Here is a 57,671-nt window from a genome sequence, read left to right as displayed (position 1 = left end):
GTTCATATATTGAAACTTAATTTAGACTTGTTCGAAGATCAAGGGTTTTGGGGATTTTCGGGCACGTATAAATTAATAGTTGAGTTAGGAACCATAAAGCATGATATAAGCTTAATACTTCTATTAGTTTTAAGTAGCTCCTAAAGGAATTTTAGGAGCTACTTTTATATTGTTTTGAAAGTAATATTTTATTCTTTTAATTTTGTAAGTTTAGTCTGCTTAATATAGCTATGGTTTAATTCATCATATCTATATATTGATATATGATAGTTACGTTATATCATAATTATAGAATAATCCATAGCTCTCGACTTTATTAAAGTGATCACAAGTGGAAAGAAAATGTACTATAATCTCTGACTTATCAAGTTCCGGATAAGCGTTAAAGAGCTGTCTATCACCATATCTTATTGCTCCTATGGCAAGAGGAAGTTCTTTTCTAAAAACATAATCTCTTATAGCGGTTAATATAGGGTTTAAGTCCTTAGATACAACAACATAGATGTGAAAATATAGTTTGTTATTTTTCTGTAGCCATTCACCTAGTACTTCATCTTTATTAGAACTAGTTTTATCATAAGCATAGTTTAGGCCAATGGTTAAAAATAGCTCAGCAGTTATGTCTGAGTGAGTAAGCGTATAGCGTCTTCCTAAGATTGGTGCTACAGAGGTAACACCATCTCTAAATTCTACAAAAAGTTTCTCTGGATTTAATTTTGACATTGCTTTACCTCAACAATAGTTTTCTTACGATTATATTATGAGATATAAGTAGGTTTGTTTAAATAATTTAGTATATGAGTTCTAAAAAGTGGATTAATTAAAGGATTTTCTGTATTGATTTGGAGTACACTTTTCGTACTCCTTGAATTTCTTTATAAAATAGCTAAAGTTTTCAAAACCAACTTCATAGCATATGTCAGATATTTTCTTGTCAGCGTTTTTAATTAGCTTTGTCGCTTGTTCTATTCTGTACTGGTTTATGAAATCAACAGGAGTTTTACCGGTGTTAGCTTTGAAGAATCTACAAAAGTATTGAGGATTCATGCTAACTTCTTTTGCTAGGTCTTCAGTATAGATCTTGTCTGCATAGTTTTTTTGTATATAGTTTAAGACTCTTTTTAAAATAGTGATTTTATAACTTATAGCTGATGTGTAAGTGGATTCATTTATAAGGAAGTCTCCTTCTCTAGCTACAACTGAAAATATTTTATACAGAGATGCTTTAATAGCTATCTCCCAACCAAAATACTTTTCGTTGTAAGACTCTAGTATTTCCTTAATTTCGCCAATAACTTTTTTCCCGCAATTTGTATTAATATCTATACTGGTAGGAAATCTATAGTACCCCGAAAGTAGTGGATTTAAATAGTTTAATTGACAGGAATCGTCATGCTTACTATTTAAGAAATTTAAATCAAATAATAAAGCATGATGAACACAATCGCCATTGCATATAGTGTGGGCTGAGTGAAGTTGTCCACTGTTTATTATTATAAATTCACCTTCTGAAACTTTTATAGGGATTGTATCAATGGTATATACTAAAGAGCCTTTTTCTACGTATATTATTTCAACTTCATTATGCCAATGGAGATATAGCGTAAAGTTACTCCATACATGATTGTAGGCGTAAAATGGAATTAATGCTTCTCCTCGATCCACAGTCTCTCTTAATGTACCTTTTTCTGTTTCCATAACAAATGCCTTTCTTATGTCAAAATAGTGTTATTTATAGTTAAAATAGAGCAAGTATTACAAGTAAAAAATATATATACTATTAATATAAGGTTTACATAATAAATTGGCAAGTGCTATAGGAGGATTAATTATGTTTGGAAAGCTAGTAAATCATAGAGTAGAAAAAAATAAAGTATATTTGGACTTTGAGAATAATAAAGGAATTGTAGAAGTTATAAACCCCTTAGTAATTAATATATTTTCTCCGTTAAAATACCAGCAGCATTATTCAAGAGCTATTGAAGAGCTTAATATAGAAAATTGTAGTATTGCCGTTGAAAATAAGACTTCGTATTTAGAGATAAAAACAAATCATCTAGTGGTTAAGGTATACGACGATTTTAAGGTGGATTTCTATAAAATAGATGGAACAATATTATGCGAAGATTTAAGAGAAGAAAGAAGACCTTTTTTAAGAAGAGGTACTGTAAGTGTAGCTGAAGATGAAGGGCATAACGTTGAGAAGGATTTTGATAGACATAAAATAGAAGTAGTAAAGAAGATGTTTGGTGATGAAAAGTTTTATGGGCTTGGAGAAAAGACTGGTCATTTAAATAAGAGGGGTTCTTATTATGAAATGTGGAATACCGACGACCCATCTCCACATGTTGAGAGTCATAAATCCTTATATAAATCCATACCGTTTTTTATCAATCTAAGAGAAGACAGTGTCTTTGGAATATTCTTTGACAATACATTTAAGTCCTACTTTGATATGGGTAAAGAGAACTCAGAATATTATTATTTTGGCGCGGATGATGGTAATCTTGATTACTACTTTATAGGTGGAGAATGTGTTAAAGATATACTTGTAAACTATACAGAGCTTACTGGAAAGACACCTTTACCACAAATGTGGACACTTGGATTTCATCAAAGCAGGTGGTCTTACTCACCAGAAAGCAGGGTACGAGAAATAGCGAAAAACTTTAGAGAAAAAGATATACCATGTGATACTATTCATCTAGATATTGATTATATGGACGATTTTAAAGTATTTACTTGGGATAAAAATAGATTTCCAGATGAGAAGAAAGCCTTAAAGGAACTAAAAGAAGATGGCTTTAAGATAGTTACAATAATTGACCCAGGTGTGAAAAAAGAAAAGAACTATCCAATTTACGAAGAAGGTTTAAAAAACAACTATTTTGCTACAGATAAGGATGGAGTAACTTATGTGAATAAAGTATGGCCAGGAAACTCAGTATTCCCTGATTTTTCTGATGCAGATACTAGAAGCTGGTGGGCAGAAAATCAAAGGATAATGCTTGAATCAGGGGTTTCAGGTATATGGAATGATATGAATGAGCCTGCAAGCTTTAACGGGCCATTACCAGATGATGTTCAGTTTAAAAATGAAGGAAGAGGTACAGATCATAGAGAGATTCATAATGTTTATGGTCACCTTATGTCTAAAGCAACTTTTGAAGGGATAAGAAAATATAGTGGGAAAAGACCTTTTGTTATTACAAGGGCAGCTTATGCTGGAACTCAGAAATACTCAACTGTTTGGACAGGTGATAATCAAAGCTTCTGGGAACACTTAAGGATGGCCATTCCTATGCTTTTAAACTTAAGCATCAGTGGAATAAGTTTCTGTGGTACAGATGTAGGTGGATTTAGCTTCGATTGCACATCGGAATTGTTATCAAGATGGGTACAGGTTGGATGCTTTACACCATTATTTAGAAATCATTCAGGAAGCTATACGAGAGATCAAGAGCCTTGGGCTTTTGATGAGCAAACTCTTGATATAAACAGAAAGTATATAAAGCTTAGATACAAGCTTTTACCATATATATATGATTTAATGTGGAGTGGAGAGAATAGTGGTTTGCCAGTAATGAGACCATTGCTGCTTCATTATGAAAAAGATAAAGAAGTTCACGAGATTAATGATGAATTCTTATTTGGAGAAAATATATTGGTAGCACCTATACTAGAGCAGGGAAAGACTGTGAGAACGGTATATCTACCAGAAGGTAAGTGGATAGACTATTGGACTAAAGAAGTGTTAGAGGGAGGAACTTACGTAATTAAGAAAGCACCTCTTGATATTTGTCCAATATATATAAAAGCCGGTTCCATAATTCCAAACTTTCCAGAACAAAACTATGTTGGAGAAAAGGAAATAGATCAACTAACCCTTGATATTTATCCAGGTGATGGAAGTTATGCTCATTTTGTTGATGATAAAGAAAGCTACAATTATAGAAATGGTGAATATACTTTATATGAATTTATGATGAATGATGGAAAAGAAACTGTTATTAATTTGAATATTAAGCAAAATGAATTTAAAGGATATGAGACCTTTAAGATAGCTTATAATGAAGCTTCGGTTAAGGAAGTATATTTCAATAATAACAAGTTAGAATTTACAAAGCAAGACTGTAGTGTAGAGTTTGTTATTCCAGCTGAAAAAGGGACAATAATAATTAGATAGAATTAATTAGATAGAATTAATTAGATAATATAAAACACTAGGAAGCTTATTATATACCTCCTAGTGTTTTATTAAGTTATAGATGTACAACTTCGTATTATAATTTACAAAACTCCTCTCACAATCCAGAAGAGTTTTAAAATAGATTTCGGATAGAAGTGGTATATCTTTATATACAAAAGCTTTATATATGTGATAAAATTTATAAAAATACTTAAATATATAAACTTTATTTATTAGCAAAAGAGGGCATAAAATTGATAAAAACTTTTAGAGAGATATTTAGTTTGTCCAATAACATAAGTTTAACTGAAGTTCAGAGTGAAGGCATAAGAAAAGATATAGTTATCACAAATATGAGAAGGCTTAGAATTGGATTAAGCATATTAGTTGTCTTTGAAACACTTCTAGCAGTATTCTATGATTTAAATAAGATTGAAGCTGGATCAGTGGATGATAGGTTAATTTACTTTGGGTATTTATGTTTGCACCTTGCTATTGCTTTGGTGTCACTAATTGGCTTTATAATGTTTAATAGAGCTATAAATAAAAAGTTGGTTAATAAATCTAATATAAAGCTATATGAAATACTTGTTTATTTAGCACTGGGGTTAATTTTAATATTCCTTACCCTAATCACTGGGCTTGATCAGATTACCACAGGTCAAATTATAGTTTTTGGAGTAAATATAATCTATAGTGGGCTGGTTATATTAATTAAGCCAAAGGTAGAGAATGTAATGTATGCTGTAACTTTTGTTATATATATAATAGTTATAGTTGTATTTCAACATAATAGCGAAATCTTATTTTCAAATCTAATAAATGGAACCTTGATGTTTATTTCAGCACTTTTTCTATGCAAGTTTGTATATAATAATCACTTTATGCATTTAGCTAAGAATATAAAGTTGGAAGAAGCAAATAAGAGGTTACAGTATCTTTCGGACAATGATTTGCTTACAGGTATACCTAACAGAAGATATTTTATAGATAGTCTGAAGAAAGATATCTACAATACAAGTGAAGATAACAAAGTATCTTCAATTTCTATAATGGACATTGATCACTTTAAGCATATAAATGATACTTATGGACATCCAGCAGGAGATTTTATACTAAAACAAATTGCTTCTGTATTAAAATCTAATATTCAGCAGGATGACATGGTAGCAAGATTTGGCGGTGAAGAATTTATTATATTGTTTTATAGTACTTCTTTGGAGCTTGCCAATATAAAGACTGAAAATATTCGGAATATTATAGATAAATGTATATTTAATTTTGAAAATCAAATTATTCACGTAACTGCAAGTTTTGGAATATCAGAATTGAGGGATATGACGGAAAAAGATTTTGATAAAGCATATAGTACTGCTGATATGGCCCTTTATAAAGCTAAAAAAAATGGAAGAAATAGAGTGGAATTAGGCATTTTTGAAGACTAAGTGATATTGTTTTAGATAAATTTAAATCGATTTGGCATTGTTTTAAGTAATTGAGTTGAGCTATAATATATCTAAAGATAGCAAATTTAAACATAAAGTAATATTTATCTAAAAAGTAAAAAAGATTATAGGAGAGATAAGATGCTTAACAATATCATACAGGTCATAATAGTATGTGCTGCAACCTTTGGGTTTGTGGGGGCATATAGAAAGTTTGATCTTCCAATGTTAGTAAGAAGAAAAATAAAGATAAAAAACAATTTTATATTATTGGCGGTTGTTAGCATAATATATTTGTTATTAGAGTCTTTAACTGCACAGTTATTGTATTTCATTCACGTGCCTGTCAATGCAATATCAACCTTTGAAAGTATATTATTTGGATTCTTTTTAAGTCTTGCTGGAACTATGCCTTACAAAACAAACTATACAAAGAAAAAGTAGTATTAGCTATTTTAACAATATAATCATCTGAATATGAAGAGTTATGGGGGATAACTATGAAATATTATAATAAATTAGTTAGGGATAAAATTCCCAAGGTTATAGAAGATAGTGGGAAGAGTTGTAGATACATAAAAGCAGATAAAGCAGATATATCTAGGTTACTTGTAAAAAAGTTAGATGAAGAAGTGGTAGAGTTTAAGGAAGACAATAATCTAGAAGAACTTGCAGATATTATGGAAGTGCTTTTTGGACTAGCTGAAAGTTTAGGCTTTAGTGAAGATGAATTAATGAATAAAAGGAATGAAAAAAAAGCGGCAAGAGGAGGGTTTAAGGATGGAATTATCCTTGAATCTGTAGAAGAATAGTAAGTAATATATTAAATAATAGCTTTGTTAAATTAATGTTATAAAATTAAGTTAAGTGGTCACTCATCCGATGCTTTAATGAAGCTTGCGCTAATAGCTGGCCCAAATATCATCTCCTTCAGAACCACTTAAAATCTAATACTATTATTTAAATTAACCTAAGTAATAAATTATTGTAAAAAATGGTGCTACTTGTATAAGTAGCAATCAATGAAAGTTATACTTAAAGCCTCCTCTATAAGCTAGTGGAGGCTTTAAAAATATAAAATATGTTATGCAGATATACTAAGAGCTCCTAAATAAAAGCTGAAAGTTTCATTATTTCGTTGTTGCCATTTTTTGATTGTTCAAGAATTATATATTCGCAAAGTTCTCTATATCTACCTTCTCTACATAGGCTAACAACTAAAGTATTTATAATAAAATCATCCTCATCTTTTTTTTCTAATACTAATTTTAATATGTTGTAAATTTCATCAATTTCTGGCTTCTTATCAACTAATAATAACTCTTTAATAGGTACTTCTATAAAATCTGATTGGTTAGGTTGATTTATATACTCAGAATTTAATCTTTGGGTCAGAGTAAAAAGTGCAAACTCAAGCTTTCTCTTCTTTTCTCTATCTATTCCATTTATCAATCGCCAGTTAGCATATGGGTTTCTAGGATCAGGTGCCTTAGCCGTATTTAAAAGATTTACCATGTCATTTAATAAAGTAAGCTTTCTACTAAGCTCTTGGATTTTATCTTGCAATTCAATTATTAGTAGTTTTTCGTCCATAGTATACCACCCTTTTTACTGAAAAATATTTACATATATTATAGCATAAGTTTATAAAACAGTAATTATTTTGAAATTAATATGTTTATCTGTTAAGATATTATCTAAATGACTTAGGACCCATATAAGAATTTATAGAAAATACTTACAATATTTGGTATAACTAATTAAAAAGACATTTATAGTTCGGAACAGCATTCTTTTGGAGAATGAATTGAATACTAGGAGGAAAGTTATGATTTGGAAACTAAAGAAGTTTAATGAGTTAAGTGGAGAAGAGGTATATAAGCTTTTAAGACTTAGAAGTGAGGTTTTTGTAGTCGAACAACAGTGCATCTATTTAGATCCTGATGGCAAAGACTTCAAAGCTTATCATTTATATTTAGAGGATGATGGCGAAATCGTGGCTTGCACAAGAATATTTCCAAAGGGTATTGCTTATAGCGAGGCATCTATTGGTAGAGTAATAGTGAAAAAAGATTATAGAGGAAGAGATTTAGCTAAAGATATGTTAGTAAGGGCTATGGAATATCTTGAGGTAGTTCTAAAGGAAAAAGTTATTAAAATTCAAGCACAAGCCTATTTATTTGATTTTTACAGAGGTTTTGGGTTTGAACCGGTTTCTGAAGAATATTTAGAGGACGGAATTCCCCATATAGATATGATTTGTAAAAAATAATTTAAGATTTATGAGAGGTTAGCTATATGAATTGTTTCATGATTGGGATGCATGGAAGATATGATTTTAATAAATTTAATAGAGATTTTCTAACAGGCTTCTATGGGGTAGAAGTCTGTTCTTTTAAAACAGAAGAAGAAATAGAATTTTTAGTGGAGCAATCTTTTGAGAAAGACTTCAAGTACGGAGTACACTTTCCTTTGAGAGCGGGAGTAGCGGAGTTTAGAGATGCACAGTTTTTGGCTTTAAATGATGAAGTAAGAAAAAAAGCATTTGTATATATAGAAAATGACCTTCGATATATTAAAGAAAGACAGCTTAAACCAGAATATATACTGTTCCATTATCCAAAACCTGTGGTAATAAAAGAAGATTTTGATATGGATAACTGGAGATTCGCAGATAGAAGCGAATATGCTTATGAATCTGAGTACTCCTTTGAGGAGTTCAAATCAAAAACCGAAGATTTGTTTAATTGGTTATCAAATAAAGCCATAGAGTACAACTTTGTTCCAGTTTTAGAGTTTGATGCTTTAAATAAATACCTTTGTGAAAGTGATTTTTTAGAGGAGCGTCTGAATACATATAATACTATAAGGATTTGTTTAGATACTGGAAGATTGCAGCTTCAAAGTTTGATAGACAAAAGCTTTGATGCCATTAACATAATAGAAAGATTTGCAAAATATACAGATATTGTACATTTATGGAATGCTAGAATAGGAGAAAATAATCACTACCCAGCATTACCGTGCTTAAAAGAAGAAGATGGGTGGGCTCCTATAGAAAAATATCTGGGCACTATTAAACAAAAGAATAATAATTTTAAGGTAATGTTTGAACACAGATCAGATCTTATAAGTGATCAACAATTATATAGCTGTTATAGTTGGATAAAGTCAATTATAGAGGGGGAATAGAGTGAGAAAGAAAAGTGCTTCAGATAATACAATCTGTATGTAATTAATTAAAATATGTTCCTATTTATAGTATAATTATATGTGTAGATGTTGATTATATGGAGGTACATATGGATATTGGTTTGGATCTAGATATAGTAAAAACTGAGGAAGATGTTATGAAGATGTTGGACAATCTTCTAGAGAAGAGAGATAGTGAGTGGTGGGATAAATTTTATACACGTGATGAAAGTTCAGTTCCATTTTTTAAGAATATTCCTGATGAAAACTTAGTATCTTATGTTGAACGGGGTATATTAAATGGTGGAGATGCCTTAGACATAGGCTGAGGAAAAGGAAGAAATTCAATGTACTTAGGGCAGAGAGGTTTTAAAGTTTTAGGAATTGATTTTTCTAATACTTCTATAGAACTTGCTAAGGAATTTGCACAAGATCAAGACATAAAGGTTAAGTTTATCTGCCAATCCATATTTGATCATGCAAATGACAAAAAGTATGATTTTGTTTATGATGGAGGATGCTTTCACCATATTAAGCCTCATAGAAGGAATAAGTATTTTCAAATAATATATAATAGCATGAAGGAAGATGGATATTTTGCTATGACTTGCTTTAATTTGAAAGGTGGCGCAAATATATCTGACTATGATGTATATAGAGACAAATCTATGAGTGGTGGAATGGGATTTTCTGAATATAAGTTAAAAAATATATTACAGCAATATTTTGAGATAATAGAATTCAGAGAAATGAAAAAAGTAGAAGGTGGAGAATATTTTGGTGAAGCCTTCCTATGGACAGTTTTAATGAAAAAGAAGATAAATTAATTTATTTGGAGGTAAGGCATGAGATTTGATGAGCTTGCAAAAAGTTGGGATACTGAAGAAAGAGCAAAAAGAGCAAAGATAGTAGCCGAAGAAATAAGAAAATCGGTGCCTTTGAGTAAAGAAGACACTACAATGGAGTTTGGTTGTGGTACTGGCCTAGTTAGCTTTAATCTTTATGAATATATTAAAAGTATTACACTTATTGACTCGTCAAAAAATATGGTTGAGGTTGTAAACTCTAAGATAGAGCAGTTTAATACTTCTAACTTGAAAGCCTTTAACCTTGATATAATGACTGAGGACAGTTTGAATGAAAAGTATGATTTAATATATAGCTCAATGGTTCTTCATCACATAAAAGATATAAAAGCTATTAGTGAAAAATTTTATAGCATGATAAATCCAAGTGGTTATTTATGCATAGTGGATCTTAACGAAGAAGATGGAAGTTTTCATAAAAATGAAATTGGATTTGATGGGCATAATGGGTTTAATCAGCAGCAGCTAAAAGCTTTATTAGAGGAATGTGGATTTAGTGAAGTAGAGGCTCATACCTTTTATTATGATAATAAGAAAATAGACGAGGAATTAATAGAGTACTCATTATTTTTGATTAAAGGCAGAAAAATTAACTAAAGGTCGCTTCAGCGACTTTTTTACTGTCTATATCATTATAGGCTCTGTTAAACTAACGAATTCTAGTTGTTCGTTCATATAGCATCCCCTTCATAACCACTTAATTTGAACGATATTATTAAAACTAGTGTAACCATAAGCAATAGGGATGAAAGGAATATTGGAAAGAAACAAATTTATAAACTCTAAAAAGATAAAATACACCTATAAATCATAGGTTTTGTTAAAATCTACAATGTAAACGAAAAGCATAAAAACATATTTATATACTATGCCAAATAGTAGAAACTATAAGTAAAGTTATGAATTAATTAATTTGATTGAGGAAATGTTAAAATATCGAGTTAATCCGACATAATAATCAATTCATAAAACTAAAAAAATAAGTATAATAGTATATATAAACTTAATAAGGAGTATGAAGATGAGCGATAATCAAATTTTTATCCCTGATAATGGAGACTTAGGACTTATTGTTTTAGAAAGCTGCAAAGCTTTAGGCCAGAAGATTGATGAGGAAATTAAATCAAGAAGAGGAACAAAAGAGTCATTCTTAATCCCTACTGAGGAAATACGCTTTTCCAATGGTGAAGGTAAGGTAAAGCTTTCAGAAACAGTTAGAGGTAAGGACATTTACATACTTTGTGATGTTGGAAATCATAGCTGTACATATAATATGTTTGGTTTACAAACGTTCAAGGGACCAGATGAGCATTTCCAAGATATAAAAAGAACTGTGTCTGCAATAAGAGGAAAGGCAAGAAGAATCACTGTAATAATGCCACTTCTTTATGCATCAAGACAACATAGAAGAAAAGGAAGAGAATCTCTTGATTGTGCTTTAGCATTGCAAGAACTTGAGAGATTAGGAGTTCAAGAGATATTGACTTTTGATGCTCATGACCCAAATGTTCAAAATGCTATTCCATTATTGTCATTTGAGAACCTATATCCTACTTATGATATATTAAAGACTTTTATTACTGAAGAGAAGTCAGCAGAAATAGATAAAAATAAGATGCTTGTAATTAGTCCTGATACAGGTGCTATGGATAGAGCAATATACTATTCAAGCGTTTTAGGCTTAGATGTAGGCTTATTCTATAAGAGAAGGGATCATTCAACTGTAATAAACGGAAAGAACCCAATTGTTAAGCATGAATATATGGGAAGAGACGTTGAAGGACAAGATGTACTTATAGTTGATGATATGATAGCTTCTGGAGAATCTGTCTTAGATATAGCAAGAGAGCTAAAAGCAAGAAAGGCAAGAAATGTTTATATTGCAGCTACTTTTGCATTCTTCACTGAAGGTGTAGATAAATTTAAGAAACTATATGAAGATGGTCTAATAACTAGAGTTTACTCCACAAACTTAACATACATATCTCCTGAAGTTCAGCAGGCTGAATGGTTTAAGAAAGTTGATATGTCAGAGTTTATTGCAAGAATAATCAATAGATTGAATCATGATCAATCTATAGCTTCATACATGGATGCAACTTATGTAATCCACCAGTTATTAAAGAGTAGATCGTAGATAAAAATCATAGCATAAGGTAAAGGGATAAAATCTATAACTAGATTTTATCCCTTTACTATTATAATTCATTTATAGTTAGTTTTGATAAGAATATTAGTGAATAACTAAATTATTAATCCACTTTTTAGAAGCTATTCTTGGAAAGCCTACAATGAATTTTGCCACTTCCTCCATAAAGACAAAGATATATACCTTATCTATAGGAAGATTAAAGTATAAGCCAGCTAAAGCTACTAGTGGTACTCCTACAAGCCACATGCCGCCTATATCTAGAAGAAGACAGAATTTTGTATCTCCGCCGCTTCTTAATATACCAACCACATTAGTGTAGTTAAAGACTTTTATACATAAGAATATGCCTAAAATATGAAGCAAGGACTTTGAATAGTTGTGTACTTCAGGTGATACATTGTAAGCATATAGTATAGAAGGTGCACCAATATATATTACAAAGCCTACCAGTATACCTATGAGAGGATTCATTATGATGAATCTCTTAGCGTATAAGAATGCTGTTTTCTCATCTTTTTCACCAATCTTTTGTCCTATCATTATTGCAGCGGCATTACCGAAGCCTAAGAATATAACCATTGCTAGTCTGTCTATGGTACTTACTATATTTGTTGATGCTATTATGGAAGTCCCCATATGAGCATAAATTACAGAGTAAACTGTAACACCTAAAGCCCAAAGACTTTCATTTAATATAACAGGAATAGTTACTTTGAAAAATTTCTTGACGAAGTCTAGAGAAAGATCAAGCAATTCCTTAGGTTTTGCCGCCAGTGGAAACTTAAATTTATATACCACAAATATCATTAAGATAAATTCAATTATACGAGCTATTAATGTACCTAAAGCTGACCCGTATACTCCAAGTCCAGGAATTCCCGCTACACCATAAACCATGGTAAAGTTTAGTACTGTGTTTACAGCAAGTGCAGTAACACTTACAAACATAGGAGCTTTTACTTGTCCGATACTTCTTAACGTAGCTGCGTAAGCAAAAGAGATTGCTGTAACTATATAGCTTAAACATATTATTCTTAGGTAATTAGCTCCCATATTTATAACAGCAGGATCATTAGAAAAAAGGCTCATTATAGGTTTAGGAAAAATTAATGCTGCTAAAGTAAATATTGAAGATGCTGCTATGGATGAAATAAGACATATTCCAAGAACTCTCTTTATATTTTTTAAATCTTTATTCCCCCAGTATTGAGCTGTAAATATAGACGCGCCACTTACAACGCCAAACAAAACAAGATTTAGTAAGAAAAACATTTGATTAGCTAGTCCAACACTTGCTATTGCTACTTCTCCAAGTCCACCAATTATTATATTATCGAAAAGGTTTAGCGAAGATAATATGAAATTTTGAAGTGCAATTGGAAGGGCTAGTTTTATAGTAGCGTTGAAGAACTTTTTGTCAGAAAACAGTGATAGTAAATTCATAGAATAACCTCCGTAAAATTATAAGCCATATAATTATAGCATAAACGGAGGCTACTTACATATTTAAAATAAAGTTCTGTATAGTCTTGTATTACAGTAAAAATAATATTTTCGGAAGCTCCTATTAGAACATAGATGAGCCTTGAAAATCGATTCTGGAGTTAAGTGTTGTATCTTCATATAATGATTACACTTAAGATGCAATCATATAGGAAAATAAAAATTGTAGTACTTAAACTACTGCTTTAACTTACCTACAACAGTCAAATCTTTTAATACACTAGTTCCGTGAGATGACTGTCTTATTTCCTTGGAGAGGTCTTTTCCTGCAGTAACCCAGTCTTGATGAACTCCATTACGCCATTTTTCTGCATGAGTCACATCATATACCACTCCATCTACAGCAACATAAGCTGGGTTTCCATTTTTACCATCATATTTTTGCAATTCATCTAGGGTAAAAGTTTTACCTGTTGGGTTTTGTTGTTCAATTTTAGTATTACTATTATTGCTACTTGCATTAGAGCTTCCGTTGCTACTACTTCCGTTAGTGGCACTATTATTGGAACTACCAGTTGTATTACTTTTATTACTGGTTGTAGTAGGCTGCTTAGAGCAGCTTATGAAAATAAAAGTTGTAAAAATAAAAATGGCACATAATAAGGTCGATAGTTTTTTTATCATATAATCACCTCCTTATGTGTAGTTATTTGCTAATTATTTTAGAAATATTCCAGTATTATAAAAACTGCTTTGTAATGCACTAATATATGTCGTATTCTATAATTAGGATGTTTTAAGCATGTACTTTAGATTAAACAGTTGAAATTTATTGGTTTGTAATCCGATGGTAAAAGGATTTATGCAAAGAATTAATGAGATTTTAATAATTTAAGAGGTGAGAAAAATGGAAAAGAAAAAAATATTAGTTATCGGTAGTCTTAACATAGATTGGGTAATACCAGTAAGTCATATGCCAAAGGAAGGAGAGACTATTCTAGGTGGAAATTACACTGAAATACCTGGTGGTAAGGGAGCAAATCAAGCTTATGGAGCTGCTAGGCTTGGTGGAAGCGTTACAATGCTGGGAATGGTAGGCGATGATGATATGGGAGGAAAACTTATAAATAATCTTTCGTCACAAAATATTGATGTTTCTAGGATAGAGAGATGTAAGAAAATAAATTCTGGACTTGCAATAATTTATGTAAATAATGAAGGGAAAAATAGTATAGTAGTTCTACCTGGTGCTAACTCTATGGTAGATAAGAACTATATAGATAAAAATTCTGAACTTTTATCTCAGAGCGACCTTGTAGTAATGCAAATGGAGATACCGAAGGAAACGGTATATTATGCCATAGAGAAAGCTTATGAGGGAGACAAAAAGATAATACTTAATCCGGCTCCGGCACCAGAATATTTAGATGATTATATATTAAGTAAGATTGACTTTTTAACACCCAATGAAACTGAGTTAGAAAAGCTTACAGGTAAGGAAGTAGTAGATATCCGTACAGCAATTGAAGCCTCAAAAGTTTTAATAGGTAAAGGAGTAAAAAATGTTATAGCAACCTTAGGAGAAAAAGGATCTCTTCTTGTGAGTAGTGATAAGACTATTGCTTTTCAAGGTGAAAGAGTTAATGCTATTGATACAACTGCAGCTGGTGATTGCTTTAATGCTGCTCTAGCTGTTGCCTTAAGTGAAGGTGAAGCTATAGAAGAGGCTATTGAATTTGCAAATAAGGCTGCTGCAATATCTGTAACTAGGAAAGGGGCTCAACCCTCTATGCCTTTTAGAAGTGAATTAAGCTTAAACTAAAACTTAGAAGCTGTTGAAATCAGTGCGTTGAGATTAAGTGTATAGTCATAATATCTGTTTTATATAGAATATTCAGTGCAACTATTTATTGTAACAGTGTTATTAAAAAGATTCAGAAATTCAAAGTTCTCGTCTAATGTGTAATGATATTTATATCTATTACAAAGATTTTAGAATTAGTTTAGAAATATTTAATAATTAATTACATCTAAGTTTAGAATATTAATGTACAATAAAAGTAGATAATAGTATTCAGTTTATAAATAATATATAACTAGATAGTACATGGGGGGAATTTTGGATGAAAAAGAAAGTAATAGCTATAGTAATTGTAGCAGTAGTTGTAGTTGGAGGATTCGGGATATTAGGCAGTAGAAAGAAAGCCACAAACTTTGTAAGTGTAAAAACAGCAAGCGTATCAACAGGAGATATAAAGTCTTATCTTTCCACCACTGCTACAATAAAATCAAAAAACAGCAAGGATTACTACCCAGTTCAAGGGAAGGTAAAAAAGGTAAATGTTAAGGTTGGAGATGCTGTAAAAAAAGGACAGGTTCTTGTTGAATTTGATATAACAGATCCAAATACCAGTGTGAAGCAAGCACAACTAGGTTATGATAATGCAGTGCTTACAAAGCAGATGCAAATAGATGCTAATAATGATGCTAAAAACAATATAGCTGATTTAGATAAACAAATTTCAGATTTAAATAATCAAATTAATGCTGCAAAAAGCAACCCTCAAGCAGCAGCTAATTTAGTGAATTTACAAACACAATTAACTCAGACTCAAGCAAAGAGGGATGCAGCAAAGATTCCATATAGTGATGAGCAGTTAAAACAAGCTGACAACAATATTGCACTACAAAAGCTAACTTTAGACACAGCAAAAGATAACCTTTCAAAAAGTCAAAGTACTATAGTTGCAGATTTTGATGGAGTAGTTACTGCATTAAATGTAGCTGAAGGCGCAGCTACTACAATGTCAGCTCAACCTGCTGTAACTGTACAAGATGTGGACAACTTAAAAGCTGTTATGTCAGTTGGTAAGTTTGATGCAGCAAAGATACAACTTGGACAAGATGCTGTTATAAAGAGTGGAGATAAGAAGCTTAAAGGCAAGGTTTCATACATAGGACCTGCGGCTAAGACTACCACCTCTGCTACAGGTACAGAGTCTACTTTGCCAGTAGAGATTGATATTGCAGATAAGCCAGAAGGTTTAAAAATTGATTTTGACACAGACGTTGATGTGCTTCTAGGACAGGCTACTAATGTTGTAAAGGTACCAGCTGAAAGCTTGAGAACAGATAAAAACGATAGAAACTATTTATATGTACTAAGTGGTGGAAAAGCAATAGAAAAGGAGGTTAAGCTTGGACTTCAATCTGATATGGAGGCACAAGTAACTGAAGGCTTATCAAATGGAGATAAGGTTATACTTAATCCAAGCTCAAGTGTTAAAAACGGAGTTACAGTTAAAGAAGCAGGTGATGGTAAGTAATGTTAGAAGTTAAAGACATAGTAAAAAGATACGTTAACGGAGATATTGATTTTACAGCACTAAAAGGGATTAACCTTAAGATTGAAAAAGGTGAGTTTACATCAATAATGGGACCATCAGGTTCAGGAAAATCAACGATGATGAACATAATTGGCTGCTTAGATAGAATGGACAGTGGAACTTATATACTTAATAATAAAAATGTTTCTAATCTAACAGATAAAGAACTTGCATTTATAAGAAATAAGGAAATAGGATTTGTATTTCAGGCTTTTAACCTTCTACCAAGAATGACTATATTAGAAAACGTAGAACTACCAATGGTATATGCCGGTGTTCCTAAGAAGGAAAGAAGAGAAAAGGCATTAGCTGCCTTAGAAAAGGTTGGATTAGGACAAAGAATTAAACATAGGCCAAATGAAATATCTGGTGGACAAAAGCAAAGAGTTGCAATAGCTCGTGCCATAGTTAATACGCCAGCGGTTATTATGGCTGATGAACCTACAGGAAATCTGGATACTCAATCCTCTATAGAGATAATGAAGATATTTCAAGACTTGAACAACGAGGGAGCAACTGTAATAATGGTTACTCATGAACCTGATATCGCTCAGCATACAAAGAGAGTTGTCAGATTTAAAGATGGACTTATAGTTGATGACTACCTTGTTGAAGACAGAATAATTCTATAGGGGGAATACAAATGAGTGGAATAAGTAGTTTACTTGAAAATTTTAAAATGGCCATTGACAGCATCGTTTCTAATAAAATGCGTTCTTTCCTTACAATGCTGGGTATAATAATAGGTATAAGTTCTGTTATTGCAATTATTTCTCTTGGACAAGGAGGTCAAAATTCCATAACAGGAGAGTTTGAAAAGCTTGGGGCATCTACAGTAAATGTAAGTACAGATACTAGTAAAGCCGCTGAAAGTGATAGAATAACCTTTGAGGACATAAAGCAGATAAAAAACAAAGTTGAAACTGCAAGGTATGTAGCTCCTAGTGTTTCTAAAACAGGCGTAGCAATTTCAGATACTAATAACAAAAAAGCAAGCATTGCAGGCACTAACACTGATGGCTTTATTATACAAAACATTGAGTTCTTATACGGAAGAGCCTTTAATGAAAGAGAGTATGCTGAAGGAAAAAATGTAGTGATCATCGATGAAGATTCGGCCAACGATTTGTTTGGATATACTGATGTTACAGGGAAAAGTATAAAGATAGGATCTGCAAAGTCACCAATAAAAGCTACCATCATAGGGGTTACTACCTCACCTTTTGGAACAACATTTAAAAATGTTGGTAAGAACCAGAGACCAGGTATATTTTATGTACCAGCAACACTACTTCAAAGCATGTACTCAAATGAATTTTCTATAGATAGAATTAGCATTATGGCTAGTGATAAAGAAGCTTTGGAAGAGACAGGAAACAGTGCTAAGAATGTATTAGAAAGCAGACATAATAATAGAGGTAAAGATATATATACTGCTCAAGGAGCTTTAAGCCAGCTTGAGCAAATAAACAATGTGCTTGGTATATTTACTACCTTTATAGGTGCAGTTGCAGCTATATCTCTTTTAGTAGGCGGAATAGGGGTTATGAATATAATGCTTGTTTCTGTAACTGAAAGAACAAGAGAAATAGGTATAAGGAAGGCCATTGGGGCTACAACAGGTAAGATACTTCTGCAATTCCTTACAGAATCTGTTATAATTTCTCTAATTGGTGGAATTATTGGTTTAATAATTGGAATTGTAGGAGCTTACGGTATAGGAAGCTTCGCTAATATAACACCGTCCTTGTCTATAACTGCTATTGTTGGGGTAATTGCTTTCTCTTCAGCAGTAGGTATATTCTTTGGAATTTATCCTGCTAGAAAGGCAGCTAAACTTGACCCTATTGAAGCATTAAGATATGAATAAGAAATAATTATATAGGAGTAGATTATTATGAAATTTGTAAATAGGCTAACAATGACAAGATTATTTCTTGCAGCAGTATTTTTAATCTTTATGTCAGTTAAAGGAATACCTTTTAGAAGAAGTAGTGCTACAGTTATTTTTATTGCAGCTACAATAATAGACGTTTTCTATGAAAACTTCATCAAAAAAGAAAATAAATCTAATAAGTTAATAATATTGATAAATTCTTTAGTAGATAAGCTGCTTGTGACTACAGCTCTAATTTTTCTAGTGGAAACTAATGTTATTCCAAGCTTAGTTGCAATAGTAGTAATCTCTATTGAATTTGCCATAGGAGGTCTCGTAACTATAGGGACCTCAGATGGTCTTAATCTAGCTAAAAGTACTTTAGAAAAGGTAAAAACAGTATTTCAGATGACTGCTATAATAACGCTTCTATCAAAGATGAGCATAGAGCATAGCTTCCATAAGCTTAAAGAACAATTGTCTGATAGTTTCATTGGTATGGTTCCAAATATGATACTATATTTGGCTTTAATAATAACAGTTGTTTATGCAGTAGATTATTTTTTGAAAAACAAGAAGCATATTAGGACAGATATTTAAGCTTTACTACTACAATGGGATATATAAATTAGTATGAAGTGGCACAGCTATAATAGCAGGGAGGAGATTATTTGTATATAAAAAGAAAATTAAAGTTGACCTATGTAACCATACTTATCACTTCTTTTTTGTTGATTATATTGCTGAGTAATCTCTTTATGGCTTTTATTGAAGATAATTCTAAATATAGTGCATCAGCAAAGTTTGGAAAAGGAAATTTTGCATTTTTTATTGGACTTGTAACTGAGAACAATAAAATACTGCAAAAGGTAAGTAGCGAAGTGTTAAAAAATCCAGACAACTTCTTAGATCATAAATATCTCCTCCAGCTAGAAAAAAGTTCAAATATTAAATATACTGGAATAGTTACAATTGTAAATAACAAGATTGACTACTCCTCAAATATTATAAAGGGATATATAAATGAAGATATGCTGTATTCCTTTAATTCAAACGACACAGATCAAGTTAGAAATAAGATTATTATTTTGTGGAAACAGGACTTTGTAACAAGTACAAAGGATAAAGGGAGTATTTATTATATCATTGACCTTGAGAACTATAAAAAGTTATTTAAAGAAAATGTCATAATAGTTGCTGTACTTATATTGATAATACTTACAGCTACAAATGGCATAATAACATATTTTGTTTCCAAAAGTATTGTTAAACCAATCAAAGAACTTGACAAGGGAGCTGGAGAAATCTTAAAAGGGAACTTAGATTATAAGCTAGATATTGATTCAAGTGATGAAATAGGAGAGGTTGCAGATACCTTTGAAGAGATGAGATTAAGACTTAAGGAGTCATTAGAGATTCAAAAACACTACGAAGAGAATCGTAAAGAGCTTATAGCAAGTATTTCTCATGATCTTAAGACTCCTATAACTTCTATTAAAGGCTATATAGAAGGTATAAAAGATGGAGTAGCTGATACACCTGATAAGATGGAGAAGTATGTTAATACAATTCTAACTAAAGCTAATTATATGGATAGCTTAATAAATGATTTATTTCTATATTCAAAATTGGATTTAAATAAAGAGCCTTTCAAATTTCAAAAAGTTGATATGAATGTGTACATAAGAGACTGTGTGGAGGAAATTAACTTCGATTTAGATCAAAATAAGGTAAATCTTAAGTTTAATGTACCAGATACTCCAACACTATTAAACATAGATGTTCAAAAAGTAAAAAGAGCTATTATGAATATAGTGGAGAACTCAATAAAGTATAAAACTGATGAAAGATTGATAATAGAAATTATATTAAGGCGATATTCTAGTAACGTTATCTTGGAGATTAAAGATAATGGAAGAGGTATACCTAAAGAAGCTTTGCCATATATATTTGAAAGATTTTATAGAGCAGATACTTCTAGAGAAACCACCATTGGTGGAAGTGGATTAGGATTAGCTATTGCAAAAAAGATAATGGATGAACATAATGGAGAGATTTCTGTAGATAGTGAAGCTAATGTTGGTACATCTATTTTTCTATCTTTTAAAGAATAACTAGCATCTAAGTCCAAAACCTTTAAAGTAGTTTTAAAACAACAAGGCAGGTGAATCTAAAATGAAAAGAGTTTTAATAATTGAAGATGATGTAAGTATAGCTGATTTAGAGATGGACTACCTTGAAATTAATGGCTTTCAGGTTGATATAGAAAATAATGGTGATTCTGGTCTAGCAAGAGCTCTAAATGAAGAATATAATTTAATAATTTTAGATCTAATGCTTCCAGGTATAGGTGGCTTCGAGATATGCAAAAGAATTCGTGCTTCTAAGGAAATACCTATAATAATTGTTTCTGCTAAAAAAGAAGACGTTGATAAGATGAGAGGCCTAGGTCTTGGTGCTGATGATTATATGACTAAGCCATTTAGCCCCAATGAAATGGTTGCAAGAGTTAAAGCACATATTTCTAGATACGAAAGGTTAAAGAGTGGCAGTAACAGCTCTAATAAAGAAATAATAGAAGTTAGAGGTATATCAATAGATAAAACCGCTAGAAAAGTTTATGTAAATGGAAAAGAAATTGAATTTACTTCAAAGGAATATGAACTTTTGATACTTTTATTAAACAATCCTAATAGAGTTTTCTCAAAGGAAGAATTGTATGAGAGGATATGGGGCTTAGATCCAGTGGGCGGAATAGCAACTGTTACCGTTCATGTAAGAAGACTGAGAGAGAAGATAGAGTTTGATCCGTCTAATCCAGAGTATATAGAAACTATATGGGGTGTAGGTTATAGATTTACATTATAAAGATGTATCACCTTAAAAAGTAACCTATTTTAAAGCTTATTTTTCTTTTACGAGAGGTATTTGAAAATATAAGATTGATTAAATACACCATGCATATAAGACATAGTCTTATATGCATGGTGTATTTTTGTTGTTGTAGATATTCAAAGAAAGTCACTGAAGAAAGATCACTTCAGAAACTTTTTTAGTAATTAGTAAATAAAAATCCAAAGTAATTAAGTTAATACAAATGTGTTCGATAAATATATATTACAAAAAACATCAAATTGCGACAATTTTATAGGCGAATAATATAACAGGTTTTAATTGTATTATATTTACTAAGGAGGAGATTTTGTGTTTGAGTGGAAGCAGTGTTATGAGACTGGAATAAGTTTTATAGACGATCATCATAAAAGGTTATTTGAACTGGCATATGAAACTACAAATAATGAAAAAAATAATAGGGATATTTTTAATGAGTTATTAGATTTTATAAAGTTTAATTTTGCTATTGAAGAGGATTATATGTCTGAGGTGGAGTATGCTGAGTTTAAAGGCCATAGAGACCACCACAATATATTTATAAAAAGGCTATGTTATCTTAAGGCAGAAGAATTTGATAATGAAGAAGACTATGAAAAGTTATATTGGGAAAAAGCATTTCACTTTATATATTCATGGCTTCATAACCATATGGTATCAGAAGATTCTAAGTATAGTAATATTGAAGATACTATATAGACGAGCAGTAATTTTAGGAGATCATAAATGAATATGAAAAGGGTATCTTCATTTTTTATACTTATTATTTGTATTATTTGTTTTACAGGCTATAAAGTTGAAGCAATTACAAAAATTGATTATGAAGTAGATAAAAACTATCCTCCATACATTTTTACAAATGCTAATAGCGTGTATGGTTTCGATCAGGATATTACAAATTTGATGTTTAACAGGCGAGAGTATAATATAAACTTTTCATCAGATTCTTGGGATAAAGTTTATAAGAAGTTAGTAAATAGTCAGATTGATGTAGGTGGTATAGTTGGAGTAGTTGACAGCAGAAAAACAGAAGTTTTGTTTACAAAACCACTTTTTAAAGCTTATATTGCTGTTTACACAAGAAATAGTTCTGATAAGGTTGATTTAAATCAGCTTGGCAAATACAAGATTGGTGTTGGTAGGAACTACTATAGTGAAGATATATTGAGTCAGGAGTTAGGAATCAATAGTTACATAAGTTATGAGAATGTAGAGGATGCTGTAAAAGATTTAGAAGATGGAAAATTAGATGTAATATTTGAAAACCAGAACTTAATGGATTCTTTATTACTACGAGATAACCTAAAAGGAGTTATAATACCACAATTTACTCATTTATATCCCGTAGATCAAGCTTTTGCAGTAAGTAAGAGCAGACCTGAACTTGTAGATTATATGAATAAGAGGATCGATGAGCTTAAAGCTTCAGGTGCCTTTGAGGAATTATACAAACAGTATTTTTATGAAAACTCAGAAGAATATATAGAAAACCAACATAAGAATGTTATTTCATTAGTAGCAATACTTTTTGCGATTGTAACATCCATTCTTATTTTGTCAAAGTTCTATATTGATAAACTTAAAAAGAATTTATTGAAAAATTATATAGAGTTAGCTGCTGTAAATAAGGAATTGAGTGATACGAAAACAAATCTAGAAAAGCAGTATGAAGAGTTATATAAGAGTGAAAAAGCCCTTAGAGAAAGTGAAGAAAGATATAGACTAGTATTGGAAGCTTCAAATGATGGTGTTTGGGACTGGGATATAATAAATGATATAGGGTATCTGTCTAAGTCCTGGAGAGAGATGTTAGGAGTTAGAGAAGAAGTAATAAATAATTATTTCGATTTCTTTAAAAATGCAGTATATCCTGAAGATAGACAGATAGTTTTAAAAGGATTGGAAGATTATTTTATGGGAGTAACTAACCAGTATGAAGCTATTTTTAGATTGAATATGAGTAAAAGTGATTTTTTATGGGTTCAATGTAAAGGTCGTATTTTTAAAGATGAGTCTGGAGTTATTATTAGAATGGCTGGATCAATTTCAGATATAACTGAAAAGAAAAACTATCAGTCTAAAATATATAGAATGGCGTACTATGATGACTTAACTAATCTGCCTAATAGAACTTTCTTAAACGATAAACTGGACTCGTTAATGACTAATATAGTAAAAAAAGGCGGAAAAGCAGCAGTTTATTTTTTAGACCTAGATAATTTTAAGAATATAAATGATACTCTAGGACATGACTATGGAGATTTGGTTTTAAAATGTGCTAGTAATGAGCTTGTTACCTTATTGGGAGATGAATATACTGTTTCTAGATTTGGCGGAGATGAATTTATAATAGTACAGCATAAACTTGATGATGTAGATCAATTAGAAGAAACCGCACAAAAAATTGTTAAAATCTTTGATAAACCTATACTTATCAATAATCATCCTTTCTACGTCGCAGCCAGTATTGGTGTGGCAATAATTCCTGACCATGGAGTTGATTCCATAGATATACTTAAAAAAGCAGATATAGCTATGTACAATGCTAAAGAAGAAGGAAAGGGTAGGCTTAAAATCTATAGTGAGGAAATGTCTAAAAAAGTTGAATTGGAAAGCGACTTTGAGAAAAGCATAAGAAAAGCTATGGAACAAAAGGAGTTTTATTTAAATTATCAACCTTATTTTGATGTAGCTACTGGTGAAATAAATGGAGTAGAGGCATTAATAAGATGGAACCATCCTATAAAAGGAATTATTCCTCCTGGTGAATTTATACCTTTAGCTGAAAAGACAGGGCTAATTAAGGAAATTGGTGACTGGGTACTTATGGAGGCTTCTAAGCAAAATAAAGCTTGGCAAGAAAAAGGGTTGAAAAAGATTCCTGTTGCTGTCAATGTGGCAGAACACCAATTTCAAACCCCTTTATTTGTTGAAAGAGTTAAGAAGGTATTAGAAGAAACTAAGTTGGATCCAAGATATTTAAAGCTTGAGATAACTGAAGGCACTGTAATAAAATCCTTTGACAATAATATTAGCATTTTAAAAAAGCTTAAAGAAATTGGGATAGGAATATCTTTAGATGATTTCGGCACAGGTTATTCATCTTTATCATATATAATAAAACTTCCTTTGGATACTGTGAAAATAGATAAAAGCTTTGTGGATGATATATGTAATATGGAAGACAGACAGCTAATAATTGAAGACATAATTTCAATGGCTCATAAGTTAAATCTAGATGTAGTAGCTGAAGGTGTTGAAAGGAAAGAACAATTAGAATATCTAAAAAGGCATAATTGCGACAAGATACAAGGATATCTGTTATCTAGGCCTTTAACAAGTGATAAAATAGAAGAATTGTTATGATTTAAAGCTTGGATATTAAGTTACTAGAACTTAACTGTCCAAGCTTTTTTACTGTAAGAACCTTAACTAAAATAGTTTATGAATTTAGTGCCTTAGCTATACGATTAAAGGCTTCTTCTAGAAGTGCACGAGGGCATGCAATGTTTACTCTAAAATATCCTTTACCTTCTTCGCCGAAGATAGTTCCAGATTCTAAAAGAACCTTTGCTTTCTCAATCATTAGTTTATTAAATTCCTCATTTGAATATCCATAAGCACTAAAATCTATCCAAGTTAAATAGGTACCTTCTGGTTTTACGAACTTAGTTTTTGGAAGATTATTTTTTAAGAAAGCTTCTAAGAAGTTAATATTTTCATCTAAATAATTAAGCAATCCCTCAAGCCATGGCTCTGATTCTAGATAAGCTGCTTCAGTGGCAGTTATAGCAAAGGTTGTGGGAAGACTTATATTTAATTTTTCATTGACGTACTTTTTCCACTTATCCTGTATTTCTTTATCATGAATTATTATATTTGCAAGTTGCATTCCTGCAAGGTTAAAGGTTTTGCTAGGTGCAGTAGCAGTTATAATACCAGTCTTATATTCAGGAAAAGCTACTTCCAGGGGTGTATGTTTTATATTTTTTCTTATTAAGTCACTGTGAATCTCGTCAGAAATAATAATTACATTATTGTCGGAGCATATTTTACCGACTTTTAGTAGTTCTTCTTTCTTCCATACTCGGCCTACAGGGTTGTGAGGACTGCATAATATCAAGAGTTTATTGTTAGGGTCTTTGGCCTTTTTTTCTAAATCGTCAAAATCAATTTCGTAGTATCCGTTATTATTTATTAGTGAGTTGTTAACTACAACTCTATTATTGGATCTAATAGATATGGCGAAAGGATGATATACTGGATTTTGTATGATTACTCCTTCAGTGGGCTTAGTTAATATTTCTATGAGATAGCCTATGGCAGGTACTACTCCGGGACTGTAGAAAATATCTTGTCTTTCTATGTTCCAGTTAAACCTGCGGTTGTACCAAGAAGATATGGCCTTATAGTATCTATCAGTGTCGTTGGAACTGTATCCAAATATCAGTTTATCAACTCTTTGATGTAAAGCTTTTATGATTTCAGGTGCACAGGGAAAATCCATGTCAGCCACCCATAAAGGAATTGTATCATCAGAAACAGATTTATCAAACTCATGCATAAATTCCCACTTTATGCTATTGGTGTTTCTTCTATCTATTAATTTATCAAAATCATAGTTCATATTGCTCCTCCTAGCTTATCATAATACTATATGCTTATATATTAATATAGCAATAATTGAATAACAATATAATAATATAATAATTTAGGAAAATGATTTACCCTTAATAAAATCATAATAATTCTTTGCACATTAAAGCATCGGATCACTAACCACTTAATGTGAACAGGGTACTTTAACTGAGGCTAAAATAAAGATTTAAAAAATATATATATTGGTATATAATTACATACAATACTGGTTTTTATTAGAAATTAATAACTTAATGTTTATAAATTTTTATAATGAATAGTATAAAGTATTAGAGAAAAACTTATGATAAGAAAGATGATTAAGAACAATAATTATGACTATTTTTATAGATATAATTATAATTTAATAACTTAGATATTATTGAATTATAACGAGAGAAGAGAATTCAAAATCATATGAAAGAAACATAGTGATGATGTTAGCACCAATATAGATAATTTATCACCTAAGTATAATCTTTCGACTATAAATAAGCACATCACTACCAATATTAATGGTTCACTCAACCTTATATAATATTTACATAACTATATACAACCTTTCGGCTATATATAACCACTACAACACTATATAAAATCTTATCTCGACCTTATATGATAAGTTGGAACCTCATTATAATCAAACAATGACCATAATAAAGCTTTTCCTAACCATATAAAATCTTATTCAAATTCTTGATTAAATCAATACATTTGAATTGCTTATAACTAATTAATAGTTGTAAGCGTTGAATGGATTAAAAAATTATCGTAAATTAATATCTTCATCTTATATCAATCAGCATCGATAGTTTTGAAAATGCTCTACAATAATTATTTTAGCCACATCACTATGCTTCTTACGATATTAATTTAACCTTTATAACGATAAAAATACCTAGAATATAAATTCAGAAATGGAGAAATATATGAAAAAGGTTTTAGTTATATTATTTATGCTAGTATCCTTAGTCTTTACGGGATGTTCTGGTGACAAAAGTTCCACTAGAAAAGATAAGAGTGTAGGCACTAAAGATTCTGCTAAAAAAGAAGAAAATTCTAATACTATTAAATTTTCAAAATTGACGGATAGAGAAAAAATGTTTCTCAATGCGGTTAGTAATAGTTATTTTGTTTTTGATTATAATGTAGGAAAAGATTTTAGATATATGGTAGTTTGGATAGACAAGTATCAGTTAGGAAAAAAAGTTCATAGCTTTTTAGGCCAATCTACTAGTTTAGACGCAGACTCAAAAGGAATAATTAGTGTTCAAGTTGAAAATGATTATAAGAATATAGAGCACTTTATTTTTAGCGTTTCTGATGGTAAGTCTTCCTCTACAGGTAAGTTAGGTGGTGATAAAGATATAGACTTAAGTAAGTTTTCTTGGATAAAAACTGATAATAGCTTTAATCAAATAAAGATTGAGAACAATGAAATAGTTCTAGGAAGTATTTGTTATATCAGCTTGTCAAATCAAGGTAGTTCGCTTAGTCAAGATTTCTTTAATGATCCTGAGAAGAATATAGAAGAAATTAAAAAATATGATACCTGCTATTTAGTGAAGTGTAAGTTTTTTAAGGAACAGCCTGATCTAAGGGATATGTTTAAAAAGTAATTATTTTGGTATGCTTGAAGTGATATATTTGTTGAGAGAAATAGATATTCCAGTTCTATAATTTTAAATAGTATTAGAACTAATTTTAATTATTTATGGTGCCTTTATTGGGGCATATATTTTACGTTGAATTTGGTATATGGATATAATTAAAGCCATGGATATAAGAGAATACTCATATGTCCATGGCTTTTTACTATGTATCAAAAGTTGTAAAACACATTAATTAATTTAATTTTTCTATGATATTGTTTAACTCAATAGTTAATTCACTTAATTTAGAACTAATTATTGAAATCTCACTAATGGCTTCCAGTTGTTGTTCAGAGGATGCAGAGGCTTGCTCTGTACTAGCAGCATTTTCTTGCGCAGCTTCTGAAAGAGAGTCAAGGATTGCTAGTATTTTATTCTTCTCATCATTCATTTTCTTTCCACTAAAGTTTAGTTCTTCAACTTTATTTTTAGTTACTTCAATTGAATTAGCTAAGGTTGCGAATATATTTTGAGTAGTCATAATAGAACTAGTTTGTGCATCGATAGTTGTTTTAGTTAATTCCATTGTAGAAAAGGCAGTATTCATATTTTCATGAAGTACTTCTATAATGGAATTTATCTTCTTTGTGGAAGAAGATGATTGTTCAGCAAGCTTTCTGATCTCATCGGCTACGACTGCAAAACCTTTACCTGATTCACCAGCTCTAGCTGCTTCAATAGCAGCATTTAAGGCTAATAAGTTAGTTTGTTCAGCTATAGAAACAATCATGGTACTAGCTGCATTGATTTCTTCTGCACTTGTGCTAGTTGTTTTTATTACTTCTTGCAAAGTACTTATAGCTTTATTGGTGTCTTCAGTAGTTTTCATAAGTTCTGACAATGTGTTTAAGCCAGTATCTTTAAGTTTCTCTGTTTCCTTAGCGCCTAATTCTAATTCATTAGTAGCACCAACGATGTTATCTAAGCCTTCTGATAACTTCATAGCTTCAGAAGAACCATTTTCAGTGTTTTTTGCTTGTTCAGAAGCACTTATAGCAAGTTCTTCAACAACCACAGAGACTTGTCCTATTGATTGGCTTGCATCGTTTGTTAAGGTGTTTAAAGTTGAGGAAGAAGAAGCAAGTTCTTTAACCGTATCTAATAAGGATTTGATAATTTCATTTTTCTTTTCTTCATCTTCTTTAAGTTTTTTAATATAATCATTGGTATTTTTGTTAGAAGCTTTAATTATAGCTGCATTTCCAACTTGAGCAAAGGCTGTAAGTATTATAGAAACAAATACCACTAATAATGAGTTTCCAGTTAACTTACCGGTAACAACATTTGTAATATTGGCTGCTAAAACTACTGCGATTGTAAATAAAACTAATTTAACTTCTCCAAACAAGCTGAATAAAGCTACTAGACAAAATGCAAAAGCAAATGAAACTACTTCATTTGAGTTCACAGTGGTCAAAAAGTGAGCAAGCATTGCGAAAAATGCAAGTACATATTTAATATGTCCAACGTAAGGATTTTTCTTATACTGGATAAATGAGTAAATAAGCGCTATCCATGTAAGTCCAATTACAGAAGGAATAATTATATTTACACCTTTAGCGGCAAAAGAAGTTAGTGTAGTAAGTATTACTATAACACTACACAAGCTAAGTAAGTATTTATTTGCTATTTTGGTAAAGTTTTGATTCATGTTAAATCCTCCCAAGATGTATTTTATTATTATTATCGGATAAATAAACCATATCTTTACAGTAACTTATAATAAAATCTTATTTATGACAATATAATAATATATTGTCATAAAATTATGACTAACATGTTATTATTTGTTATAAAAAAAGATTAAATTATTTACAATTCTATAAAATATAAATTGACTTATATTTACAGTTTTAATATAATTTTCTTTAGAAACAAGTGAAATAATTTATATAATAATGAATAGAACAATTCTTATATTTTGTAAACGTTTGTTTTAATAGTTGAAACGCAGTAATTATTCTTACCGTAAATTTATTTATAATATAGTTAATAACTGTAGCGTAGTAGTAACTATATTTTCTTAGCAAGAATCCAGAAAAATGAGAAGTCACAGAAGTATATTTCTATAATTGCTTTTCACTGGTTTCTAATTAACATAGAAGAAGGTGGTATATACTTTTTGCTAGAAGAGGCTGATATTATATTAGTTTAAGTTTTTGTAAAATAATTACTATAGGGGGAAAGAGCTTTGTTTAAAAGGGTATTAAGTTGCTTTACTTCTTTAGTGGTAGCATTAAACACTTTATCTGGTGCAGTGGTTGTTAAGGCTACTACAACAGATAAGGCTACCACTGATGATTTGCAAAAAGGTCTCGTGCTCAACTATGATTTCAATGAAAAAACAACTGATAAGGTAAAAGATGTTTCTGGAAACAACAATGATGGGACTTTTGGAGGAACTGCTAAAATTACAGAGGGTGGAAAGGTAAGCAACACACTTAGTTTAGATGGTAAGGGATATGTGAAGCTGCCTGATGGAATTTTAGATAAATTAAATGATATAACCATATCTACTTGGGTTAACTTTAATAGTTCTGATAACGCAAATTGGCAAAGAATATTTGATTTTGGTATGGATACAAAAAATTACTTTTTCTTAAGCAAAAATAGAGTTTGTAATCTTGCTGTAAAAGGAAGTGTAGAAGGTCCAGGTTCAAAGGATCTTATTCCAGACAATAAGTGGGTAAATATCTCCGTTACTCTAGCAGATGGTAAAATGATATATTATGAAGATGGAGTAGAGTTTGCAAGAGCTGAAGGTGTTAAGAATAAGCCTAGTGATCTTTTAGGAGCTACAGAAAATTATATTGGAAAGTCTAAATTTAGTGCTGATCCTAATCTTACCGGAAAGATAGATGAATTTAGAATATATAATCGTGCCTTATCTAAAGATGAAGTATATAGCTTGATGATGACAAGTGTCACTGATAAAGAAGTTGTTGAAAATGCTAAGAGTAACTTAGATTTAGGAGATTTAAGTGAAATTACTAGTAATTTAAACTTACCTACTTCAGCAGCTAACGGAGTGACTATAAACTGGAGTTCCAGCAATGAAAAGTTATTAAGCTCAAAAGGAATAGTTACTCGCACTGATGGAGATAAAACAGCTCAAGTAACGCTTACAGCTACTTTAACTAAGGGTAGTGTAAGTGATAACAAAGTATTCAATGTAACTATATTGCCGAAGAACATGTCTAATTACTCTTTAAATGTAGATGCTAATAAATCAAAATTTGATATAAGCAATGATTTGATTGGGCTTTTCTTTGAAGATATAAACCATGGTGCAGATGGTGGATTATATGCTGAATTAGTAGAAAATAACTCCTTTGAGTTTAGTAATTCACTTGAATCATGGGCCTTTGAGAAAAAAGGTACAAGCGATGGAACTGCTACAGTAAAAAGCGACAATCCACTAAATGCAAATAATAAGCATTATATAGAATTTAGCTCTACATCAGCAGGGGACGGTTACAGAGCAGTAAATGACGGATATAAGGGAGTTACTGTAAAGAAAGATAGTAAATATGATTTTTCAGTGTGGGCTAAGGACATTGATAAATCCTCAGGAGATTTGAAGGTTCAGCTTGAAACAGATGATGGAACAGCAATATCTGATACCATAACTATTAACGGTTTTTCAGATAAGTGGACAAAATATGAAAAAACCTTGACAGCTAAAGCCGATAGCGCAAAAGCTAAGTTAGTTGTTTATAAGAAAGATAAGGGAATAATTGATCTTGATATGATATCTTTATTCCCAGAGGATACTTGGAAGGGTAGAAAGTATGGTTTAAGAAAAGACTTAGTACAAATGCTTGCAGATATAAAACCAAAGTTCTTGCGTTTCCCTGGTGGTTGTATAGTGGAAGGCGATTCCAAAGAAAATATGTACAACTGGAAGGATACAATAGGCAACATTGAAGAGAGAAAGGTTAACAGAGATCTTTGGGGTTATTATCAATCCTATGGATTAGGTTTCTATGAATATTTTCAGCTTTGTGAAGATTTAGGAGCAGCTCCTTTACCTGTTGTAAACGTTGGAATGACTTGCCAAGCAAGAGGAGATGCTAATAACACCACTTATAGAGTTCCATTGGGAGATGAGCTAAATAAATACATTCAAGATGCCCTTGATCTAATAGAGTATGCAAATGGTGATACATCAACCACTTGGGGGGCTAAGAGAGCAGCTAGTGGACATCCTAAGCCATTTAATCTAAAGTATTTAGCTGTAGGAAATGAGCAATGGGGAACAGAGTATTATAAGAGATTTGAAGCTTTCCAAGCAGCAATAAAAGCTAAATATCCAAATATAACATTAATTACAACCTCTGGGCCATCACCTAGTGGAAGTGATTTTAATAATGCTTGGAACTGGGTAAAGCAAAAAGTTAACGACGGTATAGTTGATGAGCATTATTACATGGATCCACAATGGTTCTTAGAGAATACTCATAGATATGACAGTTATGACAGAAATGGAGCAAAAGTATTCGTTGGTGAGTATGCTTCTAAAAGCAACAATTTAAGATCAGCTTTGTCAGAAGCAGCATACTTAACAGGACTTGAAAAGAATTCTGATGTAGTAAAGATGGCATCTTATGCACCATTATTTGGTAAATATGATGATTATCAATGGAGTCCAAACATGATATGGTTCAATGGAACTGAAGCTTATGGAACTCCTGATTACTATGTACAGAAGTTATTCAGTAATAATCTCGGTACACAGCTATTACAATCATCCATGGATAGATATAGTAAGCTAGGATCAGATATAGCTGGTGGAATTATTCTTGGCTCTTGGAATACAGGAGTAGAATATGATAACGTTTCAGTTACAAGCAATAAAGATAATAGCACAATATTCTCCGATGATTTTAGTACTTCGAAGCCAGAATGGCAAAAGAATAAAGGCAACTGGACAGTAAAAGATGGTAAGTTAGTTTTAACTGATATGCTTGAAGATGCTAGAACATATATAAATAATGACCAATGGAACAACTATACCTTATCGCTAAAGGCAAAGAAGACTAGTGGGAACGAAGGTTTCCTAATAGGTGTAGGTGCAAAGGATACAAACAATTTCTATTGGTTAAATGTAGGAGGTTGGAACAATACAAGAACAGTTATTGAAAAGGCTACTAATGGTACTAAGTCAGTGGTAAGTGAAGCAGATTCCAGCCATTCAGGTAATGTTGTAACTGGCAAGGAATATGATATTAAGATTGTTGTAAATGGTAGTAAGATAGATTGCTATATTGATGGAGTGTTGACTAATAGCTATAGCCAGCAACAACAGGAAAAAGACGTGTACACTTCTTCAAGCTATGACAAAAATACAAATGAAGTTATATTAAAAGTAGTTAACACAACTACAAACCCTAAAGAAGTTAAAATAAATCTAAATGGTGTAGATAAAGTAGCTTCTGAAGCTTCTGAAGAGTATATAACTTCAGGTAGCCAATTAGATGAAAACTCTTTTTTAGATAAAACTAAGGTAGCTTCAGTTAAAAATAAATTAACAGGAATCTCAAAAAGCTTTAATTATAATGCAAGACCTAATTCTGTTGCAGTGATAAGAATAAAGGTAGACCAAGCAGCTTCAGAGGATACTTTAAAGAATGGTTTGAAGCTATATTATACTTTTGACGGCAGTAAAGATAATGTAGTTACAGATCTTTCAGGAAATAACAATGCTGGAACTTTGGAAGGTTCAGCGAAGCTTTCAGATGAAAGCAAGTTTGGAAAAGGTTTAAGTCTTGATGGTAATGGAGATGTGAAGTTTCCAAATAATCTTCTTGATGACTTAAATGATATTACAGTTTCATCTTGGGTTAAATATAGTGCTACTTCAGCAGATTGGGAAAGACTCTTTGACTTTGGAAAGGATACTAATAACTTCTTCTTCTTAAGCAAGAATAAGCATATTGGTATTAATGTGAATTCAAGTCCTCAAGATCTGCAACCAGCAGGAGCACAGGTGAATGACAAGTGGATTCATGTGGCAGTTACCTTGGCCAATAATACTTTAATATATTATGAAAATGGTGTGGAAATAGCTAGACAAGCTAACGTAAAAAATAAACCTAGTGATCTCAAGAGTTCACTTGCAAACTATATAGGTAAATCTAAATTTAGCGATCCTTTATTGCACGGAAATGTAGATGAATTTAGAGTTTATAATAGAGCATTATCAAGTGATGAAATATCTTTATTAAGTAAGCTAGTACCTCAAAGAACCGTTGAAGTAACTAGTAGTAGCCCAGATAACAAGATAAATCAAATAGGCGGTACTTTGCAGATGTCTGCAGTGGTAAGACCTACAGATGAAGCTGTTACTTGGTCTGTACAAGGAATAGACGGAAAAGATACTGACCTAGCTTCAATAGATAGCAATGGACTTTTAACAAGTAAAAAAGCTGGAAGTGTTAATGTAATTGCTGCTTTAAAAAATGATCCAACAGTTTATGGAATAACTAAAGTTACTATAGTTCAAAAAGTAGACTCGCTTACCTTGAGTGGAGCTGATGGTAAGAGTTCCATAAATGCAAAAGGTGGAACCTTACAAATAAAAGCTGCTGCTTTACCTGACAATGCAACAGACAAAGCTGTAAGTTGGTCTTTAACAGACGATAAGGGCAAAGCCACAAATGTTGCAACAATTGATGATAACGGTCTATTAAAAGCAAGAAAGAATGGTACTGTAATAGTATTAGCTACAGCAAAAGATAGCTTTGGAGCAGTAGGAAAACTTATAGTAAATATAACTAATCAAGATGAAGTTGATAATAAAAAATTAGCAGAAATTTGTCCTAAAGCTCCTGCTGAACAGCTTTTATACGATGTTGATAATTTAAATAATGAATCAGCTTGGGGAGCTAATAATACTCATGATCCATCTATTTATAAAGATGGTGACTGGTACTATGTATTTTCCACTGATTATAAGGTAGGAGGAGCTACAGGTGTAGGACTTCAAGTAAGAAAGTCAAAGGACTTGATTACTTGGCAATGGGTAGGAAGAGCATTTAATGATATACCTGCCTCTGCAAAGGCTTGGGCACCTAAAGCTACCAATATGTGGGCACCAGATGTAACTAAGGTTGGGGACACTTATTATTTATACTATACAGTATCGGAATTTGGTACTAATAATTCCTTTATTGGAGTAGCTACAAGCAAGTCAATTGAAGGCCCATGGACTGATCAAGGAGAGGTATATAAAACAAAGAGCGGAGTTAATACTGACAATGCTTTAGATCCAAATATAACTAAGGATGCAAATGGAGATTTATGGCTAGTGTATGGATCTTACTTTGGAGGAATATACATTTCTCAGGTTGATAAAACTACTGGAAAGCTTAAGACTACAGGTCAAGGTAAACAGATAGCTGCAACAGGTAAGAGAAAGAACATGGAAGCTCCATATGTTATTTATAATCCTCAGTTTAAAAAGTATTACCTGTTTATGTCTTATGATGATTTGGCAAGTGACTATAATGTAAGAGTAGCTTGGTCAGATAAGATTGATGGGCCATATACAGATTTTAATGGTAAATCACTTATGGATACTCCTACAGACACAAATTCCTTGTATAATATAGGCACAAAAGTTATTGGAAGTTATGCTTTTGGAAATGATCCAGGATGGATAGCTCCAGGGCATAATTCAGTACTAAATGATAATGGTAATTTCTACTTTGTTAGTCATGCAAGAGGCGGAGTAGATAAGAATTGGGCTTACTTACAAGTGAGAAAAATTGCATGGACAGAGGATGGAAAACCAGCGGTTTCACCAGAAAGATATGCAGGAGAAAAAGAGCAAAAGATAGACAAGAGTTTGATAGCTGGCAAATATCAAGCCATAGTTATGGATAGGCTAAATAATAATAAGCTTACTTCTAAGGATGTAACCTTGTACCCAGATGGAAAAATCAATGATGAAAATGGTAAAAACTATTGGGAATTAACTGGGGATAATATATTAAAGCTTCATTACTATGATCAGGGAAAAGCTCCAGGAGATTATTGGATTGATACTGTAAAGGTACTTCCTTCTTGGGATTTTGAAAACTGGAGACCTACTTTGGTTTATACTGGGTATAATCAAGACAACACTGAGATATGGGGTAAACAGTTAGAAGCTATTGATACAAAGCTTACTGATATAAAAGTAACTTCAAAAACTAATAAAACAGAAATTACAGATAAGGGTGGAAAACTAGAATTTACTGCTGTTGTAGTTCCTGATTATGCAACTGACTCTACAGTATCTTGGAAGGTTACAGATATTAATGGGAATGACACTGATATTGCAACTATCTCTGAAGATGGTGTGTTAACCGCTGTAAAAGACGGTTATGTAAGAGTAGCAGCTGTAGCAAATGATGGATCAGGAGTTACTGGAACCATCGATATTAAGATTAGCGGACAGTCAAACAGTGGAAGTGACAATGGAAGTGGAACTAATCCAGGAGGAAACAATAATCCTGGAGGCAATAACACAAATCCTAGCGGAGATAACAATTCAGGCAATAACAATAATGGCTCTGGCAATAATGGAAGTGCAACAGGCAATGACAATAACAGTAATAATGGCGGTGACAAGATAGTTATAGGAGCTGTTTCAAAGGGAGTATTACCTGTAGGAATTAAAGCTATTGACAACAAGAATGGGGAAAATGTTATAAGTTTAGATTCTAAAGCTATAGAAAACGAGACAGAAATAACTATTGCGGATATAAGTTCTTTGAGAGATGGCACTGGAAGCTTTACTATTAATTTAGGCAGTTATGAAAGCATAAAGTTACCATTCAGCTTAATAGATAAAGCTTTACTAAAAGATGGTGCTAAAGTTATTATAAGAACTTATATAGACTCAGCTAGCGATTTGGTAAAGAATATCAAAGGTGTTAAAAAGATATTTGGCTATGAAATAGAGGTTATAAATAATGGAACTAGCACTTTTGTCCATAGCTTTGCAAATGGAGTTGCTGAAATAAGTATAAATCTAAGTGATGATGAATTAAAAGGATTGGACAAAAATAATATTTCAGTATTCTACTATAGCGAAAGTACAAACAAATTTGAAGTTATGGATACAGTAGTTTCTGGCAATAAGGTAACCTTTAAGACTCCACATTTTAGTAAATTCATTATAGCTGAGAAAGATAAAGATACTGCAACAACTACTAATAGCGCTACAACTATTCCTAAGACAGGAAGTTTAATAGGAAGTAACTTACTATTATTTTCAGGGCTTTTATTAATAATCTTAGGTGCGGCTACTATATTTACTAAGAGAAGAAGAACTGTGCATACAAAATAATAAAACTAAATAAAAGTAAGGAGCTCTTAATAATGCTGAAGACAATAAGGCAGACTTAAGGGCTCCTTTGTCTTATATTTTAGAACAGTATAAAGTTTTTGCTATTTAAATCAAAAAATTAATGTATAAAATGTGAGAAATTTGATTATGTGGTTGCGATTGTTATATGGTTTTTTGAAATAATTGAAATGATTCTAAATAATAAATTGACTTATAGAAATAACTTTAATATAATTTTGTTTAGAAACAAGTGAAATGGTTTAAATAAAGATAAACATAATCTTATGAATAACATGTAAACGTTATAATCGCAGCTTAGCTATAGTAGTAATTCTTATTATTTTTCAAGTATTGATTTAGTGGTTATCTTTTATTAGTATAAATAATTTTAAAATTGGTTTGTATGTAATTATCCAATTTATAGAGATAAAAGATTTTCACTGGTTTCTAACAATTAACCATAAGGTGGTGGTATTTAGTTCTTTTGTGAAAAGGAAGAGGTCAAAAAAATACAGTTGATTAACTACTATAGGGGGAAAGAGATTTGTTTAGAAAAGTATTAAGTTGTATTACTTCATTAGTTGTAGTTTTAAATACTTTTTCTGGTACGGTTTTAGTAAAGGCTGCTACCAATGAAGACACTGCTGTAAACAGTAACATAAGTTCGGAAGATAATTTAAAGAATGGACTTAAGCTTTACTATACCTTTGAAGGAAGCAAAAATAATGTGATTTCTGATGTTTCTGGAAACAACAACGTAGGAACGCTAGTCGGTTCAGCCAATATTGCTGATGATGGAAAGTTTGGCAAAGGCTTGAGCTTAGATGGAAAAGGCTATGTGAAACTTCCAAGTAATTTCTTAGATGATCTAAATGAAATTACTATAACTACATGGATAAAGTATAGCAGTAACTCATCAGATTGGGAAAGAGTTTTTGACTTAGGAAAAGATACAAATAACTTCTTTTTCTTAAGTAAAAATAGACATATAGGTTTAAATGCAAATTCTAGTCCTCAAGATTTGGGACAAGTTGGTCAGCAAGTTAATGATCAGTGGATTAACATAGCAGTTACTCTATCAAATAATACACTAATATATTATGAAAATGGAACTGAAGTATCTAGAAAGAATGATGTTACAAATAAACCTAGTGATTTGAAAAATGCCGTTGAAAGTTATATAGGTAAATCTAAGTTTGCAGATCCTTACTTACATGCAAAGCTAGATGAATTCAGAATATATAATAGAGCATTATCAAAAGAAGAAGTAGCTAGTCTTAGCAATGCTGTAGTAGATAAGACAATAGAACTAAGCAGCAGCAACTCAGAAAATAAGATAAGAACCATAGGAGATACTTTACAGATATCAGCATTAGTAAGACCAACAGATGAAAAAGTTAACTGGTCAGTCAAAGGTTTGGATGGCAAAGATACTGATATAGCAGAGATTGATTCTAATGGTTTACTTAAGAGTAAGAAAACCGGAACTGTAAATGTAATAGCTACATTAGATAGTGATGCTAAAGTCTATGGAACCTTAAAAGTTACGGTTATGCAAAAGGTAAACGGTTTAACTCTAAATGGGCAAGATGGAAAGAGTTCAATAAATACAAAAGGTGGAACTTTACAAGTGCTTCCTAGTATTTTACCAGAGAATGCTACAGATAAAAATGTTACTTGGTCATTGACAGATTCCAATGGAAAAGCAACTAATATTGCAACTGTTGATGAAAACGGAGTAGTTAGAGCAAGAAAGAACGGAAATATAATTGTTACAGCTACATCCAAAGATAATAATGAAATCACGGCTAAGTTTAATATAAATATTACAAACCAAGATGATGTAGAAAATAAAAAGTTAGCAGAGATATGCCCAAGCGCACCAGCTGAACAACTTATGTACGATGTAGAGAACATAAATAATGAATCAGCTTGGGGAGCAAATAATACTCATGATCCATCAATCTATAAGGACGGAGATTGGTATTATGTATTTTCAACAGATTATAAAGTTGGAGGTCCTACTGGTGTTGGACTTCAGGTAAGAAAATCTAAAGATTTAATTACTTGGCAATGGGTTGGAAGAGTATTTAGCGACATACCTGCAGCAGCTAAAGCTTGGGCACCTAAAGCAGACAACATGTGGGCACCAGATGTAACTAAAGTAAATGATACATATTATCTATACTATACAGTTTCAGAATTTGGTAGCAATAATTCCTTTATAGGCCTTGCTACAAGTAAGTCAATAGAAGGGCCATGGACAGATCAAGGAGAAGTATACAAGACTAAAAGCGGTGTAAGTAAAGATAATGCCTTAGACCCTAATATAGTTACCGATGCCAATGGTGATTTACACCTTGTATACGGTTCTTATTTCGGAGGTATATTTGTATCTAAAATAGATAAAGCTACTGGAAAACTTGTAACACCGGGACAAGGCAAACAAATAGGTGCTACTGGCAATAGAAAGAATATGGAAGCACCTTATGTAATTTATAATCCTCAATTTAAAAAGTATTATCTTTTTATGTCCTATGACGATCTTGCAACTGACTACAATGTAAGAGTAGGTTGGTCTGATAGTATCGATGGACCATATACTGATTTTAATGGAAGATCACTTTTAGATACTACTTCACCTAATCTATATGATATAGGAACAAAGTTTATAGGCAGCTATGCCTTTGGCAATGATCCAGGTTGGATTGCTCCTGGTCATAACTCAGTTCTTAATGATAATGGAGATTTTTATCTAGTACACCATGCAAGAGGTGGAGCTGATAAGAACTGGGCATATTTACAAGTAAGGAAAATAGTTTGGACTGAAGATGGTAAGCCAATGGTATCTCCTGAAAGATATGCTGGAGAGAAAGAGCAAAAAGTAGATAAAAGTTTAATTGCAGGAAAGTGGCAAACAATAGTTCAAAATAGACTTAACAACAATAAACTTACATCTAATGACATTACTTTATATGCTGATGGTAAGATAAACGATGAAACAAGCAAGAATTACTGGGAGCTTTCTGGAGATAATGTGCTTAAACTTCATTATTATGATCCAGTAAATGCACCTGGAGAGTATTGGGTTGATACTGTGAAGGTACTACCGGCTTGGGACTTCGAAAACTGGAGACCAACCTTGGTTTATACTGGATATAATCAAGACAATACAGAAATTTGGGGTAAGCAAATCGAAGCTATTAAAACTAAGGTAACAGATATAAAAATCACAGCTAAGGATAATAAGACTAATATAACAGAAAAAGGTGGAAAGTTAGAATTTTCTACTACTGTTACACCAGATTACGCTAGTGATAACTCAGTAGCATGGTCTGTAACTGATTCTGAAGGCAAAGCTACAGAGCTTGCAGCAATATCTGATAATGGAGTGTTAACTGCTGTTAAAGATGGTGTTGTTAGAGTCGTAGCAACTGCAAAGGACGGTTCAGCAGTCACAGCCTTCTTAGATATAAATATCAGTGGACAGACTTCTGAAGTTAAAGATAATGGCAGTAACACAAGCCCAGGAGTAAATAATAATCCTGTAGACAACACAAGTACTGAAGTAACTAAGCCAGGAGATAACAGTACTAAGCCTAGTGAAGATAGTTCAAAAACAGGTAGTGACATAGCTATAATTGATAAAGGAACTGAAGGAAATACTAGTACCAATGGAAATACTAATACTACAGATAACAGTATTTCTACTAATGGAAATACTTCAGCAAGCAGTGAAAAAGTAGTTGTGGGATCAGTTTCAAACAATGTATTACCAGTGGAAGTAAAAGTTGTTGATAATAAAAATGGCGAAAATGTTATTAATTTGGATAATAAAGCAGCTAATAATATAACTGAATTGACTATAAGTGATATAGCTTCTATTAGAGATGGTAGCGGAAGTCTTACTATAAATTTAGGAAGCTATGAGAGCATTAAGCTACCTTTTAATACAATCGAAAAGACATTACTTAAAGCTGGTTCTAAAATTGTTTTAAGAACAAAAGTAGAAAGTAACGGTGATATAACAAAGAACATAAAGGGATTAAAGAAGGTTTTTGGATATGAGCTTCAAGTAGTAGATAACAGCTCAAACACTTCAATTCACAATTTTGCAAGTGGGTCTGCTGAAATAACTATAAATTTAAGTGATGATGAGCTTAAAGGATTAGATAAAAATAACTTGGGAGTATTTTATTATAATGAAAGTACTAAAAAATATGAAGTTATGGAATCCACAGTTAGTGGCAATAAGGTAACCTTTAAAACACCTCATTTTAGTAAATTTATAATAGCTGAAAAATCTACAAGTACAAGTAATGCTAGTGGAGCCACAGTTCTTCCTAAGACTGGTAGCTTAGCAGGAAGCAGCTTATTGTTATTAAGCGGATTAGCACTTATAGCTTTAGGCATAGCTGCAGTTACTACTAGAAGAAGAAAGATGATTTAGAGAAATATTACTTAAAGAAAATATTAATATAATGGATAACTCGTTGAAGGCATTCTTCAGCGAGTTTTTTCTTTAGACATTTATATGCCAGAAAAGTTTTGTAGCATTGTGGGAAACGATCTTAAATCAAGGTGGAAAAAATAATATTTATTAATTGGTAAGCCTCTATTCTAATCTAGCTGTTCAATAAAGTTATAGGCTTTTTCATCCTCATAGGAGGAGAGCTTAATATTGCCGAAATTATTTGTATCTAGTTGAAAGTTTAAAATGTTCTTTAAGGCCTCATAATAATCAGTTCTATCAATTCTCTTGTTACTAATCAGAAGTTTCTGACAGCAAGGTTTACTATTTGCATCTGAAGGTAAGAAAAGTAGTGAAAGACCTCCAATATAATTTTCCTTATTTACATTTGGTTTTATCATATTTATATAGCAGATGCCATCTTCTCTGCTATATAAATTAAAGGATAGAAGTTTTTCTGAAGTGATTATATTACCAGAGAAGCTTTTCATTATAGAGTTTCCAAATAGGATTTTGAAAAAAGCTTTATCTCCGTCAACTTCTATAATTCCTTCATGTATAGCACCTTCTTTGCTTATGTTTGTGGATAGAAAGTAGCAATAATACTGTTTATCAAACATATTAGTTTCTAAGTCTATGCCTTTTTCAATAGTTTCTATGTCAACTGCAGAAAGGGTTTGACTTATAAATCTATCTAATTGAAGATTATAAATTTTACAGATAAAAAGTAAGGTTTCTATGGAAGGAAATGCATCTCCAGATTTATATTTCGATAGTAAATCCTCAGATACTCCAATTTTCTTAGCCAATTGCTTTTGTGTTCCTTCTAGCTGTATTAGTTTCTTTAGATTATATGTAAATACTTTTGTTATATCTTCATAAAGTGTATTTTTCATGTACTTTATCTTATTTAAGTCACTTAGTGACGTTGAAGTTTTGCTTATGTATTTTTCACTCTGTTTATTATTATTTTCAAAAGGTATTTTAGGATCCAATTTACGACCTCCGTGTTTTCTATTTTAATTCAAGTTTAAGTTGAATAATATTCAAGTTAAATCATTATTAATTCAAGTTTGTTGTATTTTTAAATAGAATTATTGAGTAATAACTTCTTATATATTACCATAATTATGGATTTTAAAGAACTACATAATTAATATCATAAATTATAAGTTATGAAAGGATGTAATATTTTATGGAATTATTAACTTCAATAATTTTTTCGTTCTTTTTATCAATTATTTTAGGGAGATTAATAATCCCTTTTTTAAGAAGAGAAAAAATTGGACAATACATAAGAGAAGGTCAGCCTAAGGAACATTTAAAAAAGGCAGGAACACCTCACTTTGGTGGATTCATATTCATTTTAGCTACTGTAGTAACCTCTGTTATTATGGTAAAGGATTTTAATAATGAGGTGAAATTTGTACTATATTCCTTTCTAATTTTTGGTGCCATAGGATTTATAGATGATGCTTTAAAGACCTTCAAAAAGAAAAATGAGGGATTAACTATATTGCAAAAGTTAATTTTAATGGGATGTGCCTCCTTATATTTAAGTTATTTTATAACTCATAAGTTAGCATTAGATAGGGCTATAATTATACCATTTATGGGAAAGGCAATTAATCTAGGAGTATTCTATATACCTTTTATCTTATTTTTCTACACAACCGTCACTAACGCAGTTAATCTAACTGATGGATTAGATGGCTTAGCTGGTACAGTTACAATGTTAGTAGTAACATTTTTTACCTCTGTATGTTTGTTAAGTGAGAAAAGTCACTTAGCAGTAGTTTGCTCAGCACTAGTTGCTTCATTATTAGGTTTCCTACGATTTAATCTATATCCTGCTAAGATCATCATGGGGGATACGGGCTCACTTGCTTTAGGAGGATTTATTGCTTCCATTGCTATTGTATTAAAGCTTCCTTTAATTATACCTGTGGTAGGAGGAATATATATGATAGAAACCTTAACTACATTTATCCAGATATTTGTCTTTAAGATTACAGGAAAAAGAGTGTTTAAAATGGCACCAATACATCATTCCTTCGAACTTTCAGGTTACTCTGAGACATATATAGTAACTCTATTTTCATTAGCAACAGCTGTATTATGCATAGTAGGATTATTTGCATTTTTACTGTTTTAGAAACTCATAACTTAACATAAAATTAACCTTTTACTTGAATGAGAAGCAATATAATGGTATATTTTATATATGCTAGTGTATATACATCTGTAAAGGAATGGTGAATATTATGACTATAACTGAAGAAATACAAAAACTTAAAAAGGAAAAGAATGCTATCATTCTTGCACATTATTATCAAAGACCCGAAGTGCAAGAAGTAGCAGATTACATAGGTGACTCTTATTATTTAAGTAAAATAGCAAAGGAATCAGATAAGGACACCATAGTATTTTGTGGTGTTAAATTTATGGCTGAAAGTGCAAAAATACTTTCACCTAATAAAAAGGTTTTATTACCAGCATTAGATGCAGGGTGTCCAATGGCTGACATGGCTACTGCAGAAAAGGTATTAGAATATAAAGAAAAATATCCTAAGGCTGCTGTTGTATGTTATATAAACTCATCAGCAGAAGTTAAGGCTGTTAGTGATGTTTGTTGTACATCTTCCAATGCTTTAAAGATAATAAACTCTTTAGAAAATGACCAAATTATTTTTCTTCCAGATAAAAATTTAGCTTCTTATATCCAAGAAAAAGTTCCTAATAAAGAAATTATACTTTGGCCAGGCTTCTGTATAACCCATAAGAGAATTAGAGAAGATGAAGTCTTACAAGCAAAAGAAGCAATCGAGGGACTAGTTGTTCTTGCTCATCCAGAGTGTGAAAAGGAAATAAGAGATTTAGCTGATTTTGTAGGCAGCACTTCAGAAATAATTGATTTTGCAACAGCTAGTGATAAAAGGAACTTTTTGATTGCCACTGAAGAAGGTGTACTTCATGAATTAAAAAAGAGAAATCCAGATAAAAAATTCTTTACTCCTAGAGGTGGTTTAATGTGCATAAATATGAAGAAAACTTCGCTAAATGATGTTAGAGATGCTCTTTTATACGACAAGAATATAATTGAATTAGATGAAGAGTTGAGAGTTAAAGCACATAGTTGTCTTATGAAGATGCATTCAATATAAGTCTAAGTTAATTAACATAGTTTTATAGTCTATTTATGAGAGAATTATTGTAATTAAAACATAATAGCACTAATCACTTAATTTCAACATGGTGTTTTAAGACACCATAGTTTTAAACTTTGAAGGAAGGTAGAAGTATGATACTAAATACTGATGTATTAATAATAGGTGCTGGAGTTACAGGTTTAAATTTTGCTTTAAATTTAAGAGACGATTTAGATGTTATGGTATTGGCTAAAGATACTTTAAACGAATGTAATAGTTATTTGGCCCAAGGCGGCATATCAGTGCTTAGAAATGAAGAGGACTATGAGACTTATGTTAAGGACACTTTGGTAGCAGGCAATTTCAAAAATAGAAGACAAGCAGTTGAGATTTTAGTTAAAGAATCTAGGAATGCTATTGATAAGCTAGAACAATTAGAGGTTCCATTCAATAGAGATAAGGATGGACAACTTATTTATACTAGAGAAGGAGCGCATAGCGTCAATAGGATAGTCCACTGTGATGATAATACCGGCGAACAGCTTCACAAGGTTTTGGCGAAAAAAGTACGAGAAAAATCAAATGTTAAGATAGTTGAAAACTGTTTTTTTGCTGATTTACTCACTGTTAAGAATAAATGTATAGGAGCTTTAGCTATTCATGGAGAGGAAGAGCTAAATATAATAGCAAAAGCTGTAGTTGTAGCAACTGGAGGTATAGGTGGACTTTTTAAAAACTCTACTAATTTTCATTCTATAAGCGGTGATGGCTTAGCTATAGCTATTAAGAACAATATTAAAGTTGAGAATCTAGATTATATACAATTTCATCCTACAGCTTTTTACGAGGATATAAAGGATAAGAGAAGACTGTTAATATCCGAAGCGGTAAGAGGAGAAGGTGGAAGATTAGTAAATAAGGCAGGAGAAAGATTTGTTAATGAACTGTTGCCTAGAGATAAGGTAACAGAGGCTATACTTGAAGAAGAATTTAAAAGTAAATCTAAACATGTGTATCTTGATGTAAGTTTCTTAGACAAGGATTTTGTAAAAAAGAGATTCCCTAATATCTATAGAAGCTGTCTAGACAGAGGCGTAGACATTACAAAAGAGCCAATTCCAGTAACTCCTGCGCAGCACTATTTTATGGGGGGCATAAAAGTTGATATGTATTGTAGAACTTCAATGGAAAATCTTTATGCTGCTGGAGAGGTAAGTTCTACAGGCTTACATGGAGCTAATAGACTGGCAAGTAATTCATTATTGGAGTCTTTAGTTTTTTCTAACAGGGCTGTGAATTATATAAATAATAATCTTTTACCTTATACTGTTATATATAAAGATTTAGTTAAGAGGGTTGAAGGAGACAGAGAGTATTACAGCAATGATCTATCGCTTGTGTTACAAGAAGAAATAAAGAAGGTTAGAGGAGATATTATAAATGAATTGGTTGCTTTATGATGATATTTTAAAAAGTGCAATAAAGGAAGATGCACCTTATGGAGATATAACCACCATGGCTATAACAAAAGAAGCTAAGTACTGTACTGCTGACCTGATAGTTAAAGAAGATGGGGTTATAGCTGGACTGGAGATATTTAAGAGAGCTTTTGAGATATTAGGGCCAATTGATGTAGAATTTTTTGCTACAGATGGCGAAAAAGTTAAAAGAGGTCAGGTTATTGCAAAGGTTAGCGGTAACAGTGATGTGGTTTTGACTGGTGAAAGAGTAGCTCTTAACTTTCTACAGAGAATGAGTGGCATAGCTACACTTACTAGAAGGTATGTAGATCAGCTTGAAGGAACTAATACTAAGTTATTGGATACAAGAAAAACTACTCCTAATATGAGAATATTCGAAAAGTATGCAGTAAAGGTAGGCGGAGGAACAAATCATAGACTAGGTCTTAGTGATGGAGTTCTTATAAAGGACAATCACATAGCTGCTGCAGGAGGAATAAAGAACGCTGTAGCTCTAGTTAAAAATGAAGTTCCTTTTGTAAGAAAGATAGAAGTTGAGGTTGAAACTATAGCTGAGCTGTACGAAGCTCTTGAGGCAAAAGCAGATATAATAATGCTTGATAATATGGATATTGAGACAATGAAGCAAGCAGTTGAAATAGTAAATAAACAAGCGCTAACTGAGGCTTCAGGAAATATAACTATTGAAAATATAAGAGAAGTTGCTTTAACAGGAGTGGATTATATATCCTCTGGTGCCTTGACACATTCCTTTAATATACTTGATTTGAGCCTAAAGAATTTGAAACTTCATTAGTATTTATTTTATTTATAGATTTTGTATATTTATAATAAGCAGTCCATGCAGTTTTTTATAAAATATACATTAATATAGCCTATAGAGTAATTTTTTTAACGTCTACTCTATAGGCTATATTTTATTTTTAAGTATAATTAGCATAGTATTTTCTATACATTTTCAAAATAGAGCTTATTAATTTGAAAAACTTTATTTAACCTGAAGCTCTATAACAGCTACCTTCATAGAAGAAATACATTTTAGTACACAAGGGAAAACATAGTTTTGAAAGTTATCAGTACCACCTAAATTTATACTATAGTAGTCTGTATTATTGATATTTAAAATATTGTTATAAATCATAGTTACATTCATTTCCTTAATAATATGACAAGGTATATAAAAGGCTTTTATATTATTTTTATATATTTCAACTAGGCAGTTTTTATATATATATGTTGCAAGATGAAAATTTCGATATGATATTTAGGTAAGAACATCCATTAATATAAGATAACTAAAATATCCAAACTAGAATATAAAATAAAAATTATAGCGAGGTTTTAAATATGGATATTTTGATTCTTAATAAGATTGCTGGGCATGAAGATGATATAAACGAGTTAAAATCAGCTTTAAAAAAGACTAAAAACACAAGGTTATATAAAAGATATTCTGTTTTACTTAAGCATTTTGATGGATTTACAAATAGAAAAATAGCTGAAATGGAGAATCTAGAAGAACATACTGTTTCTACATATATAAAAAATTATAAATCAAAAGGAATAGATGGATTAAATATTGGCCACGGCGGCGGAGCACAAAGAAAATCAATTCACTTCAAGAGAAGCTCATTGTAGAAACTATAACTACAAAAACTCCAGAAGATGTAGGCTTCGAATCTAAAATGAATTGGACTATTGAATTAGTGAGGCAATGGGTTATTAAAGAATTTAATATAAATATGTCACATAGAGGAATAGCATATGTACTTCATAGATTAAATTTAAGTTATACTAGACCTACTTACGTCTTAGCGAAAGCTGATAAAGAAAAGCAAGAAATTTTTAAAAGTGACTTTAAAGCTTTAAAAAAATGCCTCAATGGCTTAGTTGATACCATCTTATTTGAAGATGAATCAATGATTAGAGATTATCAAGCAATTCAAAAGAGCTGGTTTATAAGAGGACAACAAAGGAAAATTCCTACGTTCGGTAAAAATGCAGGTGTTAAACTTATGGGAATATTGGATTACGAGACTGGTAACGTATATTGCGAGGAACATGAAAGATATGACGCTAAGATATTTAATGACTTTTTAGAAAACGTACTTAAGCAGTATCCAAAAGGAAAAATTGTTGTGGTATTAGACAATGCTAAGATTCATCATGCAAAGCTGATTCAGCCATTTCTTAATAGAGTTAAAGATAGGCTTGAATTGATGTTTTTACCACCGTATAGTCCAGAAATGAATCTTATAGAGGGGTTATGGGGATGGCTAAAGGCATCTGTTATTAACAATGTCTTTTATAAATCTCTGCCACAAGTTAGAACTGCAATTCAAAAGTTTATAAGTAACATAAATAAGGTTCCTACTCAAACAATAGACAGGCTATGTGTTAGATTGTAGAAACCAATTTGCAATATATATATTATAGCTATTTGATTTTCTGGATCTGTATCATCGAAGTCTGCAGGATCAATTAAATAAACTAATATTCTATTACCATCCTTCTTGTAGTAGTAATTACCTATCTTTTTCATTCTAAACTTACTTAATTGTCTTTGTAATCTTGTTTGATATCCTTGAAAGGTTCCAACAACAAAAAGCACAAAGGCTATTATTAATACCATTACACCATTTACACTAAGCAAGTATTTAAAATAGTAGCGTAAGAATTCAGAAATGTAGTCTAATTGTAGGGGAAGTTTCATGGTTAGATAAATTGATAGCATATCTGCAACAAAAATCTGGATTGTACAAGTTAGACCAATCAATAGCCTAAATACAAAATTTACTGCCCGCTCTTCATAATTTTTATTATATAAATAAAGTATAATTATTAAGCCTATCAAAGGAATTAATAAAAAATTCTTATTAAAGAAATACATAGAATAACCATATAATATTCCTATAGCAAAAGAGGCGAAAATACACTTAAATAAAGATATAAGAAAACTACTGTTTTTCTTTTGGTACTCTTGGATATCAATTGTATCTTCATCAGTTAAGTTCGTTTGGTTTTCTATAGCCTCTTTATTTAGTTGTGACTCTATTCTATTGGATATAGTGAGGTAAAGTCTTTCAATATCTATATCAGGATATATCATCAATGATATGGCAAGAGAAAAGGTACCTCCAAATAAATCGCTGAATAAAGTTCCTAAGGAGTCCTTTCTTTTAGAGAGCTTTTCTTTAGTTATTATACCTATCATAGTGTTATGATTTTGTTTGTATATGGATACATCTGCAGCTTTGTCCCAAGTTATAGTTTTGCTGCCAAATAGAGAACCAGTCTTAATGTACTCTTTTGTTATTTCTAAATAACTTCTTTTTAATATGCCCATGTATAGCCATAAAATTAAAAGGAATAAGGTAAATAATATAAAAAACACTTTTAGAACTAATGCTTCATTGTCATCTGTAGGGAAAAAGAAGGCTCCTAAAGTAAAAAATGCAATTAAAACAATATATAATATATGTGTAGATAGTTTAAGCCTGCAATTTTGCTTATATGGCAATTCATATTCTAATACTTCTTTTTCTGATTCTAACATAGTAGTCCCCCTAACTAAAATTAATTTATAAGAATATAAAAAAGTTGCTGAAGCGACCTCCTTCAGTGAGCTTTTTTGCGCATCTGCCTTTCCGAAGGTATATGAGGAAAATCAGGCAGGCGAATATGATCTGTATTTTTACTGTCTAGCCTAAATAGCTGTTATAAGCCCTTGATATTACTAGGTTTAGCTATTCAAAAATTTTATACTTTCCCAGACATTAAAAAAGCTTGTCATCTAAGAATATAAGACAACAAGCCTTGAACACAGTTAATCTATCTTATCATCTTACGACAAGCTAAAATTAAAAATACAATTAGGACTATTGGTAGTAAAGCAAACAATAAGTGAATTCCTACAAATACTAGCACTATTGTTCCAATAACCGCTCCAATTACTCCGAAAACAGCTCCGAATACAAATTTTGTAAACTTGATCAATATACCAAAAATCAGAAATAATGTCATTAATACAAATCCTATAATCATTTCCATCACCATTCATTCAAATTTATTTATTATTAATGATTTAACCATATTATTATATTAGCATAAAGTATTAGGTTAGTAATAAAATAACGGCAATTTAAGAAAAAATTAAGAATAAACATCAAAGAACATTTTAGTAGCTCTATGAATATAATATATGAAGAGAATTATGTAAAAATGTAAAAAGCTCACTAAAGAATATGGATTTATAGAACTTTTTACTAAATATAAACAAATGAGAAGGTGTTAGATTGATATTAGATAACGATTTATGTAAGCCAACAAAAGTAGTAGCTTTATCGAATGTTTTTTATAAAGCAGTTGAAGGTAAGTATTATGTTGGACAAACTGAGATAGTTTCTTCTGATGGTCTTAATATATGGGGAGCTTTATATAATCCACCTGAATCAGGTGTTAATATATTTGTTAACGTGTTAACTGTAACAAACTTGAGTAATAGTTCATTCTTAGCTGAAATATGGCTAAATACTGACTTTCCTGGAAAGGGGATTAGATCAGGTAAGTTTACTTCTACCAATACTATTCCTTGCCTGGAAACTACTCCAAGAGGCAAGATAATATATTCAAACGATGGAGTGTGTAATCATCCTGAAGGAGGAGTCAATATTTACGATAGAATGATTCCCGTAGATTCTACAATAGTAACAGAGGAAGACAGTAAATTTATAGTTCCTCCAGGAGGATGCTATGGAGCATTCGTAAAAGCAAAATCTAACCAACACTTAAAAGCAATTTTTGCTTTTGGTTGGTCTGAAGAAAGTATAAAGAGTTGTAAGAGTTAATTATCTTTCCTATTTTATATTTATAGTTTGTGATGCAAGTTTATATTTGCATCACTTTTCATTTCTCTTTGGAATCAAGAGAGAGTTAAGATGATTTAAGATTTGTTATAAACATTAATTGAAGGTAAATTAAGGTAAAATTAACTGCAGAATACTGGAAATGATAAAAATTATATAATAAGATTTACATATGGTAAGTTTAATAGTTTATTATTTATTGCAATAAAAATCAAGCAATTAAGTTACCTTAGAAATTCTATATAATTAGATTATGAGAGGTAATTATGAAAAGAATATTAAAGTCCTTAACCTTATTCTTATTTTTCTTTGCCATTTTATTAATTCCACATAAGGCATTTGCATCAACTTATGATGGTGATGGTACTAAATTAGATGCATCTATATATTGGTATGGAAAAGGAAATGTATGTCAGAAGTTTATACCAGGTCAAAACAACCAATACTTTGATAATAACAAGCCTACGGTACTTTATATCCATGGATGGCAAAACAATTCAACAACTAAGCTATATAGAGAATCCTTTAATCCAAGCAAAATGGATCCTGATTATGGTCAAGATGTGAACAGTTGTGATTATTGGATTGATAAAGGATGGAATATTGGGATATTCTATTGGAACCAATTTTCCGACGAATCAGAACTTAAAGATGCTGAGGCTAAAATCTGGACAACTTCTGGACCAAAAGGGATGAGATGGAGAAAATCAGATGGAAGCTATGTTACTACTAATTTACCAACAGTTTCAGCAGCCCAACTATTTGTTGATCAATATAAAAGTGCTTTAAGCAATTATAATGGTAGTGAAATAAGAATAGTTGGACATTCACTAGGTGGTCAAATGGCTATTAATACAACAAAGATTATTTCCGATGGTATAGATAAAGGAACTATCTCGTCAAAACTTAAGCCCAATAGAGTAGCTCTTCTTGATCCATTTTGGTCAAAGGATGCAAAAAGCTATCTAAGTAATAGATGGACTGGTGAAGTTTGCAGAGAATATGTTACTGATCTTGAAGGTAAGGGAATCGCTTTTGAAGAATATAAGACAAGCAATATAAATGATTTATTCATAGGAGATGCAAATGAAGGAATGAGAAAACTTACTTGTTTTACAGAAGTAAATTCAAATTTCATTCCATTTATAAATCAAATGAACAAGCACAGATATGCTAGAGATTGGTACTTCTATTCCATGGCATTTAACGCTCCAAAGGCAGAGAATAATTCTGTATTTGTAGGTTCAACAGCTCCATCAGCCAGTGCATCAACACTAAATATTTTTTCTATGATGCAGCCAAAGTATTATTGGAGTGAGGATGTAGGAGCTTCAACCTATACACCTAGTGATGATACCTTTGAATTGACTTCTTGGTAGCGTAGAGTATAAGTATTACAAAAATGAGAGGTCTGTTTCTTTGTGAATCCTAAGCCTCTCATTTTTCTATGGGATCTTTTCACAGAGATAAAATTAGTACTCTTTAGATGGTAACTACCATTTTTAAGTAGAACAGGGCTTAGAGCTATGGTTTTAACTCCCTATACGAATGTATTCAAAAAATGTGGGTGATGGAGTATTAAGACATACCATTACGAAAAGCAAATTTACTAAATTTTTATCATATTTATTCATAAAGATAGATAAGCAAAAAAGCCTATAATTATGAAAAATATTTTTAATGATAAATTTTTTGTATTAACTACTAGAATATAATCCATATTTTTGATAGAATTTATTATTGTATTGCTAAAATATTAGGGGGACACAAATGAATACAGATGAACGTAAAGATCTTATACTTAAAGGAAGCATGTATAAAGTAATCATAACATTATCTTTACCAATTATGATCAGCAACTTGATACAAACATTATATAATCTGGTAGATGGAATTTGGGTTGGCAAGCTTGGTTCTGTTCAGTTTGCAGCCACATCTTTTGTTTGGCCAGTTATATTTTTGTTTATTTCCATAGGGGCAGGAATGTCTATAGCTGGTACTTCGCTTTTATCACAGCTTATAGGGGCATCAAAATATGAGAAAGCATCAAGATATGCATCTCAACTTATAGTAATATCAGTAATATGTGCAGTAATATTTTCAGCTTTAGGGTATCTAATAAGTCCAATTATAATAACCTTAATGGGCGCCACAGGCGACCTTGCTTATTACAGCAAGATATTTTTAAGAATTACCTTTTTAGATATGCCCTTTACTTTTATTTTTTTCAGTTTTAATGCCATAATGAATTCTCAGGGGAATACACTTATGTCTACAATATTAAGTGGTTGCAGCGTCATATTAAATGTTATATTAGATCCAATTTTAATATTTGGATTAAAACTAGGAATGGCTGGAGCACCTATTGCAACACTTATAGCTAAAGCAGTGCTAGCATTTGTTGGTTTGTATATACTTCATAAATCTAAATCACAGGTAAAGCCTAATTTCAAGAATTTTAAATTTGATGTTCCTTTAATAAAAAGGATCTTTAAAGTAGCGGTACCTTCAGCTATTGGACAATCTGGTTCGGCCTTAGGATTCATTGTTCTTAATGGTTTTATAGCTTCTTATGGGACAGCAACAATAGCAGCTTTTGGGATGGTAAATAGAATAACTTCACTTATAATGCAACCTGCTATGGGGGTTGGAGCAGCTCTTACGGCAATCGTTGGACAAAACTTAGGTTCAAATAAAATAGATAGGGTTAAGGAAGCTTTTATAAAGGCCGTAAAGCTTACAATGACATTTTCAATAATAGGATGTATTCTTATGATATGGCAGGATGAGCCTATTATTAACTTCTTTATTCAATCAAAGGATGATCCATCAGTTATTTCACAAGGAATAACTTATCTAATTTATATATCCTTTTCAATGCCTTTAATGGGACTATTTAGTATCTATCAAGGTGTGTTCCAGGGCTCTGGACATACAAGATACTCAATGAATATGGAGGTAGGAAGATTATGGTTTGTAAGACTACCTATGATACTGTTATTTAAGTATCTATCCAATATAGGGCCTATAGGAATATGGTTCTCTATGTCCTTCAGCAATTTAATCGTATGTATATATGGATACATAATCTATAGAAGTGGAAGATGGCAGAAAAAGCAGATATAGAAAAGGAGCTTGTATAACATTTTTATATGTAATATACAAGCTCTTTTTCTATATGGTCTTTACATACCTGCACTCATTTATTGCTTTACCGATATTTAATTCTTTAACTGTACCATCAAATAAAAAGCCAAGCTTTTCATAAAATCTAATTGCACTTAGATTTTCTTCTAAAACCCAAAGTGATACTTTTTTAAAGCCTAAGTTTCTTAGAGCTTCTATGGCAAAATTCATAAGCTCTTTTCCATAACCTTTTCGCCATCTGTTAGGTAAAAGATAAAGTCCCCATATCTCCCCAAAATCATTAGCTTTATCTTTATCCCTGCATTTACCAAAGGTAATAAAGCCTACAGGCTCAGATGTATCGAATAGTATAGCGTCAGTTTCAGTTTTTTCTCTTAATGCTTTTTCAAAGTATGCAGCTCTTTTTTCTACTGTAATATTGTCTAAAAATTGTTTTGGGACTATGTCTTTATAAGCTACCTTCCATGAATTACAGTGAATTGTGCCTAGAATATAAAAGTCATCAACTGTTGCATATCTTATCATACTCATTAAATCACCCCAAAAAGTTTGTTTTAAAATAATTTGTATATTTAAATTTATATCACATTTTTATGTAAATTAATAAAGATATTATAGGAATATCCTATAATATCTTTATTAATTTTTCTATGTCATTTCTTACAGAGTCTGAACCAGAGTTGTCAATAATATGTATTCCTTCAACCTCAGGAGTGGAGAAGTCTTGACCTCTAACGTATTCGTCCCAGTTATTAAGCTTCCAGGTATCTCTATCAGAATTTCTTTCTATCATTCTTTGATGACATACATCTATGTCACAATGTACCCAAACTTGTACTAATTCTGCATCATAAGTCTTAAGCTTGTCCTTAAGTCTGCTAATATAAGTTTCATCTCTAAATTCTTTAGCAAAGGGAGCATTGACCATTACGTGAGAATTAAACTGTAAGGATTCAAAAGCTACATCCATGATTGCTTCATATTCAGCATTTCTTACATATTCTTTGAAAAAAGCTGAGTCTCTATTATAAGGTTCATTTGCAGCTCTATATATCATTTTTGATAGAGGGATTATTGTATCCTTGTCCAAATAAACTGGGTTTGGAAGCTTCTTAGCTATTTCTGTAGATACGAAAGTCTTTCCACATGCTGGTGGAGAGCCTATTAACATTAAATATTTCTTCATTAGATCGCCGTCCTTATTTAGTTTTTTTGTAATTAATCACAATAACATTGTTAATTATATCACATATACTACAAAATACTAAATAAATTTTTTATTAAAAATATGGTTCATAGTTTAAAGGTAGAGTAAAATAAAATATAATAAAGTTAATTTGCTACAGATATTGATATTATAGGGAGAAAATGATGATTAATAAACAAGTTAAAGCAATATTATTTGATTCTGGAAAAGTATTAAACTATCCTAAAACAGGTCACTGGTTTATAACTAGTAATTTTTTCAAATACATAGATGCAGAAAAATATAAAAAGATTGATAAAAATAAAATTAATAATGCATTTGTTAAAGCTCAAGAATATATTAGTCAGCAGAATTATATAAAAACTGAGCATGAGGAATATGAACATTTCTATAAATTCTATCGTATTTTCTCTGAGGAACTTACGGAGCTAAACTTGACTGATAGCTCTATTAAGGATTTAACGAAGGATTTAGTATATAACAATAAGAAATATACTTTTTATGAGGATGCAAAAGAAGTGGTTACAAAACTAAGTGTAGATTATAAACTGGCAATAGTTTCAGATGCATGGCCTTCACTAGAAAATGTTTTTGTACAGGCTGACTTAAGAAAGTATTTCTCATCCTTTATAATATCATCAAAGCTAGGTGTAACTAAACCTAATGAGTTTATGTACAAATCAGCGCTACAAGAGCTCAATATGAAAGCAGAACAGTGTATTTTTATAGATGATAATATTAAAAATTGCGATGGTGCTAAAAAGCTTGGAATAGAATCTCTACTGCTTTGTAGGGATGAAAAAAGCTTCATGTATCATAAGTTTACCTGTAGAAAACATAGAGTTATAAAAAGTCTATTAGATCTTTAAGGTAAATATACAGCTTCGACAATAAAGCTATTTTTAAAACTCTTCTAATGGCTTAGAAGAGTATTTGAAAACATAAATTTTATTGCGAATTGAGATATAGGGTTCCAACTTCAACTATTAAGTTATATATGCCCGATAATCCCCAGAAGCCGTGATTTTATAATAAATATAAATTAAGTTTTCATATAGGTTACCTATAACTTCATGGAAATTAAGGTTTTAGTAATAATTATTTGGAGGAAAAGTGATGAAATTAGTATTAAATAATGTTGAAAAAGCCTTTGGAGAAAAAAAGGTTTTAAAGGATGCGTCTTTTACTTTCGAAAAGGGGAAAATATATGGATTGCTTGGCCGTAATGGAGCTGGTAAGACCACCTTGTTTAATTGTATAAGCGGTGAAATGGAATGTGATGGAGGCAAAGTTACATTACTTGATGAGAACAATAAGGAAACTATTATTGATTATTCTAAGGTAGGTTTTGTATTCTCTCAACCTATTCTGCCAGAGTTCCTAACTGGATATGAGTTTTTAAAGTTTTATATAGATATAAATAAGAGTAAGATCCAAAGTCTTCTAACTATAGAAGAGTATTTTGATATGATAAAAATTGAAGAAGAGGACAGACATAGGCTTATCAAAGGATATTCTCATGGTATGAAAAATAAGATTCAAATGATCTGCTTTCTGATTACTAGACCGCCGATAATTCTTTTAGATGAGCCATTAACCTCATTAGATGTGGTAGTTGCACTGCAGATAAAGAATCTTCTGAAACAGATAAAAAGCGAACATATATTAATATTCTCTACACATATACTGCAGCTTGCTACAGACTTATGCGATGAAATTGTAGTTTTAAACAATGGAATTCTTGAGGAAATAAGTAATGACGTTCTTAAGAGTGATGATTTTGAAAACAAGATTATGGAAATCTTAAAGGAGGAAGGTGATGCTTAAAACTTTTATAAATAGCTTCAATGTATCCTTTGCTCAAAATGCAAATTCATTTATCTTTTTCCTAAAGAGACTTCCACTAGTGGGGAAAAAGATACCGGATAGATTGTACAAGGAAACTGGCATTAAAACCTTCTTTGGAGTTTTAAATACTATACTTAAATTCATAGGGGGTTTTTTTAAGGCTGCACTATATATTGGAATCATGATAGTTTTGCCAGCATATCTCATAACCAAAGATAAAGGCGATTTTTACGGCGTATTTTTAAATATTTATTTTTTCTTGAGCTTTATAATAGGCCCTGTAATAAAAAGTTCTATTTTTGATATTACCAATAAAGAAGCTTATGACATGATAAATTTGATGAGATGTGATGCAAAAGAGTATTTATTAAGTCACATGATTTATGAAAAAACTGTAAGTATAATAAACATGACAATTCCACTGTTTATATTTGG

Annotated in this window: 45 protein-coding genes and 1 pseudogene (1 of these 46 running past the window's edge); 33 read left to right on the top strand and 13 right to left on the bottom strand. The window is 31.3% G+C overall.

Annotated features, from left to right (window positions below):
- Nucleotides 1–270: 270 nt before the first annotated feature.
- Together C1I91_RS16900 and C1I91_RS16895 are read right to left on the bottom strand one after the other, a co-directional pair.
- The gene (locus tag C1I91_RS16900) at nt 271–723 is read right to left on the bottom strand and encodes a staygreen family protein (protein ID WP_128213913.1); all 453 of its coding nucleotides are present in this window, start codon (nt 721–723) and stop codon (nt 271–273) included.
- A gap of 93 nt (nt 724–816) precedes the next feature.
- Entirely contained in the window at nt 817–1,698 is an 882-nt protein-coding gene (locus C1I91_RS16895; protein WP_128213912.1) for an AraC family transcriptional regulator, read from the bottom strand.
- Nucleotides 1,699–1,831: 133 nt separating this feature from the next.
- Here C1I91_RS16895 and C1I91_RS16890 point away from each other — a divergent pair, with 133 nt between their 5' ends.
- From C1I91_RS16890 to C1I91_RS16875, 4 genes are all read left to right on the top strand, one after another.
- Nucleotides 1,832–4,186: a glycoside hydrolase family 31 protein gene (locus tag C1I91_RS16890; RefSeq protein WP_128213911.1), complete on the top strand. Its 2,355-nt coding sequence runs from the start codon at nt 1,832–1,834 to the stop codon at nt 4,184–4,186.
- A gap of 257 nt (nt 4,187–4,443) precedes the next feature.
- Nucleotides 4,444–5,634, top strand: a complete 1,191-nt coding sequence (locus tag C1I91_RS16885) for a GGDEF domain-containing protein (RefSeq protein WP_128213910.1) — start codon at nt 4,444–4,446, stop codon at nt 5,632–5,634.
- Between the two features lie 141 nt (nt 5,635–5,775).
- Complete coding sequence (locus tag C1I91_RS16880) at nt 5,776–6,078, top strand: hypothetical protein (RefSeq protein WP_128213909.1); 303 nt, start codon at nt 5,776–5,778, stop codon at nt 6,076–6,078.
- Between the two features lie 56 nt (nt 6,079–6,134).
- Entirely contained in the window at nt 6,135–6,446 is a 312-nt protein-coding gene (locus tag C1I91_RS16875) for a nucleoside triphosphate pyrophosphohydrolase (RefSeq protein ID WP_128213908.1), read from the top strand.
- Nucleotides 6,447–6,741: 295 nt separating this feature from the next.
- Here the strand turns inward: C1I91_RS16875 and C1I91_RS16870 are convergent, their stop codons facing one another.
- Nucleotides 6,742–7,227 (bottom strand): hypothetical protein, encoded by a 486-nt coding sequence (locus tag C1I91_RS16870; protein WP_128213907.1) that lies wholly within the window; start codon nt 7,225–7,227, stop codon nt 6,742–6,744.
- Between the two features lie 235 nt (nt 7,228–7,462).
- Here C1I91_RS16870 and C1I91_RS16865 point away from each other — a divergent pair, with 235 nt between their 5' ends.
- The 6 genes and pseudogenes from C1I91_RS16865 (at nt 7,463) to C1I91_RS16845 (ending at nt 11,829) form a co-directional block, all read left to right on the top strand.
- Nucleotides 7,463–7,906, top strand: coding sequence for a GNAT family N-acetyltransferase (locus C1I91_RS16865; protein WP_128213906.1), 444 nt, complete (start codon nt 7,463–7,465; stop codon nt 7,904–7,906).
- A 26-nt stretch (nt 7,907–7,932) separates the two neighbouring features.
- Nucleotides 7,933–8,826: a sugar phosphate isomerase/epimerase gene (locus C1I91_RS16860; RefSeq protein WP_128213905.1), complete on the top strand. Its 894-nt coding sequence runs from the start codon at nt 7,933–7,935 to the stop codon at nt 8,824–8,826.
- A 110-nt stretch (nt 8,827–8,936) separates the two neighbouring features.
- Nucleotides 8,937–9,155, top strand: coding sequence for a hypothetical protein (locus C1I91_RS29020; RefSeq protein WP_238475812.1), 219 nt, complete (start codon nt 8,937–8,939; stop codon nt 9,153–9,155).
- A gap of 12 nt (nt 9,156–9,167) precedes the next feature.
- Nucleotides 9,168–9,653 (top strand): annotated as a pseudogene (locus C1I91_RS16855) (class I SAM-dependent methyltransferase); the annotation flags it as partial.
- An 18-nt stretch (nt 9,654–9,671) separates the two neighbouring features.
- Complete coding sequence (locus C1I91_RS16850; protein WP_128213904.1) at nt 9,672–10,289, top strand: class I SAM-dependent DNA methyltransferase; 618 nt, start codon at nt 9,672–9,674, stop codon at nt 10,287–10,289.
- Between the two features lie 424 nt (nt 10,290–10,713).
- A complete protein-coding gene (locus tag C1I91_RS16845; protein ID WP_128213903.1) occupies nt 10,714–11,829 on the top strand; it encodes a ribose-phosphate pyrophosphokinase in 1,116 nt (371 codons plus the stop codon).
- A gap of 96 nt (nt 11,830–11,925) precedes the next feature.
- On the opposite strand, the gene C1I91_RS16840 is transcribed toward C1I91_RS16845, so the two are convergent.
- Both C1I91_RS16840 and C1I91_RS16835 read right to left on the bottom strand, forming a co-directional pair.
- Nucleotides 11,926–13,287 (bottom strand): MATE family efflux transporter, encoded by a 1,362-nt coding sequence (locus tag C1I91_RS16840; RefSeq protein WP_128213902.1) that lies wholly within the window; start codon nt 13,285–13,287, stop codon nt 11,926–11,928.
- 237 nt (nt 13,288–13,524) lie between these two features.
- Nucleotides 13,525–13,971, bottom strand: coding sequence for a cytochrome b5 domain-containing protein (locus C1I91_RS16835; protein ID WP_128213901.1), 447 nt, complete (start codon nt 13,969–13,971; stop codon nt 13,525–13,527).
- Between the two features lie 223 nt (nt 13,972–14,194).
- On the opposite strand from C1I91_RS16835, the gene rbsK reads away from it, so the two are divergent.
- The 9 genes from rbsK to C1I91_RS16790 all read left to right on the top strand — a co-directional run bounded on the left by rbsK (nt 14,195) and on the right by C1I91_RS16790 (nt 24,807).
- The gene (rbsK, locus tag C1I91_RS16830) at nt 14,195–15,109 is read left to right on the top strand and encodes a ribokinase (protein ID WP_128213900.1); all 915 of its coding nucleotides are present in this window, start codon (nt 14,195–14,197) and stop codon (nt 15,107–15,109) included.
- A gap of 301 nt (nt 15,110–15,410) precedes the next feature.
- On the top strand, nt 15,411–16,613 hold the full coding sequence (locus C1I91_RS16825) for an efflux RND transporter periplasmic adaptor subunit (protein WP_128213899.1): 1,203 nt from the start codon (nt 15,411–15,413) through the stop codon (nt 16,611–16,613).
- On the top strand, nt 16,613–17,305 hold the full coding sequence (locus C1I91_RS16820; RefSeq protein ID WP_128213898.1) for an ABC transporter ATP-binding protein: 693 nt from the start codon (nt 16,613–16,615) through the stop codon (nt 17,303–17,305). The genes C1I91_RS16825 and C1I91_RS16820 overlap by 1 nt, the downstream gene beginning before the upstream one ends.
- An 11-nt stretch (nt 17,306–17,316) precedes the next feature.
- Nucleotides 17,317–18,543 carry an ABC transporter permease gene (locus C1I91_RS16815; RefSeq protein WP_128213897.1) on the top strand — a complete coding sequence of 409 codons (1,227 nt, stop codon included), beginning with the start codon at nt 17,317–17,319 and terminating at the stop codon, nt 18,541–18,543.
- Between the two features lie 27 nt (nt 18,544–18,570).
- Nucleotides 18,571–19,149, top strand: coding sequence for a CDP-alcohol phosphatidyltransferase family protein (locus C1I91_RS16810; protein WP_128213896.1), 579 nt, complete (start codon nt 18,571–18,573; stop codon nt 19,147–19,149).
- Between the two features lie 71 nt (nt 19,150–19,220).
- A complete protein-coding gene (locus C1I91_RS16805) occupies nt 19,221–20,663 on the top strand; it encodes a HAMP domain-containing sensor histidine kinase (RefSeq protein WP_128213895.1) in 1,443 nt (480 codons plus the stop codon).
- 61 nt (nt 20,664–20,724) lie between these two features.
- A complete protein-coding gene (locus C1I91_RS16800) occupies nt 20,725–21,417 on the top strand; it encodes a response regulator transcription factor (RefSeq protein ID WP_128213894.1) in 693 nt (230 codons plus the stop codon).
- Between the two features lie 336 nt (nt 21,418–21,753).
- Nucleotides 21,754–22,140 (top strand): bacteriohemerythrin, encoded by a 387-nt coding sequence (locus tag C1I91_RS16795; protein ID WP_128213893.1) that lies wholly within the window; start codon nt 21,754–21,756, stop codon nt 22,138–22,140.
- 27 nt (nt 22,141–22,167) lie between these two features.
- Nucleotides 22,168–24,807, top strand: coding sequence for an EAL domain-containing protein (locus tag C1I91_RS16790; RefSeq protein ID WP_128213892.1), 2,640 nt, complete (start codon nt 22,168–22,170; stop codon nt 24,805–24,807).
- 76 nt (nt 24,808–24,883) lie between these two features.
- On the opposite strand, the gene C1I91_RS16785 is transcribed toward C1I91_RS16790, so the two are convergent.
- The gene (locus tag C1I91_RS16785; RefSeq protein ID WP_128213891.1) at nt 24,884–26,068 is read right to left on the bottom strand and encodes a MalY/PatB family protein; all 1,185 of its coding nucleotides are present in this window, start codon (nt 26,066–26,068) and stop codon (nt 24,884–24,886) included.
- A 940-nt stretch (nt 26,069–27,008) separates the two neighbouring features.
- On the opposite strand from C1I91_RS16785, the gene C1I91_RS16780 reads away from it, so the two are divergent.
- Nucleotides 27,009–27,698: a hypothetical protein gene (locus C1I91_RS16780; protein WP_128213890.1), complete on the top strand. Its 690-nt coding sequence runs from the start codon at nt 27,009–27,011 to the stop codon at nt 27,696–27,698.
- Nucleotides 27,699–27,924: 226 nt separating this feature from the next.
- On the opposite strand, the gene C1I91_RS16775 is transcribed toward C1I91_RS16780, so the two are convergent.
- Nucleotides 27,925–29,382, bottom strand: a complete 1,458-nt coding sequence (locus C1I91_RS16775; RefSeq protein ID WP_128213889.1) for a methyl-accepting chemotaxis protein — start codon at nt 29,380–29,382, stop codon at nt 27,925–27,927.
- A 540-nt stretch (nt 29,383–29,922) separates the two neighbouring features.
- Here C1I91_RS16775 and C1I91_RS16770 point away from each other — a divergent pair.
- On the top strand, nt 29,923–37,068 hold the full coding sequence (locus tag C1I91_RS16770) for a LamG-like jellyroll fold domain-containing protein (protein WP_128213888.1): 7,146 nt from the start codon (nt 29,923–29,925) through the stop codon (nt 37,066–37,068).
- Between the two features lie 544 nt (nt 37,069–37,612).
- On the top strand, nt 37,613–41,518 hold the full coding sequence (locus C1I91_RS16765; protein ID WP_128216026.1) for a family 43 glycosylhydrolase: 3,906 nt from the start codon (nt 37,613–37,615) through the stop codon (nt 41,516–41,518).
- Between the two features lie 170 nt (nt 41,519–41,688).
- Here the strand turns inward: C1I91_RS16765 and C1I91_RS16760 are convergent, their stop codons facing one another.
- A complete protein-coding gene (locus C1I91_RS16760; RefSeq protein WP_238475810.1) occupies nt 41,689–42,534 on the bottom strand; it encodes a helix-turn-helix domain-containing protein in 846 nt (281 codons plus the stop codon).
- Between the two features lie 200 nt (nt 42,535–42,734).
- On the opposite strand from C1I91_RS16760, the gene mraY reads away from it, so the two are divergent.
- From mraY to nadC, 4 genes are all read left to right on the top strand, one after another.
- A complete protein-coding gene (mraY, locus tag C1I91_RS16755; RefSeq protein WP_128213887.1) occupies nt 42,735–43,694 on the top strand; it encodes a phospho-N-acetylmuramoyl-pentapeptide-transferase in 960 nt (319 codons plus the stop codon).
- A gap of 109 nt (nt 43,695–43,803) precedes the next feature.
- Nucleotides 43,804–44,703 (top strand): quinolinate synthase NadA, encoded by a 900-nt coding sequence (gene nadA, locus C1I91_RS16750; protein WP_128213886.1) that lies wholly within the window; start codon nt 43,804–43,806, stop codon nt 44,701–44,703.
- A 137-nt stretch (nt 44,704–44,840) separates the two neighbouring features.
- Entirely contained in the window at nt 44,841–46,148 is a 1,308-nt protein-coding gene (locus C1I91_RS16745; protein WP_128213885.1) for an L-aspartate oxidase, read from the top strand.
- Complete coding sequence (gene nadC, locus C1I91_RS16740; protein WP_128213884.1) at nt 46,129–46,965, top strand: carboxylating nicotinate-nucleotide diphosphorylase; 837 nt, start codon at nt 46,129–46,131, stop codon at nt 46,963–46,965. The genes C1I91_RS16745 and nadC overlap by 20 nt, the downstream gene beginning before the upstream one ends.
- 192 nt (nt 46,966–47,157) lie before the next feature.
- Here nadC and C1I91_RS28260 read toward each other — a convergent pair whose 3' ends face one another.
- Nucleotides 47,158–47,310 carry a hypothetical protein gene (locus tag C1I91_RS28260; RefSeq protein ID WP_164880567.1) on the bottom strand — a complete coding sequence of 51 codons (153 nt, stop codon included), beginning with the start codon at nt 47,308–47,310 and terminating at the stop codon, nt 47,158–47,160.
- A 206-nt stretch (nt 47,311–47,516) separates the two neighbouring features.
- Here C1I91_RS28260 and C1I91_RS16735 point away from each other — a divergent pair.
- Nucleotides 47,517–48,577 (top strand): IS630 family transposase gene (locus C1I91_RS16735; protein ID WP_128211767.1). Its coding sequence is split into 2 segments (ribosomal slippage): nt 47,517–47,769 and nt 47,769–48,577, totalling 1,062 coding nucleotides; the frame shifts between segments, so codons are not numbered across the junction.
- On the opposite strand, the gene C1I91_RS16730 is transcribed toward C1I91_RS16735, so the two are convergent.
- Nucleotides 48,544–49,725, bottom strand: a complete 1,182-nt coding sequence (locus tag C1I91_RS16730; RefSeq protein WP_128213883.1) for a hypothetical protein — start codon at nt 49,723–49,725, stop codon at nt 48,544–48,546. The two genes, C1I91_RS16735 and C1I91_RS16730, sit on opposite strands and share 34 nt — an antisense overlap.
- A gap of 275 nt (nt 49,726–50,000) precedes the next feature.
- Complete coding sequence (locus C1I91_RS16725) at nt 50,001–50,213, bottom strand: hypothetical protein (protein WP_128213882.1); 213 nt, start codon at nt 50,211–50,213, stop codon at nt 50,001–50,003.
- A gap of 251 nt (nt 50,214–50,464) precedes the next feature.
- Here C1I91_RS16725 and C1I91_RS16720 point away from each other — a divergent pair, with 251 nt between their 5' ends.
- From C1I91_RS16720 to C1I91_RS16710, 3 genes are all read left to right on the top strand, one after another.
- Nucleotides 50,465–51,016 carry a DUF6143 family protein gene (locus C1I91_RS16720; protein ID WP_128213881.1) on the top strand — a complete coding sequence of 184 codons (552 nt, stop codon included), beginning with the start codon at nt 50,465–50,467 and terminating at the stop codon, nt 51,014–51,016.
- A 284-nt stretch (nt 51,017–51,300) separates the two neighbouring features.
- Nucleotides 51,301–52,413: an alpha/beta hydrolase family protein gene (locus tag C1I91_RS16715; protein WP_128213880.1), complete on the top strand. Its 1,113-nt coding sequence runs from the start codon at nt 51,301–51,303 to the stop codon at nt 52,411–52,413.
- A 391-nt stretch (nt 52,414–52,804) separates the two neighbouring features.
- Nucleotides 52,805–54,160: an MATE family efflux transporter gene (locus tag C1I91_RS16710; protein WP_128213879.1), complete on the top strand. Its 1,356-nt coding sequence runs from the start codon at nt 52,805–52,807 to the stop codon at nt 54,158–54,160.
- A gap of 48 nt (nt 54,161–54,208) precedes the next feature.
- Here C1I91_RS16710 and C1I91_RS16705 read toward each other — a convergent pair whose 3' ends face one another.
- Both C1I91_RS16705 and C1I91_RS16700 read right to left on the bottom strand, forming a co-directional pair.
- The gene (locus C1I91_RS16705) at nt 54,209–54,712 is read right to left on the bottom strand and encodes a GNAT family N-acetyltransferase (RefSeq protein WP_128213878.1); all 504 of its coding nucleotides are present in this window, start codon (nt 54,710–54,712) and stop codon (nt 54,209–54,211) included.
- Between the two features lie 94 nt (nt 54,713–54,806).
- The gene (locus tag C1I91_RS16700) at nt 54,807–55,367 is read right to left on the bottom strand and encodes a P-loop nucleotide/nucleoside kinase family protein (protein ID WP_128213877.1); all 561 of its coding nucleotides are present in this window, start codon (nt 55,365–55,367) and stop codon (nt 54,807–54,809) included.
- A 185-nt stretch (nt 55,368–55,552) separates the two neighbouring features.
- Here C1I91_RS16700 and C1I91_RS16695 point away from each other — a divergent pair, with 185 nt between their 5' ends.
- The 3 genes from C1I91_RS16695 to C1I91_RS16685 all read left to right on the top strand — a co-directional run.
- Nucleotides 55,553–56,257: an HAD-IA family hydrolase gene (locus C1I91_RS16695; protein WP_238475809.1), complete on the top strand. Its 705-nt coding sequence runs from the start codon at nt 55,553–55,555 to the stop codon at nt 56,255–56,257.
- A gap of 247 nt (nt 56,258–56,504) precedes the next feature.
- Nucleotides 56,505–57,215 carry an ABC transporter ATP-binding protein gene (locus C1I91_RS16690; protein ID WP_128213875.1) on the top strand — a complete coding sequence of 237 codons (711 nt, stop codon included), beginning with the start codon at nt 56,505–56,507 and terminating at the stop codon, nt 57,213–57,215.
- Nucleotides 57,208–57,671, top strand: partial view of a hypothetical protein gene (locus tag C1I91_RS16685; RefSeq protein ID WP_128213874.1) — the 5' end (the start) only. 1,147 nt of this gene lie beyond the right edge of the window; the window shows 464 of its 1,611 coding nt (coding positions 1–464); its start codon is at nt 57,208–57,210; its stop codon lies off the right edge, out of view. The genes C1I91_RS16690 and C1I91_RS16685 overlap by 8 nt, the downstream gene beginning before the upstream one ends.

This window comes from Clostridium manihotivorum (assembly GCF_004015185.1).
Lineage (GTDB): Bacteria > Bacillota > Clostridia > Clostridiales > Clostridiaceae > Clostridium_AR > Clostridium_AR manihotivorum.
Note: the sequence above shows the minus strand (reverse complement) of the source record. Positions and strands in the feature narration are given on the sequence as shown.

Bases quoted from the DNA above. Each gene is read 5' to 3' on its own strand.
- C1I91_RS16900 (WP_128213913.1), bottom strand. From the start codon at position 723: ATGTCAAAATTAAATCCAGAGAAACTTTTTGTAGAATTTAGAGATGGT.
- C1I91_RS16895 (WP_128213912.1), bottom strand. From the start codon at position 1,698: ATGGAAACAGAAAAAGGTACATTAAGAGAGACTGTGGATCGAGGAGAA.
- C1I91_RS16890 (WP_128213911.1), top strand. From the start codon at position 1,832: ATGTTTGGAAAGCTAGTAAATCATAGAGTAGAAAAAAATAAAGTATAT.
- C1I91_RS16880 (WP_128213909.1), top strand. From the start codon at position 5,776: ATGCTTAACAATATCATACAGGTCATAATAGTATGTGCTGCAACCTTT.
- C1I91_RS16875 (WP_128213908.1), top strand. From the start codon at position 6,135: ATGAAATATTATAATAAATTAGTTAGGGATAAAATTCCCAAGGTTATA.
- C1I91_RS16870 (WP_128213907.1), bottom strand. From the start codon at position 7,227: ATGGACGAAAAACTACTAATAATTGAATTGCAAGATAAAATCCAAGAG.
- C1I91_RS16865 (WP_128213906.1), top strand. From the start codon at position 7,463: ATGATTTGGAAACTAAAGAAGTTTAATGAGTTAAGTGGAGAAGAGGTA.
- C1I91_RS16860 (WP_128213905.1), top strand. From the start codon at position 7,933: ATGAATTGTTTCATGATTGGGATGCATGGAAGATATGATTTTAATAAA.
- C1I91_RS29020 (WP_238475812.1), top strand. From the start codon at position 8,937: ATGGATATTGGTTTGGATCTAGATATAGTAAAAACTGAGGAAGATGTT.
- C1I91_RS16850 (WP_128213904.1), top strand. From the start codon at position 9,672: ATGAGATTTGATGAGCTTGCAAAAAGTTGGGATACTGAAGAAAGAGCA.
- C1I91_RS16845 (WP_128213903.1), top strand. From the start codon at position 10,714: ATGAGCGATAATCAAATTTTTATCCCTGATAATGGAGACTTAGGACTT.
- C1I91_RS16840 (WP_128213902.1), bottom strand. From the start codon at position 13,287: ATGAATTTACTATCACTGTTTTCTGACAAAAAGTTCTTCAACGCTACT.
- C1I91_RS16835 (WP_128213901.1), bottom strand. From the start codon at position 13,971: ATGATAAAAAAACTATCGACCTTATTATGTGCCATTTTTATTTTTACA.
- rbsK (WP_128213900.1), top strand. From the start codon at position 14,195: ATGGAAAAGAAAAAAATATTAGTTATCGGTAGTCTTAACATAGATTGG.
- C1I91_RS16825 (WP_128213899.1), top strand. From the start codon at position 15,411: ATGAAAAAGAAAGTAATAGCTATAGTAATTGTAGCAGTAGTTGTAGTT.
- C1I91_RS16820 (WP_128213898.1), top strand. From the start codon at position 16,613: ATGTTAGAAGTTAAAGACATAGTAAAAAGATACGTTAACGGAGATATT.
- C1I91_RS16815 (WP_128213897.1), top strand. From the start codon at position 17,317: ATGAGTGGAATAAGTAGTTTACTTGAAAATTTTAAAATGGCCATTGAC.
- C1I91_RS16810 (WP_128213896.1), top strand. From the start codon at position 18,571: ATGAAATTTGTAAATAGGCTAACAATGACAAGATTATTTCTTGCAGCA.
- C1I91_RS16800 (WP_128213894.1), top strand. From the start codon at position 20,725: ATGAAAAGAGTTTTAATAATTGAAGATGATGTAAGTATAGCTGATTTA.
- C1I91_RS16790 (WP_128213892.1), top strand. From the start codon at position 22,168: ATGAATATGAAAAGGGTATCTTCATTTTTTATACTTATTATTTGTATT.
- C1I91_RS16785 (WP_128213891.1), bottom strand. From the start codon at position 26,068: ATGAACTATGATTTTGATAAATTAATAGATAGAAGAAACACCAATAGC.
- C1I91_RS16780 (WP_128213890.1), top strand. From the start codon at position 27,009: ATGAAAAAGGTTTTAGTTATATTATTTATGCTAGTATCCTTAGTCTTT.
- C1I91_RS16775 (WP_128213889.1), bottom strand. From the start codon at position 29,382: ATGAATCAAAACTTTACCAAAATAGCAAATAAATACTTACTTAGCTTG.
- mraY (WP_128213887.1), top strand. From the start codon at position 42,735: ATGGAATTATTAACTTCAATAATTTTTTCGTTCTTTTTATCAATTATT.
- nadA (WP_128213886.1), top strand. From the start codon at position 43,804: ATGACTATAACTGAAGAAATACAAAAACTTAAAAAGGAAAAGAATGCT.
- C1I91_RS16745 (WP_128213885.1), top strand. From the start codon at position 44,841: ATGATACTAAATACTGATGTATTAATAATAGGTGCTGGAGTTACAGGT.
- nadC (WP_128213884.1), top strand. From the start codon at position 46,129: ATGAATTGGTTGCTTTATGATGATATTTTAAAAAGTGCAATAAAGGAA.
- C1I91_RS28260 (WP_164880567.1), bottom strand. From the start codon at position 47,310: ATGATTTATAACAATATTTTAAATATCAATAATACAGACTACTATAGT.
- C1I91_RS16730 (WP_128213883.1), bottom strand. From the start codon at position 49,725: ATGTTAGAATCAGAAAAAGAAGTATTAGAATATGAATTGCCATATAAG.
- C1I91_RS16725 (WP_128213882.1), bottom strand. From the start codon at position 50,213: ATGATTATAGGATTTGTATTAATGACATTATTTCTGATTTTTGGTATA.
- C1I91_RS16715 (WP_128213880.1), top strand. From the start codon at position 51,301: ATGAAAAGAATATTAAAGTCCTTAACCTTATTCTTATTTTTCTTTGCC.
- C1I91_RS16710 (WP_128213879.1), top strand. From the start codon at position 52,805: ATGAATACAGATGAACGTAAAGATCTTATACTTAAAGGAAGCATGTAT.
- C1I91_RS16705 (WP_128213878.1), bottom strand. From the start codon at position 54,712: ATGAGTATGATAAGATATGCAACAGTTGATGACTTTTATATTCTAGGC.
- C1I91_RS16700 (WP_128213877.1), bottom strand. From the start codon at position 55,367: ATGAAGAAATATTTAATGTTAATAGGCTCTCCACCAGCATGTGGAAAG.
- C1I91_RS16695 (WP_238475809.1), top strand. From the start codon at position 55,553: ATGATTAATAAACAAGTTAAAGCAATATTATTTGATTCTGGAAAAGTA.
- C1I91_RS16690 (WP_128213875.1), top strand. From the start codon at position 56,505: ATGAAATTAGTATTAAATAATGTTGAAAAAGCCTTTGGAGAAAAAAAG.